The 57,126-nt window shown below is 38.2% G+C and carries 48 protein-coding genes; 18 read left to right on the top strand and 30 right to left on the bottom strand.

Annotated elements, in window-relative coordinates:
- Positions 1-406: 406 nt before the first annotated feature.
- The 12 genes from N7931_RS12940 to N7931_RS12885 all read right to left on the bottom strand — a co-directional run bounded on the left by N7931_RS12940 (position 407) and on the right by N7931_RS12885 (position 12,509).
- Positions 407-742, bottom strand: coding sequence for a DUF3325 domain-containing protein (locus N7931_RS12940; protein ID WP_262794629.1), 336 nt, complete (start codon positions 740-742; stop codon positions 407-409).
- Complete coding sequence (locus N7931_RS12935; protein ID WP_262794628.1) at positions 739-2,859, bottom strand: PepSY-associated TM helix domain-containing protein; 2,121 nt, start codon at positions 2,857-2,859, stop codon at positions 739-741. The genes N7931_RS12940 and N7931_RS12935 overlap by 4 nt, the downstream gene beginning before the upstream one ends.
- Before the next feature lies 1 nt (position 2,860).
- Positions 2,861-3,151 (bottom strand): hypothetical protein, encoded by a 291-nt coding sequence (locus tag N7931_RS12930; protein WP_262794627.1) that lies wholly within the window; start codon positions 3,149-3,151, stop codon positions 2,861-2,863.
- Positions 3,152-3,167: 16 nt separating this feature from the next.
- Entirely contained in the window at positions 3,168-4,559 is a 1,392-nt protein-coding gene (locus N7931_RS12925; protein WP_262794626.1) for a tetratricopeptide repeat protein, read from the bottom strand.
- 14 nt (positions 4,560-4,573) lie between these two features.
- The gene (locus N7931_RS12920) at positions 4,574-5,194 is read right to left on the bottom strand and encodes a hypothetical protein (RefSeq protein WP_262794625.1); all 621 of its coding nucleotides are present in this window, start codon (positions 5,192-5,194) and stop codon (positions 4,574-4,576) included.
- A 21-nt stretch (positions 5,195-5,215) separates the two neighbouring features.
- Positions 5,216-5,623 carry an ExbD/TolR family protein gene (locus N7931_RS12915; RefSeq protein WP_262794635.1) on the bottom strand — a complete coding sequence of 136 codons (408 nt, stop codon included), beginning with the start codon at positions 5,621-5,623 and terminating at the stop codon, positions 5,216-5,218.
- A complete protein-coding gene (locus N7931_RS12910; protein ID WP_262794623.1) occupies positions 5,616-6,014 on the bottom strand; it encodes a MotA/TolQ/ExbB proton channel family protein in 399 nt (132 codons plus the stop codon). Before N7931_RS12910 ends, N7931_RS12915 begins: the two co-directional genes overlap by 8 nt.
- Complete coding sequence (locus N7931_RS12905) at positions 6,011-7,282, bottom strand: MotA/TolQ/ExbB proton channel family protein (RefSeq protein ID WP_262794622.1); 1,272 nt, start codon at positions 7,280-7,282, stop codon at positions 6,011-6,013. Before N7931_RS12905 ends, N7931_RS12910 begins: the two co-directional genes overlap by 4 nt.
- Complete coding sequence (locus N7931_RS12900) at positions 7,282-8,076, bottom strand: DUF3450 domain-containing protein (RefSeq protein WP_262794621.1); 795 nt, start codon at positions 8,074-8,076, stop codon at positions 7,282-7,284. The genes N7931_RS12905 and N7931_RS12900 overlap by 1 nt, the downstream gene beginning before the upstream one ends.
- Positions 8,077-8,134: 58 nt before the next feature.
- Positions 8,135-10,417, bottom strand: coding sequence for a FepA family TonB-dependent siderophore receptor (locus N7931_RS12895; protein ID WP_262794619.1), 2,283 nt, complete (start codon positions 10,415-10,417; stop codon positions 8,135-8,137).
- 213 nt (positions 10,418-10,630) lie between these two features.
- Positions 10,631-11,461: a DUF4198 domain-containing protein gene (locus N7931_RS12890; RefSeq protein ID WP_262794617.1), complete on the bottom strand. Its 831-nt coding sequence runs from the start codon at positions 11,459-11,461 to the stop codon at positions 10,631-10,633.
- A gap of 1 nt (position 11,462) precedes the next feature.
- Positions 11,463-12,509, bottom strand: coding sequence for a PepSY-associated TM helix domain-containing protein (locus N7931_RS12885; RefSeq protein WP_262794616.1), 1,047 nt, complete (start codon positions 12,507-12,509; stop codon positions 11,463-11,465).
- Between the two features lie 155 nt (positions 12,510-12,664).
- Between N7931_RS12885 and N7931_RS12880 the strand changes: the two genes are divergently transcribed.
- On the top strand, positions 12,665-13,540 hold the full coding sequence (locus N7931_RS12880) for a LysR family transcriptional regulator (protein ID WP_262794615.1): 876 nt from the start codon (positions 12,665-12,667) through the stop codon (positions 13,538-13,540).
- Here N7931_RS12880 and N7931_RS12875 read toward each other — a convergent pair.
- Together N7931_RS12875 and N7931_RS12870 are read right to left on the bottom strand one after the other, a co-directional pair.
- Entirely contained in the window at positions 13,526-14,215 is a 690-nt protein-coding gene (locus N7931_RS12875) for a glutaredoxin (RefSeq protein ID WP_262794614.1), read from the bottom strand. The two genes, N7931_RS12880 and N7931_RS12875, sit on opposite strands and share 15 nt — an antisense overlap.
- 52 nt (positions 14,216-14,267) lie before the next feature.
- Entirely contained in the window at positions 14,268-14,552 is a 285-nt protein-coding gene (locus N7931_RS12870) for a metal/formaldehyde-sensitive transcriptional repressor (protein WP_262794612.1), read from the bottom strand.
- Between the two features lie 81 nt (positions 14,553-14,633).
- Here N7931_RS12870 and dmeF point away from each other — a divergent pair, with 81 nt between their 5' ends.
- Positions 14,634-15,614 carry a CDF family Co(II)/Ni(II) efflux transporter DmeF gene (gene dmeF, locus N7931_RS12865; protein WP_262794611.1) on the top strand — a complete coding sequence of 327 codons (981 nt, stop codon included), beginning with the start codon at positions 14,634-14,636 and terminating at the stop codon, positions 15,612-15,614.
- 135 nt (positions 15,615-15,749) lie between these two features.
- On the opposite strand, the gene N7931_RS12860 is transcribed toward dmeF, so the two are convergent.
- From N7931_RS12860 to cynS, 3 genes are all read right to left on the bottom strand, one after another.
- Positions 15,750-17,462 (bottom strand): bifunctional protein-serine/threonine kinase/phosphatase, encoded by a 1,713-nt coding sequence (locus N7931_RS12860; RefSeq protein ID WP_262794610.1) that lies wholly within the window; start codon positions 17,460-17,462, stop codon positions 15,750-15,752.
- 91 nt (positions 17,463-17,553) lie between these two features.
- Positions 17,554-18,366 (bottom strand): formate/nitrite transporter family protein, encoded by an 813-nt coding sequence (locus N7931_RS12855; protein ID WP_262794608.1) that lies wholly within the window; start codon positions 18,364-18,366, stop codon positions 17,554-17,556.
- 234 nt (positions 18,367-18,600) lie between these two features.
- The gene (gene cynS, locus N7931_RS12850; RefSeq protein WP_262794607.1) at positions 18,601-19,041 is read right to left on the bottom strand and encodes a cyanase; all 441 of its coding nucleotides are present in this window, start codon (positions 19,039-19,041) and stop codon (positions 18,601-18,603) included.
- Positions 19,042-19,322: 281 nt separating this feature from the next.
- On the opposite strand from cynS, the gene N7931_RS12845 reads away from it, so the two are divergent.
- The 6 genes from N7931_RS12845 (at position 19,323) to N7931_RS12820 (ending at position 28,941) form a co-directional block, all read left to right on the top strand.
- Positions 19,323-21,197 (top strand): sigma 54-interacting transcriptional regulator, encoded by a 1,875-nt coding sequence (locus tag N7931_RS12845; RefSeq protein WP_316250582.1) that lies wholly within the window; start codon positions 19,323-19,325, stop codon positions 21,195-21,197.
- Between the two features lie 99 nt (positions 21,198-21,296).
- A complete protein-coding gene (locus N7931_RS12840) occupies positions 21,297-21,587 on the top strand; it encodes a hypothetical protein (RefSeq protein ID WP_262794606.1) in 291 nt (96 codons plus the stop codon).
- Positions 21,588-21,674: 87 nt separating this feature from the next.
- Positions 21,675-22,985, top strand: a complete 1,311-nt coding sequence (locus tag N7931_RS12835) for a TolC family protein (RefSeq protein ID WP_262794605.1) — start codon at positions 21,675-21,677, stop codon at positions 22,983-22,985.
- Positions 22,986-23,004: 19 nt separating this feature from the next.
- Positions 23,005-24,015 (top strand): efflux RND transporter periplasmic adaptor subunit, encoded by a 1,011-nt coding sequence (locus N7931_RS12830; protein WP_262794604.1) that lies wholly within the window; start codon positions 23,005-23,007, stop codon positions 24,013-24,015.
- Between the two features lie 8 nt (positions 24,016-24,023).
- Complete coding sequence (locus tag N7931_RS12825; protein WP_262794603.1) at positions 24,024-27,146, top strand: efflux RND transporter permease subunit; 3,123 nt, start codon at positions 24,024-24,026, stop codon at positions 27,144-27,146.
- 169 nt (positions 27,147-27,315) lie between these two features.
- Positions 27,316-28,941, top strand: coding sequence for a methyl-accepting chemotaxis protein (locus tag N7931_RS12820; protein WP_262794602.1), 1,626 nt, complete (start codon positions 27,316-27,318; stop codon positions 28,939-28,941).
- A 122-nt stretch (positions 28,942-29,063) separates the two neighbouring features.
- On the opposite strand, the gene N7931_RS12815 is transcribed toward N7931_RS12820, so the two are convergent.
- A complete protein-coding gene (locus N7931_RS12815) occupies positions 29,064-29,966 on the bottom strand; it encodes a PhzF family phenazine biosynthesis protein (protein WP_262794600.1) in 903 nt (300 codons plus the stop codon).
- 72 nt (positions 29,967-30,038) lie between these two features.
- On the bottom strand, positions 30,039-30,704 hold the full coding sequence (gene queE / locus N7931_RS12810; RefSeq protein ID WP_262794599.1) for a 7-carboxy-7-deazaguanine synthase QueE: 666 nt from the start codon (positions 30,702-30,704) through the stop codon (positions 30,039-30,041).
- A gap of 69 nt (positions 30,705-30,773) precedes the next feature.
- On the opposite strand from queE, the gene queC reads away from it, so the two are divergent.
- A complete protein-coding gene (gene queC, locus N7931_RS12805) occupies positions 30,774-31,430 on the top strand; it encodes a 7-cyano-7-deazaguanine synthase QueC (protein WP_262794598.1) in 657 nt (218 codons plus the stop codon).
- A gap of 76 nt (positions 31,431-31,506) precedes the next feature.
- On the opposite strand, the gene N7931_RS12800 is transcribed toward queC, so the two are convergent.
- Positions 31,507-32,127, bottom strand: coding sequence for a GNAT family N-acetyltransferase (locus tag N7931_RS12800; RefSeq protein ID WP_262794597.1), 621 nt, complete (start codon positions 32,125-32,127; stop codon positions 31,507-31,509).
- Positions 32,105-33,301, bottom strand: coding sequence for a hypothetical protein (locus N7931_RS12795; RefSeq protein ID WP_262794595.1), 1,197 nt, complete (start codon positions 33,299-33,301; stop codon positions 32,105-32,107). The genes N7931_RS12800 and N7931_RS12795 overlap by 23 nt, the downstream gene beginning before the upstream one ends.
- Positions 33,302-33,831: 530 nt before the next feature.
- Between N7931_RS12795 and gshB the strand changes: the two genes are divergently transcribed.
- Complete coding sequence (gshB, locus tag N7931_RS12790) at positions 33,832-34,782, top strand: glutathione synthase (protein WP_262794593.1); 951 nt, start codon at positions 33,832-33,834, stop codon at positions 34,780-34,782.
- Between the two features lie 82 nt (positions 34,783-34,864).
- On the opposite strand, the gene N7931_RS12785 is transcribed toward gshB, so the two are convergent.
- Positions 34,865-35,926 carry an aldose epimerase family protein gene (locus N7931_RS12785; RefSeq protein ID WP_262794591.1) on the bottom strand — a complete coding sequence of 354 codons (1,062 nt, stop codon included), beginning with the start codon at positions 35,924-35,926 and terminating at the stop codon, positions 34,865-34,867.
- 118 nt (positions 35,927-36,044) lie between these two features.
- Between N7931_RS12785 and N7931_RS12780 the strand changes: the two genes are divergently transcribed.
- Both N7931_RS12780 and N7931_RS12775 read left to right on the top strand, forming a co-directional pair.
- A complete protein-coding gene (locus N7931_RS12780; protein ID WP_262794590.1) occupies positions 36,045-37,871 on the top strand; it encodes a M61 family metallopeptidase in 1,827 nt (608 codons plus the stop codon).
- Between the two features lie 182 nt (positions 37,872-38,053).
- Positions 38,054-39,055, top strand: a complete 1,002-nt coding sequence (locus N7931_RS12775; RefSeq protein WP_262794588.1) for an NAD(P)-dependent alcohol dehydrogenase — start codon at positions 38,054-38,056, stop codon at positions 39,053-39,055.
- A gap of 119 nt (positions 39,056-39,174) precedes the next feature.
- Here the strand turns inward: N7931_RS12775 and N7931_RS12770 are convergent, their stop codons facing one another.
- From N7931_RS12770 to N7931_RS12740, 7 genes are all read right to left on the bottom strand, one after another.
- Positions 39,175-40,197, bottom strand: a complete 1,023-nt coding sequence (locus tag N7931_RS12770) for a M23 family metallopeptidase (protein WP_262794587.1) — start codon at positions 40,195-40,197, stop codon at positions 39,175-39,177.
- Positions 40,157-41,035, bottom strand: a complete 879-nt coding sequence (locus N7931_RS12765) for a 6-carboxytetrahydropterin synthase (protein WP_262794586.1) — start codon at positions 41,033-41,035, stop codon at positions 40,157-40,159. The genes N7931_RS12770 and N7931_RS12765 overlap by 41 nt, the downstream gene beginning before the upstream one ends.
- 112 nt (positions 41,036-41,147) lie before the next feature.
- Positions 41,148-42,518 carry a class II 3-deoxy-7-phosphoheptulonate synthase gene (locus N7931_RS12760; RefSeq protein ID WP_262794585.1) on the bottom strand — a complete coding sequence of 457 codons (1,371 nt, stop codon included), beginning with the start codon at positions 42,516-42,518 and terminating at the stop codon, positions 41,148-41,150.
- 103 nt (positions 42,519-42,621) lie between these two features.
- A complete protein-coding gene (locus N7931_RS12755; RefSeq protein WP_262794584.1) occupies positions 42,622-43,104 on the bottom strand; it encodes a low molecular weight protein-tyrosine-phosphatase in 483 nt (160 codons plus the stop codon).
- A 66-nt stretch (positions 43,105-43,170) separates the two neighbouring features.
- The gene (gene nagZ, locus N7931_RS12750; RefSeq protein WP_262794631.1) at positions 43,171-44,190 is read right to left on the bottom strand and encodes a beta-N-acetylhexosaminidase; all 1,020 of its coding nucleotides are present in this window, start codon (positions 44,188-44,190) and stop codon (positions 43,171-43,173) included.
- A 97-nt stretch (positions 44,191-44,287) separates the two neighbouring features.
- Positions 44,288-46,576 (bottom strand): acyl-CoA dehydrogenase, encoded by a 2,289-nt coding sequence (locus tag N7931_RS12745; RefSeq protein ID WP_262794583.1) that lies wholly within the window; start codon positions 46,574-46,576, stop codon positions 44,288-44,290.
- Between the two features lie 41 nt (positions 46,577-46,617).
- Entirely contained in the window at positions 46,618-47,250 is a 633-nt protein-coding gene (locus N7931_RS12740) for a TetR/AcrR family transcriptional regulator (RefSeq protein WP_262794581.1), read from the bottom strand.
- Positions 47,251-47,556: 306 nt separating this feature from the next.
- Between N7931_RS12740 and N7931_RS12735 the strand changes: the two genes are divergently transcribed.
- The 5 genes from N7931_RS12735 to N7931_RS12715 all read left to right on the top strand — a co-directional run bounded on the left by N7931_RS12735 (position 47,557) and on the right by N7931_RS12715 (position 52,892).
- Positions 47,557-49,788 (top strand): EAL domain-containing protein, encoded by a 2,232-nt coding sequence (locus N7931_RS12735; protein WP_262794580.1) that lies wholly within the window; start codon positions 47,557-47,559, stop codon positions 49,786-49,788.
- Between the two features lie 31 nt (positions 49,789-49,819).
- Positions 49,820-51,073, top strand: coding sequence for an aminotransferase class V-fold PLP-dependent enzyme (locus N7931_RS12730; RefSeq protein ID WP_262794579.1), 1,254 nt, complete (start codon positions 49,820-49,822; stop codon positions 51,071-51,073).
- Positions 51,070-51,486, top strand: coding sequence for a SufE family protein (locus N7931_RS12725; protein WP_262794578.1), 417 nt, complete (start codon positions 51,070-51,072; stop codon positions 51,484-51,486). The genes N7931_RS12730 and N7931_RS12725 overlap by 4 nt, the downstream gene beginning before the upstream one ends.
- A gap of 71 nt (positions 51,487-51,557) precedes the next feature.
- Positions 51,558-52,421 (top strand): fructosamine kinase family protein, encoded by an 864-nt coding sequence (locus N7931_RS12720; protein ID WP_262794576.1) that lies wholly within the window; start codon positions 51,558-51,560, stop codon positions 52,419-52,421.
- A 282-nt stretch (positions 52,422-52,703) separates the two neighbouring features.
- Positions 52,704-52,892: a CPXCG motif-containing cysteine-rich protein gene (locus tag N7931_RS12715; protein ID WP_262794574.1), complete on the top strand. Its 189-nt coding sequence runs from the start codon at positions 52,704-52,706 to the stop codon at positions 52,890-52,892.
- An 82-nt stretch (positions 52,893-52,974) separates the two neighbouring features.
- Here the strand turns inward: N7931_RS12715 and radA are convergent, their stop codons facing one another.
- Complete coding sequence (gene radA / locus N7931_RS12710) at positions 52,975-54,333, bottom strand: DNA repair protein RadA (RefSeq protein WP_262794573.1); 1,359 nt, start codon at positions 54,331-54,333, stop codon at positions 52,975-52,977.
- 150 nt (positions 54,334-54,483) lie between these two features.
- Between radA and N7931_RS12705 the strand changes: the two genes are divergently transcribed.
- Entirely contained in the window at positions 54,484-56,979 is a 2,496-nt protein-coding gene (locus N7931_RS12705) for a PilZ domain-containing protein (RefSeq protein WP_262794572.1), read from the top strand.
- Positions 56,980-57,126 lie beyond the last annotated feature (147 nt).

The following is a 57,126-nucleotide window of genomic DNA, read 5'->3' as shown; positions in this document are numbered from 1 at the left end:
GAAGTCTTAAATCTTCTAATAGTAAATCCGTTGTCTGTTTTTAGTCTGAGAGCCAACGTTCAATAAAAAGCGAACTAAGATCTGTTATTCGCTCAAAGCCGGCCTTAGAGCAGTTACGTGGGCAAAAGTGAGTTAGAGCCAAACGTCCGAAAATGGCACTTTGACTACTGTCAGGTTTAACACTTCAAGTTGGGGCTAATTCACTTTACAGTACATGGAAGTTTAATCGTAACCATCAGCTAATCTACACTTAGCTTTTAATACTCCGGTAGTTCGTCTGGTATTTATAAATGGGAAATCGAAAAATGAAAGCCGGCTTTAACCGGCTTTCATATCAGAGTGTTAACCAACCCGAGTTGGGTTAGTTTACCTGTAGCTTAGTTAAACAATCGGTTTAACCAGAAAATTAGCTGTTAGCCGCTGGTTTTAACAAACGGCCAAAACACAATATTTTCCAGATAATGGCATAAGTTTGAGGCTGGTAAGTAATGCAATACGCAACCATAAAACTGGCGGCCTGTAACATACAAACCCACACAGTTAAGCCAATTTCGGTTTGCCAAAACTGTACGCATAAATACATAGCTACAATTAATAACAACCACGCAATACCGTGGTAAAACCAAAACAATTTTCTGGATAATTCCGCTTTGGGATAAATCAATGAAAAATGTTTACCTACCGACATTGAAAAATGCATAAAGCCGATAAAACATAAAACAAAGGCAACTATAATGCTCATGCTTTACCTCCGGCATTATTTAACTCGTTATCCTGTTCAGAACTGAGATGTTCTTGCGTAGTCTGCTGGGCTTTTTGAGCCTCTCTTGCGGCTTTTGCCTTACGGGCAATTAACGCAGCTTTACTTAATTTTTCATCGGATGTCGGTTTAGTAGCCGTTGAACTGGCTGAAACAGTTGTACTATTTTCAGCTTGCTCCTGCTTTGCTTGAGTCCGGTTAGCCTGCGCAGCTCTTGCTTCTTTAGCTTTACGGGCAATTAATGCGGCTTTACTGGCATTGTCTGATTTAGCCGTTGTTTTAGATTGCGGCTCTGATTTGTCCGTTTTTGGCGTGCGTTTTGGTTTAACCAAGGCAATATAATACACCGCAGCCCAAACTGTGGTTGCAATTAATAAACAACATAAATTAAAACCAAGCCGTAACCAATCACCAGTTTGCAGCGCATAAATTAATCCAACAGGTGAAGTCAATGAATCCAGTACCGGAATTAATGTAAATAAAACCCCAGTGATACTTAACTGCACCAGCCAGTTTTTATTATTTCGCCAGAGTAAACCAGCCACAATACAAACCGCCCAAACACCAAAAAACACGCTAATTTCGAGATGGTCACGCTCAGCCATTTGTGCCGGAATTAACCTGTTAGCCCAAAAATAAGCGCCGCAGGCCACTAATAAACCAGCAATTGTACCAATGTTAGACCCTTTAACTAACTCAAATCCAAATTGGCCAGATTGTTTTTTACTGCGTTTAACTGCCCATAAAATAGAGCCGGTTCCGACCATGATAGTACCCATGATGCCGGCAATAAATAGTAGCCAACGGGTGACTGTATCGGCAAAGCGAGCCTGATGCAGCATATCAAAATAGTTATAAATTGCCTGAGCGGTATTTTCAGCTTCGCGTCCCGGCTCGGTTTTAACCGGCTCACCCGTTTCAATAAAAGTATTATCAAAAGTAATGGTTTCAGAGCCACTTCGGCCAGAGCTTAACGTCACTCGGTTATTACCACGCAGTGCATATTCGGCTTTATCCGTGCCCGGTTCAGAAATACTGATACTGGTTACTTCTGTTCCCCATTTTTGCTCTGCATATAAAAACATTTTTTCAAACGGCGGGGTTTGCGAAAAGTCTTTTTCAACATATTGAACCTGTGGTGCTTCGCCGCCATTGCGATCACCTCTGTGTCTGGGTTCTCCATTCCAAGGTAAAAAAGCACCGGCAATTAATAATAAACCGGAAAAAGTAATCATAATATGAAAGGGTAAAGCCAATACAGCGGTAATCGCATGGCCATCAATCCAAGTTAATAATTTCTTTTTAGGTCTAAAAGCAAAAAAGTCAGTAAATATTTTACGGTGCATAATAATGCCGCTGATAATACCAACCAGCATCATCATGCTCACAATCCCGACTAAAATATAAGCGAGATCTCTGTCCATACCATAAAACATAAAGTGGAAACGGTATAAAAAGTTACCGCCTGCAGTTTCTCTTGGGGTGATTTCTTCTCCGGTTTGAGCATCAATTAACTTGCGCATCCGGCCATTACCACCACGTTGTTCACCTTGCTGGTTTTGTGGTTGAGCATTTTGGCTTGCTTGGCGATTTTGCTGACCATTTTGACGCTCAGTTCGTGCTGAATTATCTGCATTTTGACGGTTTGAACGATTAGCGTTGCCCGCTTGCTGTTCACCATTTTGCATACGGCTTTGTCGATTGCCAGCTTGCCCTTGAGCATTTTCACCACCGCTGTCTCTAACAACAGATTGACGCTCTGCATTTTGTCCGCGACGCTGACGATTGTTTTGTTGAGCTTGCTCAGATACGACAACCGGTTGTTGCCAAGACAGGCTAATCGCCCGTTCTCTTTCATCCGGTAAACTAATTTGCCAGCTGGTTGCCTGCGGTGCATTTGCTTTTAAATAATCGTAAGCCACATAAACTGAGTTTTCATCTGGTGCCGACTGATGTAACTCAGGCTCCATCCAATGATTAATTTCAATTCTGAAAAACGACAATGTACCGGTTAAAAAGATCGCGAATAAAATCCAACCGGCAATAATTGTGCTCCAAGTATGAAGCCATGTCATAGACTGACGTAAACTACCTTTCATCTTATGCCTCGCCAGTCAATAAAACCGCTAACCAAAGTAGCACGTTTAATAAACACATCTGAGTGATAATTTTACGCTCGCTGTTCACAGAGAATGTCCAAATAATGGTCACTGTGTAGCTAATAAAAAATATCATGCGGATAAATACTTCAGATTCGCGTCCATCTAGCCCAGCAAAAGATGCCAGTAGTAAGCTCAGCGCAGCCGATAAACTGTAACCACCAAGGATTGCTAAAATCGTGCGGATACTCACATTAATCGCAGGTTTAGCCAAAAAAGATTCTAATTTCATCAATATATGCTCTGAATTAACCTGTATTTTTAAGCAAATTTTCAAGTGATTTGATATTGGCAACTAAGTCACTTCGAGCTGGATTGCTTTGGTAAACCTTGCGTAAAATATCTAAAGCTTGCTGATAATTTTTTTGATTAATTGCAATTTGAGCTCGGCCTAAACGTGCAGTTTCCTGATATTTAGGCAAAGCCTCTGCCCTAACATAATAAATATTGGCTTTATCTGAATTGTCAGCATTGCGATGAATGCCAGCCAGCATCAGCAAAGCTTCACCAGAAGCCGGATTTTTATCCAAAGCTTGTTCTAACAAACGTCTGGCTTGCTTGGTATTGTTTTGTGATAAAACCAATTTTGCTTCGGTAATATTAAACTCAACCTGTTGACTGGCGGTTAGTTTTTGCTGTTTAACCGCTTTCACTAATTGGCTTAACTCTGTCCAATTTTGTTTGGCGGATAAATAACTGGCAATGCTACTTAACGTTGCAAAAGCTTGCTCATTTTTACTGGCCGTAAAGGTTTTTATATTTTGACTCACAATTTCAACAGCTCTGGCACTGCTACCGTCTGTGATATGCAATTTAGCTAAGGTGATTAAATTATCTAAATCTGAGCCAGCAATTGAGTGTGCAGTTTCTAAACTGCTAATCGCTTTTTTAGGATTGCCCTGCTTTAACGCAATTTGTCCTCTTTGTAGCCAAAGCTGTTTATTGTCTGGCTCGCTGGTCAGCATTTCTTCAATAATATTATTGGCCTGCGCAACCGAATCAGATGCAATATACGCGTACAATAATCCCTGATACCACTGCTTGTTTTCAGGCTCCAGCATCAGCGCATTTTGGTAACCACTAATGGCGGTTACCGGTAAACCTAGCTGTAAATTAACATACGCAAGTTGACCATAAACTTGAGCATCAATTTGCCCTAATTCTATGGTTTTAACTAAATGACGCTGCGCATTTTTATAATCCTGTTTAATCATGTAAACCATGCTCAAACTACTGTGAGCAATTGCTGAGTTAGGCAATGTATTAACCGCAGTTAATAAGGTTTGTTCTGCTTTATCATATTGCTTAGCGCTTAATAAAACTTGGCCTAATAACTCATTTAAACTTGGGCTAAACTCACCGTTAGTTTCAGCGGTGAATTTATCAAATTCAGCGATTACTTTATTGTATTCTTTAGCGCTTAAAGCTGGCTGAATACTATGAATAAACTTACTTTCATCACGCGATATTTTATTACGTCTGTCATTAAATTGAGCCGAATGAGGCCCATTTTTAAGCTCAAATGTCCAGCTTGGATCAGCCAGTTTTACGGTTATTTGATCTGCGTAAACCAGTTTGCTAAATAAGCAACCCGTTAAACCCAGCAATAATATTTTTTTAATATTTAATTTATAATTCATTGTAAAAATTCCAATTAGGCTTCTATCACCACAGGCCAGATAAACCTTGCTCTAACTGCTTGGCTGCCTTTATAAGGAGACGTGAATTTACTGCCAGCAACAAACCGATGAATTTCACGGTTAAGTTCATGGTAAGGGTTTTCAACAATATCAATTAAAGTGACATCGCCTTTTTCATCAATCATCACATCCAGTTTAACCACAACTTTTGTAATGCCCTGACGCTCAAGCCGTTTTGGAAAACGGATTTTAACCGGTGTTAATAACGAAGGTTTGCTATCTAAATCACTCAGTTTATAAGCGTCCCAATCTATCTCTGGCATGTCCCATTTAGTTTGCGTCATTTTAACTTGTGGCATATCCGGCTTTTCTATTTCAATATCCGGATCAACTTTTAAATCGGCCATTTCAATCGCTGCGCCGTCACCTTCAACCTGCATAGTTAACTCAGTCTGCTCGATTACTTGCTGACTTTGTGGTGGCGGCGGTGGCGGAGGTGTGACCGAAATATCAAGTTGGCGCACTTCAAGCTCGGGGGATTTATCGCCAGTTAAGGCGTATCCGATCCATAAAATGGCTAAAGCACTGCCTAAAATACCGGTACTGATTAGGGATGCGTTGATTTTTTTAACCATGCTTAATCTCCTGTAAGTCCGTTATTTTTGAACTAAAGTCGCAATGTTAACGCTGTGAGCGCCTGCTAATTTAGCTTCGTCAATCACTTGTACTAAGGTTTCGGCTGGTACTGCTTTATCAGCCTGAATCACAACAGGTTTATCTTCTGCTATGTTTTGCTCTATCACAGCTCTTACACCACTTACACCAACATTTGCGCCATCAAACATCACTTCGCCGGTATTAGTAATCGCCAGTAATAAAGATTGCTGATCAAGCTTTTGTGCCGAAATTGCCTGAGGTTTATCAACCTCAACTCCGGTTTCTTTAACAAACACAGTAGAGACAATAAAAAATATCAGCAAAATAAACACCACATCCAACAAGGGGGACATATCGATTCCCTGACTTTGCTGGTTTTCCAACCTTCTTTGTAATCGACTAGGCATGGCTAATTTTTCCACCTACTTGTGCTTTTTTAATCGCGGCATTAACAAATACCAATGACAACCAGCCCGGAATCGCCAGCACTAAGCCAAGTTGGGTCGTTAATAACGCATCGGCAATACCACCGCTCACAATCTGGCTATCGACACCAGCGGTCATCATGCCAACAAAACTATCTTGTAAACCGGCAATTGTGCCAAGTAATCCCATTAAAGGTAATGCGCCCACTAATACGTTAGGCAGCATTTGTTTACCACTAATCGTTTGGTCGTCAGCGCCAATCAATTCTTGCTCATTTTTTTGAACATAAAGCAGAAATATTTGCTGATAGGCAAACCAGGCGACAACCAACATCACCCAGCACAACCAGTTAGAGATCATTTGTTCTATCATGATTTTGCATCCTCTTGAGCGTTGGATTTATCATTACTTAATACCAGCGCAAAGCCTTCTAAATCATCGTAATAACGCTTGGCTTTACGTGATAACACCGCATTTAAAATTAATGCCGGAATCGCAACCACTAAACCCAGTTCAGTAGTCACTAATGCTTTGGCGATACCACCAGAGATAACTTCAGGATCACTTGAACCAAATGAGGTCATCATTCTAAAGGTTTCAATCATCCCACTAACCGTACCTAACAAGCCCAATAAAGGTGCAACCGCGGCGGTAATGGCGATGGTATTGGTCCATTTTTCAAGCTGGTGTTTATCATGCTGAAGCTGCATAAATAGCTGGTCGTCTCTGTCGTTAGCATTTACGGCTTGTCTGGCTACGTTATACAGTGCAAGTTGCATACCTTTAAAAGAGGCACTTAGTGTATTGATGGTGTTAACTGAATTAACTCTAACCACTTGTGGTAAGCGCCATAATTGAGCTACTTTAAATAAACAAATAATTGTTGCAATCAAGGCAAATACTAAAATTGGCACAACCCAAATACCGCCTTTAACCACATGCTCAACCATACCTTCTTCAGCTTGCGATTTAGTCACAGCTCGGCCTAAAGTAGGGTCTAATACCAATTCACCCGATTGTGCAGTTAACAAAGTTTGCAAATCGTCATACTGGTTTGAATCTAAATTAGCTTGTGCCGTTAATAAGTTATTTTGCCAACTTGCCAAACCCGCAATTTGATTTTCAGTATCAATAAACCAGTTAACCGGGCCTACGGATAATACGTTTGCCTGAGTTACTTCCCCATTGGTCAAAATCAATTTGCTGGTTTGCCAGTTTGGAATTAATTTTTGCTCCAGTTGAGCTAAATTCTGTTCAACCTGACTTAACTTATCGTTAAAACTTAACTGAGTTAATTGGCTATACGACACGCCTTGTTGTTGTAAAAACCGGTCTAATAAATTGCTTTGAAAAACCTGTTGTTTTTTCCAACTATCTAAGCGGCTTTCTAGTTGAGTTAAGCCAAGCGTGCGTTCATCCATTTTACGACGGGCGACTGCAGTTTTATTGCGAAGCTCTAAAACACTTTGCTCTAATTTAGATAGCGCTTTACTCAGCCTGACAGATTCTTGGTTAATGTTTTTTTCTGTTGCAGCTAAATTACGGTTTGCCTGATTAATTTTATTAACCATATTTTCTTCAAGCTGACCAGCAAAAGCGACAACAGGTAAAAGCAAGCAACTTAATAAAATTTTACGCATTAGTTTTGCTCCTTAACGCCTGATGCTGACAACTGAATTGGTAATTTAACAAAAGATGGCGTTTCGCGTTTTTCATAAATTGCAATGGCTTTTAAAATCGGCTCTGGATCAATTGAGTCATCAAATTGCCAAACCCACTGAGCTTCTTTGACTTTGCCATAACCGCGATATTGTCCGGTTGAATTAGTAAACCAACTCATCCCAGCACCAAGATACAATTGCTTCACCATGACATCTTTACCATCAGGTGCGCTCATCAAGGTTTCATTTATGGTTAGCTGATCATTAAACTGAGCAAGGCGAGATAATTTAGCAATTAATACCTGTAATTGAGCCGAAGCCTGCGCTTGATCATCTAACTGGGCTTGTTCTGCATCCCACAAAGTTTTAACCGGCTCTGGCAAAGCCTGATATTTGCTATCTAACTTAGCTTGTAAGCCAGACAAAGCGTCAGCTAACTGATTTTGCTCAGCTTCCAGTTTATTTTGCTGCTCTAACAGTTCGTTTCGCTTGTTTTCAACATCGTCTTGGTTTTGAGTGCTTTGCGCTAAAATGGCTTCTAATTGTGCTTTTTCGGCTTGTAAAAGTTTAACTCTTTGTTCAAGCGATGGTTTTTGTTGTTGCCAGTTTAAAACTAAGTTGCGCTCTTGCTGCTCAATTTGCAGCCACTTTTCGGTTAAATCATCAATTTGCGAAGTAACAGTTTGGTTTGCCAAACCATTAAAAGAGGCTGAGGTTAAAACCAAAACAGCCGCTAAATTGCGATAAATTGGGTTAAATTGTTTACTTGTCATATACGTAAAAATCTCCTTGCCCAAAATGAGCAAGGAGATTGTTCCCTATCCTTCTAACTTAAAATTGGTAAGTAGCTGATATTAAGAAGCTTCTTCCCGGTTCGTTGTATGTATTTGCACCTGCATTTGATGCCTGCGTACCTTCACGTTTAATTTCAGTATTAATAAAGTTTTTAACTGATAAGTTAAATCTTAAGTTTTCGTTGAACTGATAAATTGAGTTAAAGTTAACTATGGTGTAAGCATCTCTGTCGATTGGTTCTATTTCTGAACCTGATGTGGTGCTTGCTGTTGGACTTTCTGTTTTACCATAATGCTGAGCACTCAAGACTAACTCTAAAGCGTCTGTTGCTTGCCAGCTTAATAATGAGTTAACAGTGTAATCAGGCACTATAGATAAAGGTTGACCGGTTTGTTTGTCTTCTGATTCAAGCATTACCGTAAAGTTAGTTGACCATTCAACTGATTCAGTAATTGGTAATAATAAGTTACCTTCTAAACCAGAAATCACAGCTTCCGGAACGTTATACCATTTAAATACCTGAACCTGACCATTGCTGCCGCCCGGTAATACATACTCAGGAGGCACATTGCCTGTACCAATTTTATCTTTATAGTCGTTATGGAAGTATGTAATGCCTGCATTTAAGCCTGATTCATTGGTATAGTTGATCCCAAGCTCTTTATTAATTGAGGTTTCGTGTGATAAGTCTGGGTTACCAACAATTGAACAACCACTGCCTAAACTTGGAAAATCAACCGGACAACCATTACCACGAGTGGTATAAACATAGTTAGGGTTTAATTGGTATAAATTAGGTGCTTTAAATGCACGGCTAATACCACCTTGAACCACAACATTTGGCGTAGCTTGCCATGAAGCATTTAAACTAGGTGATACATTTGTGCCGGCTTCGCTATGATTATCAAAACGAATGCCCGGTGTTAAAGTAATTGATTCAGATAACATAATGTTATCTTCAACATATAAACCGATTAAGGTTGCATCAGTTTCAGAAGGTCTGTCTTCTGCATCTACAGTGCCTTCAATCTCTTCACCTTCTGCTAAATTGATACCGGATTGGTTACTAATACCATCTTCTAAAGTTTCTTGACGGATCTCAGCACCAAAAGTAGCAGTTTGATTAAAACCTGCTAAGTTAAGTGGAATATTCCATTCTGTTTTTGCGGTAATATTAGCAAGTTTAATCGTAACCATATCCAAACTATTAATGCGGCCTTCACCACCGCCAGCAGCCCCTTCGCCTAAACGCGTATTGGATGTGCCTTCATATTGGATATAGCTGAATGAATCACCAAAATCATAAGTACCATTATGCGTTACCGCAAAAGTACGGCGCTGCATAACTGTGGTTTCTTCACCGATTAAATCATAAGCATCTGTACTTTCTGGATCAGCTTGTTCACTTCCAATTGGGTCACCGTTTTCATCAACTGGTACGTTAATACCCTGAAACGCATTATCTCCAGCATATTCATTGCCCTGACGGCTATAACCAAATTCAAAGTCCCATCTGTGATTTTCATTTTGGTCAAAACGCACTAAAGAACGAAAATCAATGTTTTCTACCCCTTCACGGCCTGCACCCACTTGTTGAGTGAAGTTACCCTCATCATCTGCATCATTTTCAGCAAAATCTAAGTTTAATTCAGGATCATCAGCTTCTTGCTTGTTATAACTCAACACCGTACGTTGTGAAAAACGCTCAGTTAATGGTGAACTGCTAACAATATTGATTCTCTTATTACTACCTTCATATTCGTTTTCTGGAATTTCAGTTTGTAAAGTGATTGAAGTTGAAGCGACTTCTGGTGATTTAGTAATAATATTAATCACACCACCAGATGCACCAGAGCCATAACGCGCAGCCGCCGGACCACGAATGACCTCAATGCTTTCAATTGCTTCAGGCGGAACCCAGTTGCTATCACCTTGGGTATTTCTTTCACCCGAACGGCCCATTTTTACTGAGTTACGAGATAATACAGGTTTACCATCAATTAAAATTAAGGTGTTTTCAGGCCCCATACCACGAATATCAATTTGACGTTTATTACCATACTGACCTGAGCTTGAATTACCTGTTAAGTTAATACCCGGCATGGTTTTTACCAATTCAGCAATATCATTGGTTACAGGACGACGCTTAAATTCTTCTTCAGTAATAACAGATACACCTTGAGCTTGTTTTAACTCTTCTGATGCAGCTTGTACTACTGTTGTTTCTAAAGTTTCTAATTCTTCTTCTGCGGCAAAAGCATTTGAAGATAAAGCCGCCGTAACAGCCGTAAACAAAAGCGTTTTTTTAGTATTAAACATTCATATTTCCTAGTTGCGCGTGAAAACAAAACACCAAAACAAAGATAAAGGCAAATAATAAGCATTATCACTTGTAGTGTTTTTTTTATTTTAAATAAATAACAGAAGCCAATTTTCTAAACTCAATATTAAAAATTAATCCCAATATTTAGCTCAACATATCAATAAACCTGCTGAAAGATAAATCAGCTTCTGTTGGCGATTAATTAAAAATTAAATAGCCTGAACTTCAAATACTGCCGAGTAACTTGCACTTCGTTCTTGTGCTGGTGCAGCAGCTTTATCATCTGAGTATTCAAGTTCTAACCAATATAAACCAGCTTCTTTAAAGTTAACTTCAAAGTTACCTTTATCGTCTGTTTTAATTTTTAAAGCTTTACTGTCGTTACGATATTTTTCACCATCTTTAACAATAACAATGTCACCGCCACTGATTGGCTTACCGTCTAAAACAAATTGAAATTGAGCTGCTTCACCCACGTATAAATCGGTAGGATGCGTTTTTGCATTTAACTCAATCCCTTTACCGGTTGATTTAATGGTAGATGGCTCACCTAAAGTGACAAATACTTCTATACGGCGAGAAGACTCAACCACTTTTAAGTCTGTTGCATTTTTTGGAACTGATTTGTTAAACCCTTCGATAGTGCCAACTTCACCACGACCCGGCCAGCGTTGGCGTTTACCTTCATCATCTTTCCATGATGCAGTTAAACTTTGGCTTGCACCAAACACCTGATAAGTTCCCTGCTCGGTTAACTCTAAATCAAACACGCTGCGGTATTTCAATTTAGCGGCATTTTGTAATTCTACTTCTTTGCCTGATGGCGAAAGCGCTTTTAGATAATTTAATCCAAGCGGAAAGTGATCAGCAAAAAAGATAACATTAGCCACGGCGGCATCAAAGGTAACCCACTCAGACTCACCAGAAACAACAGTTGTACTTGGTTTAATCCAAACACGGTGCGCATTAGCGATATTTGATTGTAATAAACCAACAGCCAAAGAGGCTGCTACTAAGCTTTTTATCATTTTATTTTTCATGTTATGGCTCCAAAATAAGTTTTAGTTCGTCCAGTTCACGTTTGCCTGAAACAGTTAATGTTTGTGATTGAGTAATTGGCAAACTAAATTCAACGCTAATGGCTTCACGACCACCTAATTCACGTGCAGCTTCAGCGTATAAAAAGTATTTACCGGCGGGTAATTCGGCTAATTGAGTTTTAAATGGCGTTAAATTAATGCTGGCGGTGCCTGGTCTGCGAGTTGCGCCAGTTAAACCGTCAATTGGCAAATCTAAACCACGACCACTTTTACGCCACCATAAACGTAAATCTTTAAGCCATTTTTCCCCTTCGTCATTTTTCATTTGGTAGTCATACCAAACCGCAATGTCTAAAACGCGTTTTTGTTGTTCATTTGCAACCCAAACCGCTACATAAGGTGCGTGATATTCTGCAACATTTAGTCTTGGGATAGTCACTTGAATTTCATTTGCATGAGCACAGCTTGGCACTAATAAAATAGCCGGAATAAATAAACCGGATAAAACCAGTGGCCAAGTAGACTTGCGCCCTTTTGCATAGCGTTTTAATAAAATTAAGCCTGTTACAGAAAAGAAAATACAGGCCAGAGCAAAAATATCGATAAACCACCTCCATATTAAATTTGTATTACGACCTTTATGCAGATCGTTTAAATAAGCGATAGCGCCTCTGTTAGTTGCTTCCTGATAGAAGTCACCCGTTTCCAGATCTACTGTTAGCCACTTATCGCCTCCGGCTCTTGGCATTGCAATATAAAGCTCATAATCACTCCACTGTGGTGCTACATCTGTTGGCAAGTTTTTACCTGTTGTTTGCTCATACCAAGTTAAAAAACCTTGTGATAAATTTTGCTTTTTAAGTTGAGTTAACAAAGCTTGTGGTAATTGTGCCTCTAGTTGTGTAACAACTGGCTTGCCTTCAATATCGGCTGCATGATTCAGCGTTATCCCAGTAACCGAAAATAGCACCATACCTATCAGACAAATTGCAGAACTAATCCAGTGTAAATTTTTAGCATTCACACTACGGGGTAATTTAAAACTCACTTTATATAAATCCGTAAACAATAGATTGGAGCACTATTTTAATGTAATTCCGACAAGGACACAAATGATAATGGTTATCAGTTTTGATTGCATTTTATTCCGCATTCGTCATAAGATAAATACATTATTGATTATCTGTTTCATAAAAAATTATTATGATTAATCCTTTATGGCTGAAAACATTCAGAAAAGTATGTGAAATTAAAAGCTTTACCAAAGCAGCTGAGCAACTCAATATTACCCAAGCGGCAGTGAGTCAGCATATTCGGCATTTAGAAAAAAACTTTGGTGAACTGCTACTCAGGCAAAGCAGGAAAATAGAACTCACCCCCAGAGGGAGTATTTTGCTTGAATATTGTATGGAGTTAATTCAGGTTAATAATAAATTAAATGTCAGAATGTCTGAATCGTCTGAGATTAGTGGGGCAATTACGTTTAGTTGTCCGGGGAGTATTGGCCTGAGACTTTATCCTTTAATGTTAAATTTCCAGCAAAATAATCCGACAATTCAAATACATAACCGTTTTGCTCCCGACCAAGATGTATTAGAAAAAGTACTTACGAATCAAGTTGATTTTGGTTTAACCGGCACCAAACCGGACGACCCTAAAATAAAATCAGAAGCCTTTTGTAAAGAAGAACTGGAGCTGATTGTGCCTGCAAACTTTCAGGGTAATGATTGGCCCAGTTTATCTGAATTAGGTTTTATTGATCACCCCGATGGTAAAGCGATGTTAAGCCGCTTATGCAGCCGTTTATGTAGTGAAAGTTATTCTTTGTCTGAGCTACCGGTTAGCGGCTTTAGTAATCAAATTAGTTTAATTTTAGAACCGGTCGCTCGCGGTTTTGGTTTTACTGTATTACCAAGATACGCCAGAGAAGCCTTTAATGATCAAACCAAAATTAAAGTGCTTAATCAGGATCGAGCTGTGGTTGATACCATTTGGTTAATTTACCGCTCTGAATGGCCTTTGCAATCTAAAGCTAAAATCGCCATTGAGTATTTGCGGGAATCGTTAAACCAAAAATAATCCGCATGGGATCAGGAGTAATAAAGGTTCAACAAAACTTAAAATACTCAGCGGCAAAGGATAATGCCCGCCGACACTGCCGCAATTAAATCTGTGTTTATCTATAAATAAACTTTTAACAATGCTGCCAATGCCAAGTAATCCAAATAATATAGCAATGATACAAATAACCGGGTGAAATAGCCCGGCTAATATTGCAAATCCGGCAATGAGTTGAATGAAAGGAAAAATAAAACCATAAGCAGGCAGCTTTTTGGCAATCATATCGTATTGCTTAAATCTAAAGACAAACGCTTTCAGATCCATTAATTTTAAGGTCGCAAATAAGCTTAATCCTATCCCTAAAAAGCCTTTTAACCCTAATCCTAATACAAAACTTAATAAACCCGAAAACCCGAGCAAAATCACTAAACTTAAATATTGGGTTTGATTTTCGCCGTGTTCAATTGGTGCATTAAAATATCGCTGTAGCTCTCTGTATCCGCCAATATGTTTGCCATCAATAAAAATTTGAGGTGTGGTGGTAACCGATAATTCTTTTTTAAATTGCAGCTCTTCATCTTTGGAATCAAATAAATGATCCTGATAACTTACTTGATGTTGATCAAGCAACTGAACTGCTTTTTGTCCCCACGGACACATTTTTTTTCGGTAAATACGGTTTTGAGCCTGCACAGCTTCTCAGCCCTTTTGAAGAAAACTTGGCTGAGTTTATCCCAATAAAATATTATTTTACATAGGTTTTTAAAACATTGATAACTTGGTCAAGTTCCTGCGCTCTTTGTTGTTCAGAAAGTTCTACAACCCCTAAATGTTCACGTAAATGATCTTCTAATACTTCCATCATTAATCCATTAACCGCCCCTTTTAATGCGGCAATTTGTTGTAATACTTTCATACAATCAGCCGTTTCATCTGATTCCTGCGTTAACATTTTTTCCAGCCCTTGCGCCTGCCCTTTTATTTTACGAATACGGGTTAATAACTTTTTATTATGAATAGTATGTGCCATTTAGATTCCGGATTGATTTATTCTATACTGGGGTATAGTATATTTATGAAAATATTTTATGCAAGGTACAAAATTAAACTTATGTCGCAACCACATCACTCACCAAATGAATCAATTAACTGCATTCATCAGAGCCACTTTCATCAAGATCATGATAAACAAGGCAAAAAAGTCTGGCTGGTCTTGATTTTAACTTTAGTCACTATGGTCGTTGAAATTGGGGTTGGGCTTTGGTCTGGCTCAATGGCCCTACTAGCTGACGGCTGGCACATGAGCACACATGCAGCCGCATTTACTATCACATTATTTACTTATTGGTACGCTAATAAACATAAAAGTAATCAAGCCTTTAGCTTTGGTACTGGAAAAGTGACCGCGTTAGGTGGATTTGCCAGTGCGATTGGTTTAGCAATTGTTGCGCTATTGATGGCAGCTGAATCAATTGAGCGAATAATCAATCCAAATGCGATTCATTTTAATGAAGCAATTGGAGTAGCGATTATCGGTTTGCTGGTTAATATTGCTTCGGTATTTATTTTACATGACGATCATCACCATCATGATGCTCATTCACATCAACATGGCCATAATGATCATCATCATGAACATTCACACCACCATGGTCACGACCATAATTTAAAAGCGGCTTATTTTCATGTATTAGCGGATGCACTTACCTCCATCCTAGCCATTTTAGCTTTATTAGCCGGTAAATATTTTAATATTATCTGGATGGATGCGGTTATGGGCATAATCGGTGGTTTGATCATTTTAAAATGGGCTTATAACTTGGTTTGCCAAACCAGTGAAACCTTGCTGGATAAAGCAGTTGAATTAGAAGCAAGTGATGAAATAAAAACCCGTTTAGCTAAACAGTTTGATGCACAAGTGACAGATTTTCATATTTGGCGATTGGCGGATAAACATAATGCGTTAATTGTTTCACTACAAGCAAAGACGGATTCCAGTGTAACCGTTGAGCAGGTAAAAACATATCTGAAACAAGCACTGCCTAAAATTTCTCACGCGACAGTTGAGATCCAATTTAATCGCCAAGCCTGATATTTAAAAACGCAGACAGCGCAAGTTAAATAGAAAAGTAACAGGCTTACTTTTCTATTTTGCTTTATCTGTTTAGTTCTTGTTTTGCTTTTCTCCCTTTTCTTCTTTAGGTACTAGCCAATTTTTATATAGCCATTATCCCCAATAAAACTGAGCGATTAATACAACCGTTAAAATTACACTGATGCTCTGCCAGAACATGACAGGGTCTCTTTCAATTAAAGGCGGTTTACTACGTGCTAAAAAATGTTTATTTGGATGATGTAAATCAAATACAAATTCAGATAACTCGCTGTAACGTTTCCACGGGTCAATTTGTAAGGCTTTTTTTAACGCATCATCTACCCACGCAGGACATTCGGATTCATCACTAATTAAACTTTTATAACTAAATTTATTTTGTGCTGAGCGGCTTTTGGCTTGTGAAATTTGGTTGGAATAAGGAAACGCCCCTGTCAGCATTTGGTAAGTGATGACAGCTAAAGCAAAAATATCCGACCTTTGGGTACCGGCCTGCCCTAAAAAATATTCGGGTGCTGAATACCTTAATGTACCTCGGGTAATTTCTTCGCTGTTAACTTCCGTCACACCGGCAATATAAGTTGAGCCAAAATCGATAATTTTTACCGTGTTATGATTATCTATCATAATATTTTGTGGTCTCAGATCCTGATGCACCATTTCTTGACGATGAAATGCCTGCAAACCATCTGCAATTTGGCTAACAATATGACGAACTTGATTTAAGCTGGGTTTAGGGTTATCGCGCATCCATTGATCTAAATTTTGCCCTTCAATATATTCAGTCACTAAATAAGCATATTTTTTTTGCCGCTGGCTCACAATGCCACTCACCACATTGGCATGGTTAACCCGTTTTGCAATCCAGTCTTCGAGCATAAATCGCTCTAAATACAGCGAATCATTTGCTTGTTCAGTAGAGGGAATTTTTAGCGCCACTTGTTGATTATTTTCTAAATCTTGAGCAAGGTACACATGGCTGCGACTACTAATATAAAGCTGGCGAATAATTTGATAACCCTCAAATTTCATCCGAGGGTTAAGCTGAGGCGGCATATTAAGCTGGCTAATATCGAGTGGTTTAAATCCTATTTGATTAGCGTTTAACTGTTCTACTTTTACCAGTTGAATGCTCAAATTATCATTGCTGCTATTTTTCAGCGCTTTTGCCATTAACTCATCTGCGCTCGTTTGTAATCGGGTAGATTGCTTTAAGTGATGGCTAATTTCATCCGGCGTTAAAAACTCATAAATACCATCAGTTGCCAACATAAAAATATCACCCTGAGCTAAATCTATTCGCTGATAATCAATTTCAACTAATTGATTAATTCCTAAGCCTCTGGATAAATAACTTTGCTCAGATGAAACGTATTTACGGTGATCTATGCTTAATTGAGTTAACTCACCTTGCCGTAACTGATAAATTCGGGTATCTCCGGCATTAAATACATGAGCGCACTCAGGAGTGATAACCAGTACACTCACAGTGCAAACATACCCTTTATCTTTATTATATTTATACGGGCTATTTTGAGTTTGCGCATAAACCCAAGTATTAATTGATTTAAGCACCTTAAATACCGAGCTTTCGACACTCCATAAATCTGGCGTGCAATAATAATCTTCCAAAAAAGCTTGTACCGCAGCCTGACTAGCAAGCTGGCTGACCGAGCTTGAGCTAATGCCATCAGCCATAATAAAAGATGCGCCTTTTATCGCAACAACCGGCTCTTTAGGAATATGCTGGCCAAGATAATCCTGATTAATCGCTTTAACCCCTTTGCTGGTAGCACTGGCTGTCGATAAAATTAAAGTTTGCTGCATAATTGCCTAAATGTTTATTTATTGCTTATAAAAAACAAAAAGCTCTGCGAGTTAAATTAACTGGCAGAGCTTTAACGAAATATTTTAAAAATTAAGCTAACTTACGCTCTGGAGATGTTCTCACATGCGTTAAATATAAAGGTAAACCAACCAGTAAAAACCCACCAACTAAGTTACCTAACGCGGTTGGAATTTCGTTCCAGATTAAATAATCCATTACGGTGAACTCACCACCCATAATCATAGAGAATGGGAATAAAAACATATTTACAATTGAGTGTTCAAAACCCATAAAGAAGAACAGCATAACCGGCATCCACATTGCGGCCATTTTAGCACCCGCCGAAGTTGAAATCATAGCACCAACAACCCCCATTGATACCATCCAGTTACACAACATGCCACGGATAAAAATAGTAAACCAACCGGCAATCCCATGTTCCTGATAACCAACCGTTCTGGATTCCCCTATCGCACTAACTTTAGCGGCAATATCGCCCCCATCAATTGAATAACCATAAGTTAAAATAAACGACATAAAAAAGGCGGTGGTTAAAGCGCCAGCAAAGTTACCGCAAAAAACCAAACCCCAGTTACGCATTAAACCACCAAAAGTAACGCCGGGGCGTTTATCAATTAATGAAAGCGGAACCAAAGTGAACACCCCGGTTAACAAGTCAAATTTCATTAAATACAACATAATAAAACCGACCGGAAATAACACAGCGCCAACTAACGGACTACCGGTTTTAATGGCAACTGTAATTGCAAAAATTGCAGCTAAACCTAAAATGGCGCCCGCCATAAAAGCACGGATAAAAGTATCTTTGGTTGACATAAATACTTTTTGTTCGCCAGAATCAACCATTTTGGTGACAAATTCACTGGGTTCGATGTAAGCCATATCTGTTCCTCGTTGAAATAATTAATTTAATACGCCTTTGTATTTGGCTGGTTAGTTTTAAAGTTTTACTCAAACTTGTATTCCCAAGGTTGAAATAGCAAAGCTAATGCCAAATAATTTAAGGTATTGTATTTAAATGATTTTTATCTTTATTTTGGTTTTTTAATCAACTTTTTAAAAGTAAAAGCGGGTGCGTACCCATTTATTATCGGGAAACCGCACCAACTTAATGCATTACCAAGTTTTATAAGGTAAAAACTTACCATCGAGCGTTAAAATAACTCTGTCCCCTTTTGGATCTTCTTTTTTATCAACCTGCATGGTGAAATCAATTGCACTCATAATGCCATCACCAAACTTTTCTTGAATGACTTCTTTTAGAGTATCGCCATACACACCAACCACTTCATACAGGCGATAAATTAACGGATCTTGCGGAATTGCCTCATCCCATGTTTTAGTCGGAAATTCAGCCAACACTTTAATCGCTTCTTCCGGTAAACCTAAAAACTCAACTAATTTAGCCCCAATCTCTTTAGGGCAACTGTTCATCCCTAAACAAACCGATGTTGTCCAAACAACTGACATCCCAATTGCATCAGCAATAGCCTGCCAGCTTAATTCTTTCTCGGCTTTAATGGCGAAAATCGCTTCTGTTACATCTAATTTTTTCATTTCTACTTCCTCTTTTATTTAAATAAAGTTTTAATTTTGTGTTTATGAGCACAGCTTTTATTTTCTTGCTTCATATATTCATTAGCGAGAGTCGTGCCAACCTTAAACTTAAATGTAAGCGTTTGTTTTTATTTGCTTTTATAAAAAAACCAAACAAACCAAATGGAACTAAATTTCGTGCTAAACGGTTTTTCGTGATCAAAACAACGAAAAATCGTTTGATGGAACAAATATTGAATAATTAATTTAAATGAGTTTTTAAATACGAAATGAGTGACATAATGGATAAAAATAGTGCAAAAATAATTAATTCAAACGAAGAGTTATTTGAATATGCGCCAGCAGCTTTGTTATTAATCGATCCTGTACATGACAAACTAAAAAAGGTGAATTACTCAGCAGTAGAACTATTTCAGTTAGACAAACAAAATTTAGTTAATACAAAACCCAGTGCACTATTTAAAAATTGTATTGGGTTACTACATTGCTTTAGCGAGCAAGTAATTACCCAAAACGAAGCATGGTCAAGTGAACTTTATATAAAACACTTCGAAACAAAACTATTTTTAGATATTAAAGCTAAATATTTGCCGCCTTATATTTTATTTAGTTGTGAAGATAGCCAACTCAACTTTAAACATAAATCACAAGCCAGTGCTCAAGCGTATTATCAATCCGGATTGACAAACTGGACACAACACAAGTCAGTATTTGATGAAATGGAAAGACATAATCAACTTCTTCTCTCTGCCGTCGGTGATGGTATTTATGGTGTCGATGCAAATGGTTGTACAACTTTTGTAAATCAAGCTGCGGAGCAAATTTTAGGCTGGCGTAAAAATGAAATTACCGGAAAAAAAATTCATGACATTATTCACCATAGTCATGGAGATGGTGATATTTACCATTCACAGCACTGCCCTATTTATGCATCATTTCGTGATGGGAAAGTACATATTATTGAAGATGAAGTATTCTGGCATAAATCAGGAGAAGCTATTCCGGTCGAATATACCAGCACCCCCGTTACCGATAGAGGAGAATTAGTAGGTGCTGTTGTGATATTTCGTGATATTACAGAACGTAAAAAAACACAGGAAAAACTACTCCATGCACTTGATGAAATCGCCTCGCTTAAACAAAAGCTTGAAGTAGAAAATGCTTATCTATTAGAAGAGTTAAATGCCGATTTTAACCATCATAGAATTATAGGGCAAAGTGCTGTATTGCAACGACTGGTTCAACAAATTGAATTAGTCGGCCCAACTAGTGCTAACGTTTTAATCATTGGGGAGTCTGGCACAGGTAAAGAACTGATCGCCAGAGCATTACATGAAAGCAGTGAACGCAAATCACGGCCATTAATAAAAGTAAACTGTGCAGCAATACCAGCTGAGTTATTTGAAAGTGAGTTTTTTGGCCATATAAAAGGCGCTTTTTCAGGCGCGATAGCTGAACGCACAGGCCGATTTGAGCTGGCTGATGGCGGTACGATATTTTTAGATGAAATTGGTGAACTTCCATTGCAATTACAGGGGAAGTTATTACGTGTATTACAAGAGCAACAGTTTGAACGAGTTGGAGATTCTAAAACCCGAAATGTTGATGTTCGCGTCATTGCTGCAACTAACCGTGATTTAAAACAATTAGTTGAAGATAAAAAATTTCGGGAAGACCTCTATTTTAGATTAAACGTGTTTCCGATTGATTCACCGCCACTTAGAAGCCGTATAGATGATATTCCTATGTTACTGACCCATTTTGTCAATAAAGTCTGTAAAAAACTAAACCAACCTAAACCGAGTATCAGTATGTCACAGATGCAACATCTGCAAAATTATGATTGGCCTGGTAATATCCGGGAATTAGAAAATATTATTGAACGTCAAGTGATTTTAGCCAAAGGTGGTAAACTCGACTTTAGCTTTTTAGCTATAAATCAGCCAAAATATAATCAAATCACCCCTTCTTCAATTTCGCCAGAGCTGATGACTAATCACCAATACCAAGCATTAGAAGTGATTAATATTAAAAAGGCTCTCAAACAAAGCAAAGGCAAAATTTATGGTGACAAGGGGGCTGCTGAGTTATTAGGCCTAAAACCCACCACGCTTGCTTCTAAAATAAAAAAGTATCAAATTAGCCGTACAATTTGATTTTTAAACAAAACCGATGTTAGGATTAACACAGTTATATTTTATTGAGTAATTCGGTTGAAATACGCTTGGCTTTTAATATTTTTTGCAGCTTTAATTATGCAAACAACCAATGCGTTGGTTGAAGTGCACGATCTGCAATTGAATCAAGCGCATCTAACCGCAGAACATATTCATCTAGACTCAACCGATCATTCAAATCACGACCATAAACAAAATTCCGACTGTAATCACTGTTGCCACTGCCATAAAATCAAAACATTCAGGTTAGAAACTCAAACTCAGCGAGATTTGATTGCACTTTATTTTGATAAAAAGTCAGATATTTCCGAATTTATTCCTAGCCAAGCGCCGTCTGCACTTTTCAGACCCCCAAAACAAATCAGTTAATCCCGATTTCATTGCTCGTATAGAGCTTTAATTTTTCAGCAGCTTAGCCTTCTTTCAGGCTAGAGTTTGCTTTATAGGATTAACACCATGATATTTAAAAGATTTAATTTTTTAAGCTTACCTTTAATTAACGTTTTAAGTTTAAAAAATAGCATAAAAAGTCTGGCATTAGGTTTGGTTATTTTCAGCCAGCTTAGTTATGCCGAACCACTCACGCTAAAAGATGCAATTAATAAAACCTTAAAACAGCACCCCAGTTTGCAGGTTTTTAAATTTAAACAAGCCCAATTCAATGCTGAGCGAGAACAAGCCAAACTGACTCCGGCCACTCAGTTAAGTCTGGATGGTGAAAATTTATTTGGCAGCGGTGATGCCCGTTTATTAAAAAGTGCAGAGCTGAGTCTGGCCATTTCATCTGTGCTTGAACTGGGCGATAAACTCAATGCCAGAGTTAAGTTTGCCGATGCGAATATGCAACAAGCCATGATTGGACAAACAGTCACTCAGCTTAATTTAGTCAACCAAGTTACTCAGGATTATATTTTAACCTTGGGGGCACAGGAAAAAGTGAAGCTGGCGCAAAAAGCACAAAAATTGTCGCAACAAGTGCTAGAAAAAATACAAACCCGTGCTCAGGCTGGCGCTTTACCTCAGGCAGAAGTAAGCAGTGCCAAAGCCAATTTAATTCAAACTGAACTTGAGCTTGAGTTAGCCAAACAAAGTTTTGATTATTCAAGTACCAACCTCAGCTTAAACTGGCAACAAAATTTATCTCACCGCCCTGCTCAATTTGAGCAACTGACCGGAAGTTTATATCAATTTGGTCAAGCCAGTAGTTTTGCAACTTTGTTTAATCAATTGATGAAAAATCCGCAAGTACAGGTATTAATGGCAAGCCAAAGAGCTAAACAAGCTGAGCTTGAATTGGCTAAAACACAATCGCAGGCAGATTTAAGCTGGCAGCTTGGGGTTAAGTATGAAAATGCGCCAAATGATGCTTCGTTTATTGCCGGCATCTCAATACCGCTGGCGCAAAGTGTCAGAAATGAAGCCAGCTTAAAAGCGATTGCCGCAGAGCGAGAGCAGCTGTTGGTAAATCAAAAAACTTTATTGCTCGCTTTACATAATCGCCTGTTTAAAGCTTACAGTTTAAGAGAGCAACATATTAGCGCAGCTAACAAACTGCGGGAGCAAATTATCCCTATGTTACAGCTTGCTCTGGAGCAAACGCTGGATGCTTATCAATTGGGCCGTTATTCGTACAGCCAATGGTTTACTGCTCAACAAAATCTGCTTAATGCAGAAAAGTCTTTAATCACTCATGCAGAGCAAGCCCTAATTCAAACGGCTGAAATAGAAAGCATTACCGGCCAGAGCTTATTAACGTCAATGAACTAATTCATGGCAGAGACAAATTATGAAACTTATTAAATTTAATCCTTTATTTATTAAACTATTAGCCGCTTTATTTGCTGTTGTTGTCGCTATGCCGCAGCCATTATTGGCTCATTCTGATAATCAAACGCAACACGATCAAGATAATCATCAAAATGAGAACAAACATAAAGCAGAAAGTGAAGAGCATGATGATGATCACGATGAGCATCAAGCTGAAATCAAATTAACCGATGCGGTTGCGAAACAGGCAGGAGTTGAATTTTCTCAAGTACAAGGCGGAGAAATCAAACAAAGCGTGCAATTATTCGGACAAGTTGTATTAGATCCCACTCAGGTTAGCCATGTTAGAGCTAGATTCACCGGCATTATTGATAAAGTCATGGCTAATACCGGAGACACGGTAAAAAAAGGCCAAGTGCTGGCTGAAATTGAATCAAACGAAAGCCTTAAAATTTATCGTTTAAAATCGCCAATTGCTGGTGTGATTACCGCGCGTCATGCAAATCCCGGCGAATTAACCCAACAACAAATATTATTTACCATTAATAATATTGACCAGATTTGGGTTGAGTTTAAGGTTTTTCCGTCTCAGGCGGCCAAAGTGAATCAGGGTCAGGCTGTTTTTATTCAATCAAATAACCAGACCATTCGAGGCTCGATAAAACATATTTTACCGGCTCAAGAACAAAAACCTTATTTAATCGCACGAGCTTTGCTCGATGATTTACCGCAGCCAATTCAACCACCGAATTTATATCCCGGTTTAATGATAAGCGCTCAGGTGATTACTCACACAGAAACTGTCGCTTTAAAAGTGAACAATAAAGCAATACAAGAAATTGACGGCCAGCCGGTGGTATTTATTAAACAAGGGCAAACTTTTACCCCAACTCCCGTTACCATAGGCTTAAAAGATCAGCAATATAGCCAAATATTAAGCGGGCTTGCAGCCGGGCAAACTTATGTCAGCACCAATAGCTATTTACTTAAAGCTGAGTTAGGTAAATCAGCCGCTGAACATAGCCATTAGGAGGTTTTATGATTAAAGCCATCTTACAATTTGCGATAGAACGCAGATATTTAGTGATGTTTGCCACAGGTTTACTCATTTTGGCAGGCGTTTTAAGTTATCAAAAACTGCCGATTGATGCAGTGCCGGATATCACCAATGTTCAGGTACAAATTAATACCCAAGCTGCTGGTTATTCACCACTGGAAGCTGAACAAAGAATTACTTATATAGTCGAGACTGCTTTAGCCGGATTACCGGATTTAGCCTATACCCGCTCGATCTCCCGTTATGGCTTATCTCAGGTGACCGCTGTATTTGAAGATGGCACCGATTTATATTTTGCCCGCAATTTAATCAGCCAAAAGCTGGTGGATATAAAAAATGATTTGCCCGGTGATATTTCTCCGCAAATGGGGCCAATTGCAACCGGCTTAGGTGAAATATATTCGTATGCTGTGGTAGCCGATGAAAATGCAAAACAAGCCAACGGCGAATATTATGATGCCATTGCCCTGCGTGAAATTCAGGATTGGATTATCAAACCTCAGTTAGCTTTAGTGAAAGGGGTAACTGAAATTAATACCATTGGCGGATACGAAAAAGCGTTTCATATTACCCCCGACACCACTCAAATGCTGCAATACGGCATTAGTTTTTCTCAGATAGCCCAAGCGGTTGAGCTAAATAATCAAAATGTTGGTGCAGGGTTTATTGAAACAAACGGCCAGCAATTATTAGTGCGCTCACCAGCACAGCTTGCTGATATTCAACAAATTGAACAGTTGATTGTTGGCCTGAGCGACAACTCACCGGTGCGTTTAAATCAAATCGCGAATGTGAGCATTGGCAAAGAGTTACGTACAGGTGCAGCCACCTTTAATGGAGCAGAAACCGTTATTGGCACAGCTATGATGCTAGTTGGCGAAAACTCACGCGAAATCGCGCTCAATGTGGCGGCAAAATTAGAGCAAATTCAAACCAGTTTACCCGCTGGGGTTAATATTGTCGCGCTGTACGACAGAACCAGTCTGGTAGATAAAGCAATTGCGACAGTGCAAAAAAACTTGGTTGAAGGCGCTTTGCTGGTTATTGTGATTCTATTTTTATTATTAGGTAATTTTCGTGCCGCTCTAATTACCGCCGCGGTCATTCCACTGGCGATGCTGGCCACGATAACCGGTATGGTTAAAGCTGGCATTTCGGCCAATTTAATGAGTTTAGGTGCTCTTGATTTTGGTTTGATTGTGGATGGCGCTGTAATTATTGTTGAAAATGCAATTTTAAAATTATCACAGGCACACCACCCACTAACCTTAAAACAAAGGTTAACTCTGGTATTTAATGCAACCAATCAAGTGATTCGCCCTAGCCTGTTTGGGGTTTGTATTATTACGCTGGTTTATATTCCGTTATTTAGTTTAACTGGGGTTGAGGGCAAAATGTTTCACCCTATGGCGGCAACGGTTGTGATTGCGTTACTCAGTGCTATGGTGCTGGCATTTACTTTTGTACCTGCTGCAATTGCGCTGTTTATTCGTGGTAAAGTAAGTGAAAAACAAAGTCCGGTTATTCGAGTTGCTAAATCAGCCTACCGCCCTTGTTTGGCAGTTGCGCTAAAATTTAACTACCTTGTTTTAATTGCCGCAACGGGTTTAGTCGCAGCCAGTATTTGGCTGGCAAGTCATTTAGGCAGCGAGTTTATTCCTCAGCTTAATGAAGGGGATATTGCATTACACGCAATGCGAATCCCTGGTACGGGTGTTGAGCAAGCGGTAAAAATGCAGGATCAACTCGAAAAAACCTTACTGGACCAAGCCGAAGTAGACAAAGTATTTAGTAAAATTGGCACAGCAGAAGTCGCAACCGATCCTATGCCGCCCAATGTAGCTGATACTTTTGTTATTTTAAAACCACGCGAGCAATGGCCTAACCCTAACCTAACTCAAGCTGAATTAGTTGCCAAACTCGAAACTAAAGTAGAAGCGGTACCGGGTAATAATTATGAGTTTACTCAGCCGATTCAAATGCGGTTTAATGAGTTAATTTCAGGCGTCAGAGCCGATTTTGCAGTTAAAGTATTTGGCGATGATTTAACTCAATTATTAACCACAGCCAATGCTATTAGTGCAACGCTACAGCAAACAACAGGCGCAGCTGATGTAAAAGTTGAGCAAGTAGATGGTTTACCTATGTTAACCATTACCCCAAAACGCACTCAACTGGCTCGTTTTGGCCTAACCGCAAATACCGTTCAACAAACGGTAAATACCGCCATTGGCGGACAAATGGCTGGCTATTTATTTGAAGGTGATCGCCGGTTTGAAATTATTGTACGCTTGCCAGAAACTCAGCGGGTAAATATCCAAGCTTTAGCCGATTTACCGATTATTATTAATCAGGATGAATATGTCCCTTTATCTGAAGTGGCTGATATAGATTATGTTTCTCAACCTAACCAAATTAGCCGTGAAAATGGTAAACGCCGAGTAGTGGTGACTGCTAATGTCAGAGGCAGTGATTTAGGTAGTTTTGTATTAGCGGCGCAAAATAACATAGATAATCAAGTACAAATACCAGCCGGTTATTGGCTTGATTATGGCGGCACATTTGAGCAGTTAGAATCAGCCAGTAAAACCTTAACTTTGGTTGTTCCGGCAACTTTAATCGTAATTTTTGCCTTATTAATTATGGCCTTTAACTCATTTAAAGACGCATTAATTATTTTTACTGGGATTCCGCTTGCGCTAACGGGTGGAGTATTTGCCCTTTGGCTGCGTGATATGCCGTTATCGATTTCAGCCGCGGTTGGGTTTATCGCGCTGTCTGGCATTGCTGTATTAAATGGTTTAGTTATGCTGGCATTTATTCGTGAGCGGTTTATTGCCTCAAATAATTTACTTGGGTCGATTACCGAAGGTGCAATTAGCCGCCTGCGACCTGTATTAATGACCGCATTGGTCGCCAGTTTAGGGTTTGTGCCTATGGCATTAAATATAGGCACAGGCGCAGAGGTTCAACGACCACTCGCAACCGTGGTTATTGGCGGAATTATTTCATCTACCCTGTTAACCCTGTTTGTGCTGCCGGGTTTATATAAAATATTTTATAAATCAACCCGCTTAAAACCACTACCAAATCAGCCAAAATAACATTCAATTGGTTATATTTTCATTTCCCTATGCCAGATATAATAAATATCTGGCATTTTTATTTATAAATTAAGTTATTAAAATTTAAATCTTTATTTTAAATTCATATCTATACTCATAGTATAAAAATATATTTATATAAAAAGCTTCATTCTAATAAGGAAAATATATGAACAACCTGAGTATTAAGCAGAAATTTATTGTGCTGATTTCTGTAGTCACTATGATTTATTTTTGCGCCATGCTGGCGTTAAAATTTTCAAATAATAAACTGGCAGATAACTTTGATGACTTTTATCAACACAATTATTTAAGTGCACAATATTTGGATAATATTCAATTTGAACAAAATGCCATTTTGTCTAATATTCGTTCTTTACAACTGGCTTATCTCATTAATATCCCGGCTCAGGTTGAAAGCAGTAACGCATTAATTCAAACGTCGATAAAAACAACACCTCAGTTATTAAACCAGTTTAAACAACATTTTAATGGTAATGAAAAACAGCTTCAGAGCTATACCGATTATTTGGCTGATTTTCATAAAAAAGCGAATAGTTTTGTCGATGAAATGAATAAAAGCTCAGAGCACACAACTTCAAGAGCGACTTACCAAGCATTTGTAGATGCAAATCAAACCTTATTAAATTTCCAAACCAGCTTTATTCAACAAGCTAAAGAAAATGCGCTTAAAAACCGTAACCAAATTGAGCAAACTATTGAGCAATCGAGTTTTATTTTTTACCTTTCGGTTATCATTGCGGTGTTGTTATCTATCGCTTTTATTGTGTTTATTTCTAAAGCTTTAATTAAAAATATAAACAAAGTGATTAAAGCGGCTCATGCAATGGCACAAGGCGATTTAACACAGAAAGCGGATGTACATGGCTCAGATGAAATTGCCCAATTAGGCAACGAAATTAATGCCAGTATGAGTAAATTGTCTGCGGTTTTGGCTAATGTTATTCATTCATCCGGTTTAGTTGTCGAAAATAGTAATAATGTGCTGCATTCAACCGAAAAAATGGAAAGTATTACTTTTGAAGTCACCGAAAATACCAATCAGGTTGTCACTGCAATTGAAGAAATGGCGATGACCAGTCGTGATATTGCAGAAAACACGACTAAAACAGCTCATGCAGCTGAAACGATGGCTGGTTTAGCAGACGAAGGTATTCAAGAATCAGATAAAGCGATAACTCAAGTTGAAAGATTAGTCTCCAGTTTAGAAGATTCATCTAACGCGACCAAACGTTTACAGGTAGAAACCAAAAATATTGAAGGGATTTTAAATGTAATTCATGGAATTTCTGAGCAAACCAACCTATTAGCGTTAAATGCCGCAATTGAAGCCGCCAGAGCCGGAGAACAAGGCCGAGGTTTTGCAGTGGTCGCCGATGAAGTTAGAACTCTGGCTAAACGTTCTGCCGAATCCGTTAATGAAATAGAAAACTTGGTCAATGAAATTAGACTAGTTGGCGAAGAATCAGTCAGTAAAATGGATCAAAGTCATAAGCTCGTTATTACAACAAAAGAACAAATAGCCGCCAGTTTCGACAAAGTTCGTGTTATTTTGGAGCATATTGATAATATCAATTCTCAAGCTCAACAAATTGCAACTGCCGCCGAAGAACAAAGCTTAGTTGCCGGTCAAATCAGTGAAAATACTCATATAGTACAAACTTTAACTGACAACTCGGCAGAGTTGGCCTCTGTTGCTAAGCAATATAGTTTAGATATGAACCGGGTTAGTTTGCAGTCAATTGAGCAACTTGGCTTTTTTAAAGCAAGTTAAATTTAATGATTTAACTAATAAAAAAGCAGGGAAATGTAATACAAAACCCTGCTTTAAATTTTACATTTAATTTTGAGTTGTTTGGAAAACTCTAATCTGGCTCTATAAAACTAAAACCAATATTAGTCTAAAAATAAACTTCCTTGGCTAGATAAAACAGCCTGTCCGCCAATACTCAATGTGATCTTGTCACTCGAAACCGATTGAATATCAATATGTAAATAACTATAGCGTGCTTGATACACACCACGTTCAACCACAAATTGTTGCGGTGTATCAGTAAACTGAGACAAATAACCGCTAAAAGCTGGCATTGCTGCGCCAACAGGCGGATCTTCGTGCATACCAAAAACCGGACCAACCATTCGACAGTGAAAATCGGCCTGACAGCTATCATCTGCTCGGGCAAATAATAAAATAGCGTTAGCGCAAGTTGCAGGCGCAGTCGATGAAGCCCAAGTATCATAACTAAAACGCACTTGTTTTAAGGTTTCTAAGCTATCAACCGGTACAATCAGATAAGGAATTTCGGTTGCCACTAACATAGGTTTAAAACCCGGGCTTAATAGTTTAAGCGCATCGGTATTTAAAAAGCTGGCTAACTCTTCTTCTGTTGGGGCAAAGCTGTCGTATTCTGGGTTCGCATCCACCACAAACTGGTTAAATACTGGCTCACCATTTTCAATTTTAACTTTGCATTTTACCAAGCCATGTGTTTCTTCAATGCTGAATTGATTGTCGCCATCCGTTAAATCCAACCTATTTTGTTTGGCTAAACAATAAATGGCTGCCAATGTTGGGTGTCCGCCAAAATTAAATTCGCGCTTGCCATTAAATACTCGAATTTTTTTATCGGCTTTATCACTTGGCACAATAAAAACACTGCGCCATAAATTAAATTCAGCAGCAATTTTCATCATTTGTTGTTCGGATAAACCAGCCGCATCTGGCACCACAGCTATTTGAGCACCTTGAAACCTTTCTCCAGTAAATACATCAACAGTAAAATAATTTAACTTTTGCATCTTTCCTCCATTTCAAGATGTCGCATTGGTTGCGGTTTAGGGTTCGGTATCCTTTACAAAAAGTCAATAATTTTAATCAATTGCTAGATATTTATGCATTTGAACTGATAACCGCCAGTTATTTTTAATACAGGTTTGAATAGCCAGTTCGGTCGCGCGTTTTTTCTGGCTGATAGGTTGCAAGCAAATACTAATTTTTCGGTTTTCTTCACGTTTAGCAAGCAAAGCATTCAGGTCATCGATGTGCTGTTCGGTTGCTACCGGATGTTTAATTTCGTCCGCCCGATTAAGAGCTGAGGTTAATATTTGATAGCCGCCTTTCATATTCACTTTAGGCGAAACCGTAACATAAGTATCAGCATGGGTTTTCACTTCAAATGTACCACTGGTTTCTATTTGTGTGGTACAACCGGCATCATGCAAAACCTGAGTTAATTCAGTTAAGTCATACAGACAAGGCTCGCCGCCAGTAATCACGATATGTCTGGCCTGATATTTAAGCACCTGAGCTAATAAGTCTTGGCTAGTCATTTGTGCCCAGTTTTCAGATTCATTTGAAACACTAATAATTTGTGAAACATCTACCTGTAGCTCGGGTTTAACTTCCCAAGTATGTTTAGTATCGCACCATGAGCAGCCAACCGGACAGCCTTGTAAACGAATAAAAATAGACGGTATGCCCGTCATACTGCCCTCACCTTGTATGGTTTCAAAAATTTCATTGACGGGATATTTCATATCAGGCTTGTAACCTCTGCTGGTATCAGTAAACTTAGCGCGCATTATAGGCTATTTTTTGAGGAAATCATGTCTGAAAAAGCAGTTGTTATTTATTCTGGCGGTATGGACTCTTTTACCGTACTCAATCAAGCAATAGCCGAAGGCTATCAGGTTTATCCGTTAAGCTTTAATTATGGTCAGCGCCATTTAAAAGAATTAGAGTTTGCAGCCAAGGTTTGTGAAAATCTTAATGTGCAGCATAAAGTGGTTGATATTTCTGCAATTAATTCGCTTTTGGCGGGTTCGTCATTAACAGATGATATTGATATTCCCGAAGGTCATTACGAAGAAGACAGCATGAAATCTACCGTTGTGCCTAATCGAAATATGATTTTATTATCGCTGGCAGTAGGTTATGCAGTATCTATTGGCGCAAACAAAGTATTTTATGGTGCGCATTCGGGCGATCATGCAATTTACCCTGATTGCCGACCTGAATTTGTCGAAAAAATGAAAGCAGTTTGTGCTATCGCAGATTATCAGCCAATTGATATTGTTACCCCATTTTTAAATGATTCAAAAATAGATATTTTAACGCATGGTTTAAAAATGGGTTTGGATTATAGCCAAAGTTGGACTTGTTATAATGGCCGAGCAAAAGCCTGCGGAAAATGCGGCGCTTGTCAGGAAAGGCTTGAAGCGTTTGCAGAAAATGACTTAACAGATCCATTAGAATATGAATAAAGCCATGATTTAAAAGCTAAAACATAAAGCTGTTAACTTGCTTAACAGCTTTATTACATAACAGTTTAAATATTGATCATTTAAATTTAAACATCAACTGGCAAGGTACTTTACCAACCTGTAAATCTTTAATTTTTTGATAATTGGCATCAGCAAAAAACTTTTGATAATGCTCAACGGTCACCAAAACCCCAACCCCTTCACTATTTTTCTGCTCATTTACCATGGTATCAACGGCTTTCATTAAATAATGCCCCACTCCATGATGCTGATGATGTGGATGCACCGCAATAAAAGCCAATAAATGATAATGCTCAGCAGGAATCGCCTGTCGTACCTTGTCTTCTTTTTCGATCATACTACGGGTTGAAACATAACCCGTTGTTAGCATCATTTTTAAGCGCCAGTGCCAAAAGCGTTGCGCACCAAACTCAATTCCAGGCTGAATTAAACAAGCTACGGCTAATAAATTTTCGTCATCATTATAAATCCCAACCATAGGCTGAGATTTATCCCAAAAAATTAAAAGTTCTTCACGAATTGCCGATCTGAGCCTTTGTTCGTAACCGTCTTTTTCGCTTTCAAAACAAGCTAAAAAAAATGGGTCATCGTGATAAGCTAAATATAATAACGAGCTTGCAATATTAATATCTTCAGCAGATAAATAAACTGCTTTAAGGTTTTGTGTTAGCACCATTTAAAAACCCTTTTTTATAAAAATAACCAATTAAAACCATTAATTGAATCAAACTAAATAAAATCAATAATATTAATATAGACTTATTTTTGTTACTTAAATGTGAATTTATAATAATTTGGTCTATTTTATCAATCATTAACTGAGCCGTATCCATTTGTTGTAGCCATTGCTGAACATGCTGATTAAGATTTTGAGTTAAGGCTAAGCGTTGTTGATTAAATTCAATAATATTCTCAGGCGCTAATAAAGTGTGTTGCTCAAGCGAGTTTAACCAGTTTTTTATCGCCATATTGGTTGGAATATCATTAAAATCACGCTGTAGAGTTTTCAATTTTGTTTTTGCCTGATTAGCATTAACTAATAGTTCGGGTAATAGCTGAGCTTGCTGCACATAAAAACTGGCTTCTAATAATCGTAGATAATCCTGAGCACTGGCTTGCAGCGCTTCAAATTTTTCTTCACCTTGTTTATGGTTGAGCGCATTAAATAAATCACTGCGATTAGCATTAGCAGTTAACTGCTCAAACTGAGTTTCTGCTTTATATTCATCTAACCGTTTAATGGTTGGTGCTAACGCCTGAGTTAAATTAAATTTGGCATCATCTAGCAGTTTAAGGCTTTCGGTTAAAGTATGATTAAGTTGTTCCAGTTGGGTTAAGCTTTCAACTAAATTACCTTTTTGATTTAGTGCATTTTCAATTTGAGGTTTTAAATTAGCCAAGTTTGTTTGGGCAATTGGCAATTTAAGCATGTTGGTTAATTCAGCCTGAGTTTGAGCAAAATTTTGTTGAATAGCGTTAATCTTAATTTGCTCTAAATTGGCTGATAATAAATGACTTTGTACTGCTAAATTAGCCGAAACCTTGGCTGAACTTTGTAAATATCCGGCTAAAGATTCTGCTTTTTGTGAATTACCGACCCAAAGATGCAAGCTAACCATAATCGTAATAAATGGCGATATAAATAAGAGTATTAGAAATATAAAATGCAATCGCTTGGGCGTAAAAAAGTTAATGAATGCATTTAAATTAAAAGCCCGTTTATTTTGCTGCAAGTTATTTGTGTTATTTAAAGGCTCTAACGGATCTGGTTCACCTGATTGATTATTAATGTTTTTATCAGATTTTTTTGAAGTGTCTTGCTCAAGTGGTAATGAAGTTTGTTCCATCATATCTGTTTATTATTATTTATTGAGAGTGATTGAATTTGACTCATATTAACAGCTGAGTATTAATTGACCAAGCCGCTAAATTTAATTTTGTGAGCAAGGTTTTACTGATCTTAAGTTTATAAAGTAGTTAGCATATAAATTTTTAACAAACCCGATTAATTGCGTGTTGGGATTATATTGGTGTGTAGTAATCAATTTAACCTCAACTCGGGTTAAGGTGTATTCTAACTAATTGAATTATTTAACCTTATCATTCCACATGGTTTCTAACGAGCATTTTTTTGTGCGGACAAGGCAAATTCACGCGTCAATAGCTAGTCTCGGCTTTAGTTCCGACGTCGCTCTACCTCCCCCATCCATGGAGTCGTATTGCAAGTGAATTTAACGCAGTACCCGCGAAAAAAGGCCGTTTGAAACATATTCATTAAACCGAATTGAGGTAATATTAGATTAACTTTATTTTGACCTTGATTTAAGCCAAAGCGTAACCATATTTAAATGAATTATTTTTCAGATATTAAGGCGCACTGATGACAATTAAACTTGGTATTGTGATGGATCCCATCAGCCAGATAAAAATACATAAAGACTCCAGCTTTGCGATGTTGCTTGAAGCACAAGCGCGTAATTATCAAATATTTTATATGGAAATGGCCGACCTTTATTTAGAAGATGGTCGTAGCTACGCCCGAATGCGCCCGTTAAAAGTGCAAGAAGATCCACAAAACTGGTATCAATTAGGTGAGCCGGTTGAGCAAGCATTAGCTGAACTAGATACCATTTTAATGCGCAAAGATCCGCCGTTTGATACCGAATATATTTATGCAACCTATTTACTGGAACGAGCCGAAGACGAAGGCTGTTTAATTGTAAACAAGCCACAAAGCTTGCGCGATGCTAATGAAAAACTATTTACCGCCTGGTTTGCAGAGCTCACGCCTACGACCTTAGTCACACGCAGTGCTGAAAAATTAAAAGCGTTTTATCAGCAACATCAAGATGTGATTTTAAAACCTTTAGATGGCATGGGCGGCGCATCAATCTTTAGATTAAAACCGAATGATGCCAATGTTGGCGTTATAATTGAAACCTTAACCGAACATCAAACCCGTTATGCTATGGCGCAAACTTATATACCGGAAATTAAAGACGGCGATAAACGTATTTTAGTGATAGATGGTGAACCTGTTGATTATTGCTTAGCCCGAATTCCGGCACAAGGTGAAACTCGCGGTAATTTAGCCGCCGGAGGCCGTGGTGAAGCCAGACCTTTATCCGATTCAGACCGAGCGATTGCAGCTAAAGTTGGTCCAACTTTAAAACAAAAAGGCTTAATTTTTGTTGGCTTAGATGTAATTGGAGACAAGTTAACGGAAATAAACGTAACCAGCCCAACTTGTATTCGTGAAATTGAAAAAGCCTATCCAGATGCCAAAATAACCACTAAATTATTTGATGCAATAGAGGCTAAATTAAACTAATTTTGAATTCATCAACATCGTTAATTCAATAAAAAATAGCGCCTGTGGCGCTATTTTTTATGTTTGATTAGCAGCTTAAAACTTAAACTGTATCAAAAGCAAAACTCATTTTGCTTGAGTAAGTTTCGCCCGGTTTTAATTCTATCGATTTAAACATAGGTTTGTTTGGTGCATCCGGAACATGTTGAGGTTCTAAACAAAATGCAGAATGTTTCTCAAACGCACGACCTTTACCTTTTAAGCTACCATCTAAAAAATTAGCGGTATATAGCTGAATACAAGGCTCAGTTGTTTTCACCGTTAATCTGCGTCCAGTTTTAGCTTCTGTAACAATTGCAGCAACTCTTAATTGCGAAGATTGATCCGTGATTATATAGTTAATATCATAACCCCCACCTATATTTAACTGAGCATCGTCAGCAAAAATATCCTGACCAATGGCTTTAGGCTCAGTAAAATCAAAAGCGGTTCCAGCAACATTCATAACTTCACCAGTAGGTAATTGATTCTGGTCTAATAACGTAACCTGGTTGGATTTTAATTGCAGTTCATGACTTAAAATATCCGTTTGATTAGCCATATCTAAATTAAAATAACTATGGTTAGTCATATTTAAAATAGTGGTTTTATCGGTTGTGGCCGAATATTCACATGTTAGTTGATTATCATTATGTAATTCATAAGTGGTACGTACCTGTAAATTACCAGGGTAGCCTTGATCACCATCTTCGCTCAATAAATCCAAGTGTATACCAACACTACTCTCTGTCTTAAATGTTTCTGCTCGCCAAACTTTTTTATCAAATCCTTCTAAACCACCATGTAAATGATTAGTTCCATTATTTTGAACAAAAGTATAAGTTTTACCAGCTATTTCACACTGACCATTTCCGATTCTATTACCAACTCGACCAATAGTAGCGCCTAAATATGGAACATTAGTAAAATAGTCTTCGAGCGAGTCATAACCTAAAACTATATCTGCAAACTGGCCCTTATTATCAGGGGTGTATAATGTAACCAAGTTAGCCCCAAAATTTGTAATACTGGCTGATGCGCCTTGCGCATTAGTTAAAGTAAACAATTGAACTGCTTCACCTTTTGGTGAAATACCATACTCTTCTACTTTTATTGATAAGGTCATTTTTAGTCTCTTATAAATTATGATTTGTAATATGATTAGTTTAACATGCAAATACAGATGAATTGAGTTAAAAATATCGGTAAGATAAATTTTATTTATTGTCTTTTTTATCTTTATTATGTCAACCAGCATTCATTATCAAATTTCATTTGAACAAACTAACGCTCATTTATTTAATATCACACTTGATATTCCAGTACACTCACCAAAAAGCTTAAAAATCAGCTTACCAAGCTGGATACCCGGCTCTTATATGGTGCGGGATTTTGCCAAAAACATAGTTAATATAGCAGCGTTTCAACAACAAAAACCAATTGAATTAACCGCGCTAGACAAACAAAGCTGGCAACTCAATACTCAAGGTAAAGCCAGCCAGATTCAATATCAGGTTTATGCTTTTGACACCTCTGTCAGAACTGCCTATTTAGATAATACACGCGGATTTTTTAACGGCACCAGTGTATTTTTACAAGTTGAAGGCTTTGAAGAGTCAAAGCAGTTAGTTTCGCTTATTAAGCCAGACTTAGACTGGAAAGTTGCAACCGGATTAAAACGATCTTCGGCTACCCCAAAATATCACTTTGGTGAATATTATGCCGACAATTACGCTGAATTAATTGATTGCCCAGTTGAAATCACGGATTTTACCGCTGTTGAATTTGAGGTCGCTGGTACACCGCACCACTTAATTTTAAGCGGGAAACAATATGCAGATTTGGCTAGAGTAAAACAAGATTTAACCAAACTTTGTCAGCACCATATTGATTTATTTGAAAAAGAAACCGGTGGAAAACCACCTTTTAGTGAATACTGGTTTTTAACCAATATTCTGCCAAGTGGTTTTGGCGGATTAGAGCATAAAAATTCCACTGCATTATTATGTTCAACCTTTGATTTTCCAAACATCAATAAACCGGATGAATTATCAGAAGGTTATAAAACCTTTTTAAGCTTAGTTTCGCATGAATATTTTCATAATTGGAATGTATGCAGAATCAAGCCTGAAGAATTTGTGCCATATCGTTTAAACCGAGAAAGTTACACTAAGCAATTATGGGCTTTTGAAGGTATTACTTCTTATTATGATGATTTAAGTTTATTCCGAACTGGCATTATTTCGTTTGAAGATTATTTAAAACTTAAAAGCCAGACGATAAGCCGTGTTAACCGAGGCAAAGGCCAGTTAAAGCAAAATTTAATTGAGTCTAGTTTTTATACTTGGACTAAGTTTTATCAACAAGGGCCTGATGCCGTTAATAACATAGTTAGTTATTACACTAAAGGTTCATTATTAGCCTTGTGGCTTGATTTAACGGTTCGTAAGGCAACCAATGCAACTAAATCATTAGATGATGTAATGCGTGCTTTATGGGCTGATTTTGTAGATAAAGGTGCTGATTACAAAGGCACTCAATTAGATACAATAATTAATATTGTAAATAGCCTTATTTTATCGGGTACAACAGCTTCAGACGCTCATTCAACACACATTCGAGAAACCTTTTATCAGTTATTAAATAACAAAGCCCCTATTCCATTAGCTGAGCTACTAGCTGATTTTGGGGTTGAACTAAAACAAGTGCCTTCGAAAGCAGCCTCATTATTAGAAACTTCATCAGATGCACATAGCCCTTATCTTGGTTTTATGTTTAAAGAATCAAAACTAGGTATTGAAGTGATGCAAGTGCTGGAAGACTCCCCAGCCGAAAAAGCAGGTATTAGCGTTCAGGACAATATTATTGCCATTGATAATATTGTGGTGAGTAAAGCCAATTTTGCGAATGTCGTTAATAATCTGGCGTTGAATCACGATTACACAGTTTCATATATTAGAAATGGTGAATTATTTAACTCAGTAATACAGCTAAGTGACGCTGTTAATGAACTCAGTCAAATGACGGTGATTGATGCAGAAAAAGCGAAAAGCTGGCAAGCAATAGTTTAACTTAAATAGTTAAAAGCTAGCACAATTAACAGTAGAAAATGCGCATACTGGTACCCACTAGTAGCGCAAGTCTTAAATTAACCAGCTCTAACTAATGAGTCATAACACTCAAAATTAAAAGTTGATCTAAACTCAGTAAACCTATGTACAAGCATTAACCCTTTAATTTAATAAGGAAGAATATGATAAATGCATACGCTGCTTTTGAAGCAAAAGGCCAATTAAAAGAATATAGTTATGAGCCCGGCTCGCTCAATCATCATGATGTTGAGATTGAGGTCGATTATTGCGGAATTTGCCACTCGGATATTTCCATGCTCAATAATGAATGGGGGATGTCCCAATATCCTCTGGTTGCAGGTCATGAAGTAGTAGGCCGAGTAAGTGCAATTGGTGAGCATGTAACCAGTGTGTCTGTTGGTGATTTAGTCGGACTTGGCTGGCATAGTGATTATTGCCATCATTGCCATTCGTGTAATACAGGCGATGAAAATCTCTGCCAACAAGCTATGCCTACCGTTATGAGTAAAGGCGGATTTGCCGACAAAGTTCGAGCTAATGAGCGTGCTGTAGTTGCTTTACCTAAACATTTAAATGCTCAAACGGCAGGTCCTTTATTTTGTGGCGGGATCACTGTATTTAACCCTCTGGTGCAGTTTGATGTAAAACCAACGGATAAAGTTGCAGTTATTGGCATCGGTGGTTTAGGCCATTTGGCACTACAATTTTTAAATGCATGGGGATGTGAGGTTACAGCGTTTACCTCATCAGATGCAAAAGCTCAGGAAGCATTAAAGCTAGGGGCACACCATACATTAAATTCTCGTAATCAAGCAGATATTGAAAATGCAGCTGAACGCTTTGATTTTATTATCTCAACCGTGAACGTAAAACTCGACTGGAATCTGTATTTATCTACGTTAAAACCCAAAGGCAGGTTGCATTTTGTCGGCGCAACTTTAGAGCCACTCGATATTGGCGTTTTTGGTTTAATTGCAGGTCAAAAACAAATTTCAGGCTCTCCTGTTGGCAGCCCCGCTACCATAGCTCAAATGCTTGAATTTGCTGCCCAGCATAATATAGAGCCACAAGTTGAACTATTTAAGATGAGTGAAATAAACCAAGCAATTAAGCACCTTGAATCAGGTAAAGCCCATTACCGAATTGTGCTTGAGCGTGAATAACTAACCAGGTGAACTCGGTTTAATAATATACCCGCTTATAATTGAGGCCCAATATAAAATAGCCGGTTTATACCGGCTATTTTATTGCTTATTAACCTGAGGTGCGTATAAGCAGTTTGTTACTGATGTCCACCAGCAGGAACCCAAAACGCTGGATCAAGCCTTATTTGATACCAGTTTATCCGCCAATCTAAATGAGGTCCGGTCGCTCGCCCTGTTTTACCAATTTCACCTATTAGCTCACCTTGTTTAACTGTATCGCCTTTTTTTACATGCAATTTAGACATGTGAATAAAAGTCGATGAAATCCCAAAGCCGTGGTCTAAAATAATGGTGCCGCCAGAATAAAACATATCTGGGTGAGCCACGGTAATCACCCCATCAGCCGGAGCTATAATTTGAGTGCCGGTTGGTGCGGCTATATCTAAGCCAAAATGTGGCCGTTTAGGTGTACCATTAAACACCCGCTGGCTGCCATAAACACCGGAAATTCGCCCTTTTGCTGGCCAAATAAAACTTTGTAAAAAGTCTTTGCTGTTGCTCTCTTTGTTACGGGCAAGCCAGATTTCACCGTTTTCTTTACTAATTCGGTCTAATACAGATTGAGGTGGATTAACTGTTTTTGACGGTACACCATTAACTCTATCAATTTTGTAATCGCGGGATTGAAGCGTAAACGTATGAGTTAAAGTTGAGTTATCCGCCAAAGTAAAAGTTGCAGTTTGGGTTAAATCGGCATCTCGACCAAACCCAAATAAAAATGCACCCTCTTGAGTACATTTTCCCTGCTGTTGAGTTTGGCTGTCTGATATTTGATAACTCAAACAATTATTTAGTTGGCCTTTGACAAAACCACCGGGTTGCAGAGCTTGTTGATTAATTTTTATCGTATCTGCCGGATTCGCTAACGCGGTATGACTCGCAGTTAAAAACAGGCTAGAAATTAAAACAGAAAAAGTTAACTTTGATACTGTTTTATTATTAATTGGTTTGTTAGCTGTTTTACTGTCGCTATTGAGCGGCAACCATGCCGCGGTATTGAATGGTGTTAACCGTATATTTGCTTGATTAAAAGCCCAAACAACACGGTTAATAAATTTATTATTCGCTTTGTGCGATTGCCCCTTTAGAAACGCCTTCATACGCCATCACTTTTAAGTTTGAATGTTTATCTGTCTGTTGCATTACTTCTAACATAAATTCAGCCAAACACTCAACTGTTGTATCACGGTCAATCACATCAGTTAAACTATTTGGGCAAACCAGTTTATATTCGCCTTGAGTCGCAGAATAAGAAAACGCAACATAATCCGTTTCTAACAACGAATATTGCTGACAAAACTCTGTTAACAGGTTTTGGTCTAAATCTTCTTCACTGCCAATATAGATATCTTGCCAACGTTTAGCCCAATATTCCTGCCACTGAGTATCCACTTGGCCATCTTTAAATACATCTACTTTAGATCTGTGACCATGCACAATTCGCTGACAATTGCCGTCATGCTTTTTTAATCCGTGACTGTAATGATAATAAGCCTGATTAATCTGCTCTGGTCTTAAACGAATTTCAAGATCTTTAACGTTTTCAGGCATGTGGCGCATAATAGTAGCGCGAATAAGTGGTAATACTTCATCAATATTGACTTGCTCAGCCTGTAAAAAACAATAAGCCGATGGAGGCGCAGACATATAAATATATTCAAGCGCATCGGTTTTATAAACAATATCCAGATTATCTTGCTGCATTTGTTTACTTACCAAAGCGGTTGAATCTTCTGCTATATGCAGTTTGTGATCAAACTCTCTGTCGATAATGCGTTTAATCTGGCTTTTGACCACACCAAAATCTAAGACCATATTTTGTTCATTGAGCTGGCCAATTAAAGCCACATCAACAATCCAGCTTTCGCCAACAATGCCGCGCTGAGTATCTAAATATGAAAAATCAATAATGGTTAAGTCGTTTACGAATAAATGCATCGAGTAGAAATGTCCGAATAATCAACAGATAAAATTAAGCCAGTGATTATACTGGCTTAATCAATTAATTGCAGTTTTAAATTAACAATCACGATAAAAACAGCGGCAAAACCTATTTTTGACCTGCTAAATAATCCGCTCTTGCCGATTTTAAGGTATCACAAATTCTAAATGCCATTTCTAATACCTGAGTTTGGTTTAATCGAGGATCGCACTGAGTTTGGTAACACGTTGCCAAATCGGTTTCAGAAATCTGATACGCACCACCAGTACACTCAGTCACATCTAATCCTGTCATTTCCAAATGAATACCACCTGCATAGCTGTTTTCTGCTCGGTGAACCGCAAAAAATTGCTCAATTTCAGATAAAATTGAATCAAAATTACGGGTTTTATAACCATTAGCGGCTTTAATGGTATTGCCATGCATAGGATCACTTGTCCAAACAACATGACGGCCTTCTTGTTTAACTTTACGCGCGAGTGCCGGTAAATTATCCGCTAATTTATCTGCCCCCATACGAGTAATTAAAGTTAAACGTCCCGGAATATTATTTGGATTAAGCGCATCAATTAACTGAATTAATTCATCCGGCTTCATACTTGGCCCAACTTTAACGCCAATTGGGTTATTAATACCGCGGAAAAACTCAATATGCGCATGATCAAGTTGTCGGGTTCGTTCGCCAATCCATACCATGTGAGCAGAACAGTCGTACCATAACCCAGTTAAAGTATCTTTACGGGTTAATGCTTCTTCGTAATTAAGTAACAGAGCTTCATGCGAAGTAAATAAATCTGTTTCTTTAATTTTTGGCGTATTGTCTGCATTAATGCCAATCACTTCCATAAATTCAAGCGCTTGTTGAATTTGATGTGCAATATCATGGTATTTTTCACTCACAGGGGATTTACCAACAAAGTCCATATTCCAGCGGTTAACCTGATGCAAATCAGCCAAACCACCTTGGGCAAACGCGCGTAATAAATTAAGGGTTGCCGATGAATGGTGATACGCGGTTAATAAATTATCCGGATTAGGAATGCGCGCAGCCTCGGTAAAATCGAAACCGTTGATAATGTCACCACGATAACTTGGTAATGAGATCCCCTCTCGGGTTTCCATATCATCTGAACGCGGTTTTGCATATTGCCCAGCCATTCGCGCAACTTTAACAATTGGGCAGCTGCCACTAAAGGTTAAAACAACCGCCATTTGCAGCAAGGTTTTAAACGTATCACGGATTTTGGGCGCATTAAAATCAGTAAATGATTCTGCACAATCACCACCTTGTAATAAAAATGCTTTGCCTTGTGCAACTTCACCTAGCTGATCAAATAAAGAGCGGGTTTCCGCAGCAAATACTAAAGGCGGATATGTTTTAAGCTGGCTCTCTACTTGTTTTAAATAAGCAAGATCTGGATATGTTGGCTGTTGTAAAATCGGGAAATTACGCCATGAACTCGGAGACCAATCTGACACCTTTGTATTCCTATTTTTATATTAATGAATGTTTGATAATAACCTGAGAAAGTATTTTTTTATAACTGGTTTTATCATTTGAATCTATCGAAAAAATCGAGCCTTACACTAGACGTTTTAGCAGACCGTTTGAAGCATCTTCGACTAAGTCTAGCACATATTCAAAGCCTTGAGCGCCGCCATAATAAGGGTCTGGCACTTCATCTTCTGCCGGATAATTTTCAGCAAAATTTAAAAATAACTGAATTTTATGCTGATACTCAGCCGGACATTCACTGATTAAATCCTGATAATTGGCTTTATCCATTGCCAAAATTAAATCAAACTTTTCAAAATCTTCGCTAATAACTGGACGCGCTGCCAATTTAGAAAAATCATAACCTCGTTTAACACCTGCGGCTTTTGCTCTTTTATCTGGCGCAGCCCCTTTGTGATAACCGGCTGTGCCAGCAGAATCAATTTCTATTGGTAAACGGGCATCTTTAGCCAGTTGTCGAAATACAGCATGAGCCGTTGGTGAACGACAAATATTGCCTAAACAAACAAATAATACTGAGCGAGCTTTTAGCTTTTGACTGCTTGTCATAACTAAATAAGTTTCTCCATTTTAAGTAAATATAATTTCAGTTTTATGGATTTTCTAAATCAAGCCTTAATCGTTAAACGAACACGCTAAACGATTAGCCTGCTGCCATAATGAGTTTTGTTGCAGTTGAGCCAAATTAAAATCAGCCCGGCTGAATAACGCCTGAACTTTTTTATTTGTATCGGTGTGAATCCAGTCTTTTAACTGTTGGTGAGCATCTAAAATACTGATCGCCCCTTTTGAATTATTACAAGCCAGTACCATATCACAACCAGCGCTCAATGCAGCTTGCGCTTTACCAACATAATCTCCGGCAATACTGGCCGCTTCCATTGATAAATCATCGCTAAAAATCACACCGTTAAAGTTAAGCTGTTGTTTAAGTATGGTTTGGAGCCAATAGGCAGAAAAACCGGCTGGTTTATCATCCAATTGCGAATAAATCACATGTGCGGGCATTACAGCATCTAATAACTCAGTTTGAATAATTAGCTCAAATACTTTCAGGTCGCGCGAAAATATTTCCTCGGCTGAACGTTCATCAATCGCCGCCGCAATATGTGAATCGGCTTTAACACTGCCATGACCGGGAAAATGTTTGCCGCAAGCTTTCATTCCAGCTTGTTTCATCCCTTGAATAAAATAACTTGCCAGTTCAATTACTTTGTCTGGATTAGAGTGAAATGAGCGGTTGGTAATCACATCCGAAATACCATCTAAATCCAATACAGGAGCAAAACTCATATCTATGCCAACCGATTGCACTTCTGCCGCCATTAACCAGCCCATTTGCTGGCAAACTTGCTCGGTTGAATATTGAGGATGAGTTTGTTTTAAATCTCGCATTGCCGGAATTGGACTAAAACCTTCACGAAACCGCTGAACTCGCCCACCTTCGTGATCAACCGCAATCAAAATTGGCTTTTTAGCTGCTTGCCGAATACAATCCGTTAAATGGGTTAATTGTTCAACATCGTGAAAATTACGGCTAAATAAAATTAAACCACCAACCATAGGGTGAGCTAAAATTTCGCGTTCTTCCTGCGATACCTCTTGCCCGACTAAATCCAGCATTAATGCAGTCATATACTTTTTATAATCATCAAAAAACAATATCAAAATGTAACACATACAAAAAAGCCGAGAAACCTCGGCTTTTAAATATTTTTCACAATTTGACGGATTATTTTTTAAATTTATCCGCAGCAAAGCTATCAACCGCTATTGCGCTTTGGCGCAGCGCTTCGGCATGTCGAATTTCCTGCGCTTCGCTTTCGCTAATTAGCTCTGCTTCCAACGCTAATTCTATTGCTTTAGCAAAAGGGACACGTTTGGCAATTTTACCTGTTTTTTGTGCCGCGCTAATTTTAAGTTCAATTGGCTGGCACTTTTGCATAGCTAAAAATGCGGCTTCCATTACCCCTGTTGCATCGTTTTCACCTTTACCTAAATAACAAAGCTTAGAGATTTTATCCCGAGTTTCGTTTGGTTTAAGTAAGCTGCGGCAAATGGTTCTGGCTAAGCTGTCTGACGGCATTGAATAAAAATTACCGAATGGAAAAATAACCCGCTTTAAAATCAGGCTCAGCCATTTAGGTTTAAAGTTATTAAAGTAGCCTTCAAACGCAACACCTATTTTGTATAGTGCCGTTTGCATTGAATAATGCACAAAAGGTAAGTCCCCTACAGGACGACCATCCGCTTCATATCGTTTTAAAACTGCCGATGCGATATATAACTGGCTTAATACATCACCAAGTCTTGCAGAAATCATTTCTTTACGTTTAAGTGCGCCACCTAAAACCAACATAGAAACATCAGTCGCTAACGCTAAGCCTGCACTCATGCGGTTTAATTGTTGATAATATTGAGCCGTTTCACCCGCCACTGGCGAGCGGCTTAATTTACCAAAGGTTAAACCATGAAACAGCGCATATCCAAAGTTACGTAACGAATGGCAAATATGTTTAGTTAATAAACCATCAAAAGTGTCTAACCCTTGGTTATAATCCGGATCTGCCGCTGCTTTCATTTCATCGTAAACATAAGGATGACAGCGAGTTGCACCTTGTCCAAAAATCATCAAATTACGGGTTAATATGTTTGCACCTTCAACCGTTATTGCCACCGGTACACCCCAATAAATATGCGCTAAATAATTTTTATCACCCATTTGAATCGCTTTACCAGCATGAATATCCAGCGCATCATTTAAAATCGTACGCCCCATTTCTGTCATGTGGTATTTAGAAATCGCAGTTACTACCGACGGACTATAACCCATATCCAGTGCCGATGTAGTAAATTTACGGGTTGCTTCCAGCGTGTAAGCATAACCTCCAATTCGAGCTAATGCTTCTTGCACACCTTCAAAGCGGCCAATAGATAAGCCAAATTGCTTACGAATATAAGCATAAGCCGATGTAGTTTTAGAAGTTAAGTGACCAATTGCCGTAGCTAAAGCCGGTAATGAAATACCGCGCCCTGCTGATAAACATTCCACCAGCATACGCCAACCCTTACCTGCATATTCCTGACCACCGATAATCCAGTCAATTGGAATAAACACATCTTCCCCCGACGTTGTGCCGTTCATAAATGCCAAGTTCATTGGCATATGGCGATCACCAATATTAACGCCCGGATGATCCGCCGGAATTAACGCACAAGTAATGCCGATATTTTCTTTGTCACCAATTAAATGATCCGGATCGTATAATTTAAAAGCTAAGCCTAGTACAGTCGCAACCGGAGCCAATGTAATATAACGCTTGTTCCAGGTTAATTTAATCCCAAGCGTTTTTTCACCGTTAAACTCTTGTTCACAAACAATGCCTTTATCAGGGATTGCACCGGCATCAGAGCCGGCTTCCGGCCCGGTTAGAGCAAAACAAGGCACATCTGTACCGTTAGATAAATTAGGTAACCATCTTTCTTGCTGCTCTTGAGTACCGTAGTGCATTAATAATTCACCCGGCCCTAAACTGTTAGGCACCATGACGCACACCGCGGTGCTCACACTGCGAGTTGCAATTTTAGTAACTATGGTTGAGTTAGCGGTTGCAGAAAATTCACGTCCACCAAATTTTTTCGGAATAATCAGCGCAAAAAAGCCTTCTTTTTTCAGATAATCCCAAACTTCTGTTGGCAAGTCTTTATGCTCATGCACAATTTTAAAATCGTCCAGCATGCCTAATAAAGTTTCGAGCTGATTATCAATAAAGCTTTGTTCTTCTTCACTTAATAATGCATCTTCATACTGATGGAGTTTATCCCAGTTTGGTTTACCGGAAAATAATTCACCGTCCCACCAAACATCACCCGCTTCCATTGCTTCCTGTTCAGTTTCTGACATAGGCGGCAAAATACGTTTAAACATTTTAAATACGGGTTCAGTAACATAGCGCCTGCGAATGTCTTTGACCCCAAATAAAACTGCAATTGCGATAATCAATAAAATTAAAAACCACATAATCTAACCTCCAATAACCAGAAACAATCTCTACAAAGAGATTAATTTTTTAGCCCTGCAACAATAAAAGGAATTAACTTATTAACGATATATTCAGTTGATACTTTTTCAGAAAAATCAGATTCAGATATTTCTGCCAGCGCAGAATCTGATGTCATCGTAAATACCAGCGCACCTAATGAAAAGTGTAACCGCCAGAATAATTCGGTTCGACTAATATTAGGTAAGGTACTGGCAAATAACTGCATAATATGGTTTAGCGTTTCGCCATAGTTTTCACTAATATAACGGCGTAAGTGCCCCTGTGTTTCAGAGTAACCGCGCCCTATCATTACCATAAAGTTACGCGCGCTTTGTGCACTTATTTGATTAAGTGCCAATAACGGTTTTACAAATGTATGCAGCAAATCATTTAAGTTTAGTTGGTTTGTATTTGTTTGTTGTGCTGTTAGGTTATCTAACTCAGTAATTAAGGTTGGCATAAAAACTTGTAGATAACGCGCCAGCACAGCTTGAATTAACGACTTTTTTGAACCAAAGTGGTAATTAACCGAAGCCAAATTCACATTTGCCTCTGTGGTTATTTGTCTTAACGAGGTATTGTTAAAACCATAGATAGCAAACAACTGTTCCGCTGCATTTAAAATTCGGGTTTTAGTATCTATTTTTTTCATACTCACACAGCACAAATTCAAACACTTGTTTAAAATTTACGTTTAAAACTCCATCTTGTCAATTAACAATAAACCAAATTTTTAATTACTTTTTATGAACCTTTAACCGACTTGGTTAGTCTTAATTATTGCTAGAGTAAATGTGCTTTTGCCCTTCCTAATCCGAAGGGCTTTTTTTATGCTAAATTATTTTTACTTTGACTATAAAAAAATTTAGTATCTGGGAATTAATTCATATATTCTGATGGCTTAACCGCTTCACTTCGCAAATGTCCTAAATAAAGTAGCCAGATTAAAGTAGATTGGATGCAGATATTAAAACAGTTTAAATACGCGATACTCACCTTATTAATTTGTTTAATTGCAACTTTTAGCACTGTGTTAGTGGTAGATGATCACGAAAAACAAGAAATTAATAAAACCCTGCATCAAGCGTTAAATAAATTTACCGAGCAACTAAACGCTGACTTATCCAAGCAAGTTTTTTTATATAACTGGGTTGCTAAACAATGGCTTACTTTTGGCCAGCCGGATGCGTTTTTATGGCATCAGCAAGCTAAATATATTATTGAAAACCATGAGTTTTTACAGGCTGTTGTATGGATAGATAAACACAAAACCATCCAATGGATTGAGCCTTTAATTGGTAATCAGGCGGCCTATAATTTAGATTTAACCAAAGTCCCTTATATAAATAGAATTTTAACTGAAGCTGCTGATAACGGCCGAGTAGCCGCCGTTAGTAACTGGAAGCTGGTACAAGGATTTCAAGGTTTATTAATTTATGCGCCAATTGGTCAAGGCGCTGAGTTTAAAGGTTTTATTAGCGGTGTTATCCGCCAGAATGAATTTATTGTTAATGCAGCCAAACTGGCAATTAACTCAGGTTATCAATTTAGTATTCGTGCCCAAGGCGAAGAAATTTATCATTTTTATAGCCAAAATGAGTTTGAACGCTACCCTCCGGTTTCAACCAATATCAACGTATTTAACCAAACTTGGCAAATAGATTTATGGCCAACCCAAGCTGAGCTTGCCAAAATTACTACCAACTACTCGCACTTTACCATTTGGATTGGATTATTAATCTCGCTAATATTTTCAATTATTGTGCAACTCTTGGTTTCTGCCAGACGTTACTCTAATTACTTAAACCAAATGAATCGGGATTTAGAGTTTCAGATAACCGAGCGGGAAAAATCTGAACTGAATTTAATTAAAGCAGCTAATTTTGATGAGTTAACTGGCTTACCAAACCGCTCTGCCTTAGCAAAACATATTCATTCAAAATTACAAAATCCAAATACTCGCCATGTTGCCATTGTTTTAATTGACCTTGATCATTTTAAAGATGTAAACGATGTTTTGGGCCATTCGGCAGGTGATAAATTATTAATTAAAGTCACTCAGTATCTAAAACAGATAATTGATGAAGAATATTATTTTGCCAGAGTCGGCGGTGACGAATTAGCGGTTTATATAGACGAACTCCCCTCGCTAGTGATTATTGAGCGTTTAACTCAAAATATTTTGTCTTGTTTAGACACCCGCTTTCAAATTGATGATTATGAATTTTTTACCTCTGCCAGCATTGGTTTTGCACATGCAATGAATAACCAAATTAGCGCCACCGAATTAATTAGAAATGCAGACAGCGCGTTAAATAAAGCCAAAGACAGCGGTAAAAACTGTGTTTGCCAATATACCCAACAATTACACCAAAATATTTTAAAACGAGTAGAACTTGCCAGGTTATTACGTCAGGCAATTGAAAATAATGAGTTTATTTTATATTACCAACCTAAAGTCGATAGCCTGCGTAATATTTGCACTGGCTTTGAAGCTTTAATTAGATGGAAACCAAGTGGTAGCCAGCACTGGATTAATCCTGAAGAGTTTATCAAAGTAGCAGAAGAAACCGGATTAATTGTGCCGTTAGGTGAATGGATAATTGATAAAGCTTGCCACCAGCTTCAACAATGGCATTTAATGGGATATACCGAGCTGTCTATGGCAATTAATATTTCGGGTCGCCAACTGCAAACCAATAATTTATTAAATGTTATCCAGCAAACTCATAAAAAGTATCGTTTACCTAGCTCTGCACTGGAAATTGAATTAACCGAACAAGTCTTTATCGAAAACATTATTCAGCATGAAGATTTTATGCATAAATTAACTAAAAGCGGAATTTCTTTATCGATTGACGATTTTGGGATTGGCTATTCGTCGTTGTCTTATCTTAAAAATTTCCCAGTTGATACACTTAAAATCGATCGCTCTTTTGTTAAAGATTTACCGCATGATTTTAATGATGTTTGCATTGTTAAAGCGATTATTAATCTGGCTCAAAGTTTGGATTTAACCGTTGTTGCAGAAGGCGTTGAAAATCAACAACAAGTGCAGTTTTTAAATCAACAAGGCTGTAAATATATTCAAGGCTATTATTATTCTAAACCGTTAAACGCCGAGCAAATAACCGAACAAATGAAAGCGGATGATCCGATATTCAGAAAAACAACTGACTTTGTTTTTTAAGCTAATTTGTTATCATACGCCGCTTTAATTATTGAGCATTAATCCAGATAGCCTGATCATGTATACACCGGACTTTATTAAACAATTTAGGGCGCAGTTTCCTTTTTACCAAAATCAAACTGATAAGCCAATTAGCAGTGTGTATTTGGATAATGCCGCAACCACCCATATTTGCCAGCCAGCACTGGATGCAATTAATCATTATTACCAATTTGAGCATGCTAATGTACATCGCTCGTCTCACCCACTCGCCATTGGCGCAAGTAACCAATTTGAAGCGGTTAGGCAACAAACAGCACATTGGCTTAATGCGATTGATAAAAATGAAATTGTCTGGACCAAAGGTGCAACCGAAGCGGCTAATTTAATTGCACATGGGTTAAGCAAAGTTCATATTAAAGCGGGTGATGAAGTGATTATTTCGCTGGCCGAACATCATGCACACTTTGTCACTTGGCAACAACTAGCAAAATACTATAACTTTAACTTAAAGGTGGTTTCGCTAACTCAAGACCTACAAATAGATTTAGCCCATTTAAGCCACTTAATTAATCCAAAAACAAAAGCCATCGCGTTTTGCCATGTGAGTAATGCAACTGGTGTTATTCAGCCGGTTGACGCTATTTTACAACTCATTAAACCGCATAAACAAATTGTATCTATTATTGATGGCTCACAGGCCGTTAATCATATTCCAATAAACATACAGGCGCTTAACTGTGATTTTTATTTTTTCTCTGCCCATAAAATGCATGCTGGCACCGGTTTAGGGGTTTGTTACGGTAAACAAAGCTGGTTAAATGCACTGCCGCCCTATCAGTTTGGTGGCGAAATGGTCAAGCACGTTAGTCTTGATGATACCCAATTTAACCAGCTTCCGTTTAAGTTTGAAGCCGGTACACCCAATATATCAGCCGTTATTGCATTCGGTGCCACACTCAAATTTTTAACTCAGTTCCAATGGCAAAAAATAAAAGTGTATGAAAATGAGCTCATGGCTTACTTATTAAATGAACTGGAACAACGCAAATCAATTAATTTGCTGGCAGATGACCATTTAGTGGGCGCAGTTAGCTTTACAGTTAAGGATATGCATTGCAAAGATGCGTCTGATATTTTAAGCCAAATGGGCGTGGCGCTTAGAGCTGGCAGCCATTGTGCAATGCCACTCATTCAGGCTATTTGCCCGCAAGGTTCGCTCAGGGTATCAATTTGTGGCTACACCAGTGTGGAAGATATTAATTACTTTTTATTTTGTATTGATGAGTTAAACGAATTTTTATGAGCCAAACCAAAACAAATCCAGCTTTAGCTGAACATGCCGCACAAATTGCAGCACAAACAAACTGGCAGGATAAATATCGCTTATTAATGAAGCTAGGCAGCCAATTAAATAAAAATGCCGATGTTGAGCAAATTGATGCCAATTTAGTGCACGGCTGTGAGAGTCAGGTTTGGTTAACAGCTCAAAAACAAATTGACTGTTATAGGTTTTCTGCCACCAGCGATTCGCGAATTGTGAGTGGTTTAATCATGTTGTTGCTTGAAGCAATTAACCAACAAACGGCTGAGTTTATTATGCAATTTAATTTAACTGATTATTTTGATCAGTTAGGTTTAAACGGACAAATGAGCCAGTCGAGAACCAGTGGTATTTCAGCGGTATTTGATCAGGCTAAAGAGTTGATTAACAGATAAAATAATGCGCTGGCTATTGTTCGGTTAACTTGCTAAGCTAAAAACTAATCTTTCATTTTGAGGGCTAAATAATGTGGCATCAAATTGAACAAAGCATTAGCGAATATACTCAAAAGCCATTTAGTATTAAACAAAAACATCTTGTAGCTGGTGGAGATATAAGCCAAGCTTTTCAGATTAGTAACGCACGTCAAAGCTATTTTGTTAAAGTGAATGATTTAAACTTTGTTGATAATTTTAATGCCGAAGCCATTGCCCTGCAAAGTTTAGCGCTTACTCAAACCATTAACACCCCCAATTTTATTGAAGTTGGCACCAGTAAAGCCTACTCTTACCTCATTTTAGAATTTATTAACTTTTCAGCGCCTAGCGATATAAGCTGGTATCAGGCTGGTACACAATTAGCCTATTTACACAAAGCCAGTAGTCAGCCGATGTTTGGTTTTGACGATAATAATTTCATTGGCAAAACGCCACAATTTAACCGCTGGCAAAGCAACTGGTCGACCTTTTTTGCAGAGCAACGAATCGGCTTTCAGCTTGAGTTATTGGCCGAACAAGATATTCGTTTTGGGGATATAGACGAAATAGTCGGTATTATCCATAACTTATTGAAACCAAGAAAGTTAAATGCCAGTTTACTTCATGGCGATTTATGGCGTGGTAATTTAGGCTTTAGTCATGATCAGGTCTATTTATATGATCCAGCGTGTTATTATGGAGATTATGAAACGGATCTTGCAATGACCGAATTATTTGGTGCGTTTCCGGCAGCATTTTATCAAGGCTATTACAAGGTAACGCCTCAGGAGTCAGGCTATTCAACCCGACGTGAGATTTATAATTTATACCACATTTTAAATCATGCTAATTTATTTGGTGGTAGTTACATCGAGCAAGCCAAACAGCACATTTTATCACTCAGCGAGTTGTAAATTTCCACCTACAAATCATAAAACTAGCACTCGCAACTTTAGCTCGCTTTACTCTCTTTTTTGGGTTTAATTAACTATATTTAATTTATGCCTTTAAGCTTGTTTAACTCAAGTTCAGGTTACATCAAACCATTTTATTAATTTGATTTTTGAGTTGCTTTTGTGCCAACAAATTCACAAAAAATTCGCTTAATAAAATGGATTGTGATGAATCGTTGAACTCCCCCTGCTTTTAACAACCTTAAAGTTTAAGAACAAAAACATAATGAAGGAGTATGAAGTATGCATCTGATTGACAAATCTACTGAATGTCCACATTGCGGACATCATATTCATCTGACTTTAGATGATTCCAACGGTGATCAGGATTATTATGAAGATTGCCCAGCGTGTTGTAACAGTATCCATGTGAGTTTTCATTTAGATGAACGCGACGATCATGTCGATGTTTTATTTGAAACGGATAACTAAAAAATCAGCTAACTCAAACCTAAGCCAGCAAGTTCAACGGCTGGCTTAGTAAAAAACAAACTGAAACGAAAGCAATGTCAGGCTAAATGACTTCAACGGCTTCGCTTAGCTGGCTCACGGCAATAATTTCCATTCCTTCAATGCCACCTTTAGGCACATTTTGTTTTGGAATAATTGCACGTTTAAAACCATGTTTAGCGGCCTCTTTTAACCGCTCTACGCCATTTGGCACGGGCCGAATTTCACCGGAAAGCCCAACTTCACCAAAAACGACTAAGTCCTGCGCTAACACCAAATTTTTAAAACTGGAAACTAACGCTAATAGTAAAGCTAAATCAGCAGCAGTTTCACTCACTTTAACCCCACCAACCACATTAACAAATACATCCTGATCGCCCAACTGTAGTCCAGCATGGCGATGCAATACAGCCAATAATAAAGCTAATCGATTTTGTTCAAGTCCAACCGCAACCCGTCTTGGGTTACCCAAAGCCGAGTCGTCAGCCAATGCTTGTAATTCCACCATTAAAGGTCGGGTGCCTTCCCACACAACCATCACTAAACTACCAGAAGACGGCACTTCTGCGCGGGATAAAAATATCGCGGACGGATTAGAAACTTCTTTCATCCCCTTTTCTGTCATCGCAAAAACCCCAAGCTCATTCACTGCGCCAAAGCGGTTTTTGTGGCTACGTAATGTTCGGTAACGGCTATCTGACGAGCCATCCAATAAAATAGAACAATCAATACAATGCTCTAACACTTTAGGCCCTGCTAATGTGCCATCTTTTGTCACATGACCAACCATAAAAATAGCAACATTATTTTGTTTAGCGTAACGGGTTAAATAAGCAGCGGACTCTCTCACCTGAGAAACACTGCCCGGCGCTGATTGCACATCCGGCATGTGCATTACCTGAATAGAATCAATCACCATAACGCTTGGTTTAATGGTATTGGCAAGCTGGCAAATGGTCTCAACATTGGTTTCGGATAACAATTTAAGTTTATCTTTTGGTAAACCTAATCTATCAGCCCGCATAGCTACTTGCTGAAGCGATTCCTCGCCCGTGATATATAACACAGTCATATTTTGAGCTAAAAAGCACATGGTTTGCAGTAAAACGGTACTTTTGCCAGCGCCCGGTGAACCACCAATTAACACGGCTGAACCGGGGACAATTCCGCCCCCCAGAACCCGATCAAACTCTTTTAAACCACTGGTAAAACGCGGCAACTCAGCTAATTCAATTGATTCTAATGTCTCAATTTTACTTTCGATTTGTCCGGCATAACCTGAATATCTGGCACCGGGCTGAGCTTTTGCTAAGCGCACCTCGGTTACCGTATTCCACGCTTTACACTCGTTACATTGCCCGAGCCAGCGAGAATAATCAGCGCCGCATTCATTACATACCCAAGCCGTTTTAGATTTAGCCATAAAATTTGCCGTTTTATTTACACATTTCTCAAGTTTACATTAAACTTAACTGGACGTTGATATAAAAATAAATATTTCAATTAATTAGCCTAAATTAAAAGCTGTTTTAGACGATTATTGAGTTTAATAATTCTAAGTATGATACCTAATATGGACAATTCAGATCCGGTTTTAGCAGAACATAAAGCATTAATTGATTCACTCAAGCCCCTTACCAAGCAGGACGATTTTGCGACTGTTTTTTTACAGCAAACCGAGCAGCTTTCCAGGCCTCAACGCTTTTTAATAAAAATGGAATTAACCCGATTAAGTACACCTTGTACCCGTCAAATAGATTTACGCGGCCATGTTGATGGTATTTGCCGTGAATATACTCATTCTGGCATTACTCACTTTATGGACAACACCGCTATCAATTTGTTTGAGCAAGGTTTAAAAACTTATGGGCTATATACAACTGGCGTTTATGAACAAGTTCTCAACGCAGAAAATAATTACCGGGTAATGCATAAAGCAGAACAACAACAAAGATTGCAAAATGCACAGTCTAATAATGTTGAAAATACAACCGAAGTAAACAATCCGTTTTTAGTTAAGCCAGTTTATTTTGGCGACAGAGGCGCCCGCAAAGAAGAACGGATGAATTATGCAATGCCAGTTGAGCTTGATTTAAGCGTCGATAACCGGCTCAGTGCAATTACGACAGATTTATCGGTTAACGGAGTTAGATTAAAAATTTTAAAACCAGTTGAGTTAGAGCTTAACCAAACATTTTATTTAAAATTAGTCGGCCTTGAACAAGAGTTTGCACTTGGCTTAAAAGATAAAATTGAATACAAAATTACTCAGATAGAAGATAAAGCCGATTATATTTATGTAAACTGTGAACGGCTAAATCCAGATAACAGCACCCAAGGGTTTGATCGGTTTTTAAATAACTTTATTAACGGAAACAAACGCCGTTACAAACTCAACGTAGACAATACGATTACCGGTATTATCACCAAAGGTTACGAACAGTATTATTTACCACGCATTACCTCATTACCTGTTTTTATTGAAGCGGATAATGATGGCGAATTATATGGTAAATTTTGTTTAGTTACTGATAACAATATGGATATTGCCAAACAATGGTACGATGAAAATAACCATAACTGTCTTAATCAGCTACTTACCAGCAAACGCTTAAAGCTGCTCTTAAGCCAATCAGGCCAAATTAAAGAAACAGTTATTTATGCTTTTACCCATGTTTATAAAGGCAAAATTCATTTCTATTCTGCGACTGCCGATGAACTAACTAACAGTGGACTGGCCGAATTATTTTTAGGTTTTGCTTCCCGTAAAAATAACTGGATGGTCTACAAACTCCAGTTAACCGATATTAACCCACAACTAGCAGAATTGACTGACACCTTGCCACAGGAGCAACATAGCCATATACATTCATTTTCACCTAAGATAACTAAACTCATTGAAAACTTTAAATATATTGCCTATTTAACTGAACTCAATGACGAAAATAGCCGGGCTATTTATCAGCAAAATAGCTTTGAATTAACCGAAGTTAATCAACTTAACCAGTTTAAACACGACAAAACCTTAACGGTTAAAAATATCCACGAAGTCGCTATTCGCTATATTAACTTACGTAAAGAAAGCCGTTTTAGTTATAAAACTCAGGTAGAAATCACCCATGTTAAAGAAAAAATTCAAGGTGTTACCCGCAACTTTTCAACTCAGGGTTTACAAATTGAACTGGCAGAAAGCAGTAAATTAAATTTACCTAAAGGCGCACAAATACAACTCGATTTTCCCGAATTGCAAAAGTCATTTTATCAACTAAAAAACCTAGCTTATGAAGTTGTTGCCCTGAACGATAGTAAAACGTTACTCAGTTTGAAAATTAATAAAGAAGCACATAAACGACATAAAGCTCAGCAGTTTTTTAAAACGCTGATCAAACAAAACCAGCAAACTTTAGCGCTAGATGAACAGGCTAATATTATCCCTCAACTGGCGGAAGTATTACGAAATATCTCAATTCAAAAAATCGTTAATATGGCCTACTTTATTCATAAAGATGGTTTAAAACATCAACTTAAAGCCGTGGGTTTTTCACAGCTAAATAACCCTCTGGTCAAATTATTTAGCGATAATAACCAGACACAACAGCTTAATTTACAAGCTTTATTACAGCATAATCAGTTTAATTCGGTGATGATTGATATGCTGCGCAGACTACAACGAGACGATACCCCTAAATATCAGGATTTAATGATACGGGTACAAACCTACGAACAAGATATCAATAAACGATTTATAACCCGCACCTATCAAAGTTTTAATACCGATGACGACAGATACAACTTTATAAAACGCTCCTGCCAAAATGGAACACTATTTTTTGCAGTTAGAATATTTTTATCCCGCACCGGCAGACCCGACATGGATTTTATTGCGAATGAATTACTGTATGTTAGCCAATATGCGATTCATAAAGCAAAAGGGCTTGAAGATGAATTATGGTCTGTTGAAGGCGTTGGTGATTTAATTGATATCAGTGAAGAACTCATGCTTAGATTTAATTTGCCAAATGACAAAATTAAACAGCAATTAGAGCTAAAACAAGCATATTCTAGTTAACCTCAACTCGGGTTAAGGTGTATTCTAACTAATTGAATTATTTAACCTTATCATTCCACATGGTTTCTAACGAGAATTTTTTTGTGCGGACAAGGCAAATTCACGCGTCAATAGCTAGTCTCGGCTTTAGTTCCGACGTCGCTCTAC

The organism is Catenovulum sp. 2E275 (genome assembly GCF_025515275.1).
In the GTDB taxonomy this organism is placed as follows: domain Bacteria; phylum Pseudomonadota; class Gammaproteobacteria; order Enterobacterales; family Alteromonadaceae; genus Catenovulum.
This window is presented reverse-complemented; position numbering and strand designations above follow the sequence as displayed.

Excerpts from the sequence above, each read along its gene's own strand:
- N7931_RS12940 (WP_262794629.1), bottom strand. The coding sequence starts at position 742 with ATGAGCATTATAGTTGCCTTTGTTTTATGTTTTATCGGCTTTATGCAT.
- N7931_RS12935 (WP_262794628.1), bottom strand. The coding sequence starts at position 2,859 with ATGAAAGGTAGTTTACGTCAGTCTATGACATGGCTTCATACTTGGAGC.
- N7931_RS12930 (WP_262794627.1), bottom strand. The coding sequence starts at position 3,151 with ATGAAATTAGAATCTTTTTTGGCTAAACCTGCGATTAATGTGAGTATC.
- N7931_RS12925 (WP_262794626.1), bottom strand. The coding sequence starts at position 4,559 with ATGAATTATAAATTAAATATTAAAAAAATATTATTGCTGGGTTTAACG.
- N7931_RS12920 (WP_262794625.1), bottom strand. The coding sequence starts at position 5,194 with ATGGTTAAAAAAATCAACGCATCCCTAATCAGTACCGGTATTTTAGGC.
- N7931_RS12915 (WP_262794635.1), bottom strand. The coding sequence starts at position 5,623 with ATGCCTAGTCGATTACAAAGAAGGTTGGAAAACCAGCAAAGTCAGGGA.
- N7931_RS12910 (WP_262794623.1), bottom strand. The coding sequence starts at position 6,014 with ATGATAGAACAAATGATCTCTAACTGGTTGTGCTGGGTGATGTTGGTT.
- N7931_RS12905 (WP_262794622.1), bottom strand. The coding sequence starts at position 7,282 with ATGCGTAAAATTTTATTAAGTTGCTTGCTTTTACCTGTTGTCGCTTTT.
- N7931_RS12900 (WP_262794621.1), bottom strand. The coding sequence starts at position 8,076 with ATGACAAGTAAACAATTTAACCCAATTTATCGCAATTTAGCGGCTGTT.
- N7931_RS12895 (WP_262794619.1), bottom strand. The coding sequence starts at position 10,417 with ATGTTTAATACTAAAAAAACGCTTTTGTTTACGGCTGTTACGGCGGCT.
- N7931_RS12890 (WP_262794617.1), bottom strand. The coding sequence starts at position 11,461 with ATGAAAAATAAAATGATAAAAAGCTTAGTAGCAGCCTCTTTGGCTGTT.
- N7931_RS12880 (WP_262794615.1), top strand. The coding sequence starts at position 12,665 with ATGATTAATCCTTTATGGCTGAAAACATTCAGAAAAGTATGTGAAATT.
- N7931_RS12870 (WP_262794612.1), bottom strand. The coding sequence starts at position 14,552 with ATGGCACATACTATTCATAATAAAAAGTTATTAACCCGTATTCGTAAA.
- dmeF (WP_262794611.1), top strand. The coding sequence starts at position 14,634 with ATGTCGCAACCACATCACTCACCAAATGAATCAATTAACTGCATTCAT.
- N7931_RS12860 (WP_262794610.1), bottom strand. The coding sequence starts at position 17,462 with ATGCAGCAAACTTTAATTTTATCGACAGCCAGTGCTACCAGCAAAGGG.
- N7931_RS12855 (WP_262794608.1), bottom strand. The coding sequence starts at position 18,366 with ATGGCTTACATCGAACCCAGTGAATTTGTCACCAAAATGGTTGATTCT.
- cynS (WP_262794607.1), bottom strand. The coding sequence starts at position 19,041 with ATGAAAAAATTAGATGTAACAGAAGCGATTTTCGCCATTAAAGCCGAG.
- N7931_RS12845 (WP_316250582.1), top strand. The coding sequence starts at position 19,323 with ATGGATAAAAATAGTGCAAAAATAATTAATTCAAACGAAGAGTTATTT.
- N7931_RS12840 (WP_262794606.1), top strand. The coding sequence starts at position 21,297 with ATGCAAACAACCAATGCGTTGGTTGAAGTGCACGATCTGCAATTGAAT.
- N7931_RS12835 (WP_262794605.1), top strand. The coding sequence starts at position 21,675 with ATGATATTTAAAAGATTTAATTTTTTAAGCTTACCTTTAATTAACGTT.
- N7931_RS12830 (WP_262794604.1), top strand. The coding sequence starts at position 23,005 with ATGAAACTTATTAAATTTAATCCTTTATTTATTAAACTATTAGCCGCT.
- N7931_RS12825 (WP_262794603.1), top strand. The coding sequence starts at position 24,024 with ATGATTAAAGCCATCTTACAATTTGCGATAGAACGCAGATATTTAGTG.
- N7931_RS12820 (WP_262794602.1), top strand. The coding sequence starts at position 27,316 with ATGAACAACCTGAGTATTAAGCAGAAATTTATTGTGCTGATTTCTGTA.
- N7931_RS12815 (WP_262794600.1), bottom strand. The coding sequence starts at position 29,966 with ATGCAAAAGTTAAATTATTTTACTGTTGATGTATTTACTGGAGAAAGG.
- queE (WP_262794599.1), bottom strand. The coding sequence starts at position 30,704 with ATGAAATATCCCGTCAATGAAATTTTTGAAACCATACAAGGTGAGGGC.
- queC (WP_262794598.1), top strand. The coding sequence starts at position 30,774 with ATGTCTGAAAAAGCAGTTGTTATTTATTCTGGCGGTATGGACTCTTTT.
- N7931_RS12800 (WP_262794597.1), bottom strand. The coding sequence starts at position 32,127 with ATGGTGCTAACACAAAACCTTAAAGCAGTTTATTTATCTGCTGAAGAT.
- N7931_RS12795 (WP_262794595.1), bottom strand. The coding sequence starts at position 33,301 with ATGATGGAACAAACTTCATTACCACTTGAGCAAGACACTTCAAAAAAA.
- gshB (WP_262794593.1), top strand. The coding sequence starts at position 33,832 with ATGACAATTAAACTTGGTATTGTGATGGATCCCATCAGCCAGATAAAA.
- N7931_RS12785 (WP_262794591.1), bottom strand. The coding sequence starts at position 35,926 with ATGACCTTATCAATAAAAGTAGAAGAGTATGGTATTTCACCAAAAGGT.
- N7931_RS12780 (WP_262794590.1), top strand. The coding sequence starts at position 36,045 with ATGTCAACCAGCATTCATTATCAAATTTCATTTGAACAAACTAACGCT.
- N7931_RS12775 (WP_262794588.1), top strand. The coding sequence starts at position 38,054 with ATGATAAATGCATACGCTGCTTTTGAAGCAAAAGGCCAATTAAAAGAA.
- N7931_RS12770 (WP_262794587.1), bottom strand. The coding sequence starts at position 40,197 with ATGAAGGCGTTTCTAAAGGGGCAATCGCACAAAGCGAATAATAAATTT.
- N7931_RS12765 (WP_262794586.1), bottom strand. The coding sequence starts at position 41,035 with ATGCATTTATTCGTAAACGACTTAACCATTATTGATTTTTCATATTTA.
- N7931_RS12755 (WP_262794584.1), bottom strand. The coding sequence starts at position 43,104 with ATGACAAGCAGTCAAAAGCTAAAAGCTCGCTCAGTATTATTTGTTTGT.
- nagZ (WP_262794631.1), bottom strand. The coding sequence starts at position 44,190 with ATGACTGCATTAATGCTGGATTTAGTCGGGCAAGAGGTATCGCAGGAA.
- N7931_RS12745 (WP_262794583.1), bottom strand. The coding sequence starts at position 46,576 with ATGTGGTTTTTAATTTTATTGATTATCGCAATTGCAGTTTTATTTGGG.
- N7931_RS12740 (WP_262794581.1), bottom strand. The coding sequence starts at position 47,250 with ATGAAAAAAATAGATACTAAAACCCGAATTTTAAATGCAGCGGAACAG.
- N7931_RS12735 (WP_262794580.1), top strand. The coding sequence starts at position 47,557 with ATGCAGATATTAAAACAGTTTAAATACGCGATACTCACCTTATTAATT.
- N7931_RS12725 (WP_262794578.1), top strand. The coding sequence starts at position 51,070 with ATGAGCCAAACCAAAACAAATCCAGCTTTAGCTGAACATGCCGCACAA.
- N7931_RS12720 (WP_262794576.1), top strand. The coding sequence starts at position 51,558 with ATGTGGCATCAAATTGAACAAAGCATTAGCGAATATACTCAAAAGCCA.
- N7931_RS12715 (WP_262794574.1), top strand. The coding sequence starts at position 52,704 with ATGCATCTGATTGACAAATCTACTGAATGTCCACATTGCGGACATCAT.
- radA (WP_262794573.1), bottom strand. The coding sequence starts at position 54,333 with ATGGCTAAATCTAAAACGGCTTGGGTATGTAATGAATGCGGCGCTGAT.
- N7931_RS12705 (WP_262794572.1), top strand. The coding sequence starts at position 54,484 with ATGGACAATTCAGATCCGGTTTTAGCAGAACATAAAGCATTAATTGAT.